48 protein-coding genes and 4 pseudogenes (1 of these 52 cut by a window edge) are annotated in these 56566 nt (G+C 73.8%); 26 read left to right on the top strand and 26 right to left on the bottom strand.

What is annotated here, in order from left to right; all coding sequences use genetic code 11:
* Nucleotides 1-144 precede the first annotated feature (144 nt).
* Nucleotides 145-1386: pseudogene (locus ACF09K_RS27820) on the top strand (MFS transporter); the annotation flags it as partial.
* Nucleotides 1387-1578: 192 nt separating this feature from the next.
* Here ACF09K_RS27820 and ACF09K_RS27815 read toward each other — a convergent pair.
* Both ACF09K_RS27815 and ACF09K_RS27810 read right to left on the bottom strand, forming a co-directional pair.
* Nucleotides 1579-2451: a BTAD domain-containing putative transcriptional regulator gene (locus ACF09K_RS27815; protein WP_392247787.1), complete on the bottom strand. Its 873-nt coding sequence runs from the start codon at nt 2449-2451 to the stop codon at nt 1579-1581.
* 109 nt (nt 2452-2560) lie between these two features.
* Nucleotides 2561-4315: an FAD-dependent monooxygenase gene (locus ACF09K_RS27810; protein WP_392247785.1), complete on the bottom strand. Its 1755-nt coding sequence runs from the start codon at nt 4313-4315 to the stop codon at nt 2561-2563.
* A 240-nt stretch (nt 4316-4555) separates the two neighbouring features.
* On the opposite strand from ACF09K_RS27810, the gene ACF09K_RS27805 reads away from it, so the two are divergent.
* From ACF09K_RS27805 to ACF09K_RS27745, 13 genes are all read left to right on the top strand, one after another.
* Nucleotides 4556-6274 (top strand): class I adenylate-forming enzyme family protein, encoded by a 1719-nt coding sequence (locus ACF09K_RS27805; protein ID WP_392247784.1) that lies wholly within the window; start codon nt 4556-4558, stop codon nt 6272-6274.
* A gap of 3 nt (nt 6275-6277) precedes the next feature.
* Nucleotides 6278-7291: a methyltransferase gene (locus ACF09K_RS27800; protein ID WP_392247782.1), complete on the top strand. Its 1014-nt coding sequence runs from the start codon at nt 6278-6280 to the stop codon at nt 7289-7291.
* A 48-nt stretch (nt 7292-7339) separates the two neighbouring features.
* Nucleotides 7340-9310 carry an FAD/NAD(P)-binding protein gene (locus ACF09K_RS27795; protein WP_392247780.1) on the top strand — a complete coding sequence of 657 codons (1971 nt, stop codon included), beginning with the start codon at nt 7340-7342 and terminating at the stop codon, nt 9308-9310.
* The gene (locus ACF09K_RS27790) at nt 9307-10722 is read left to right on the top strand and encodes a lyase family protein (protein ID WP_392247778.1); all 1416 of its coding nucleotides are present in this window, start codon (nt 9307-9309) and stop codon (nt 10720-10722) included. The genes ACF09K_RS27795 and ACF09K_RS27790 overlap by 4 nt, the downstream gene beginning before the upstream one ends.
* A 46-nt stretch (nt 10723-10768) precedes the next feature.
* Nucleotides 10769-11989 carry a methionine adenosyltransferase gene (gene metK / locus ACF09K_RS27785; RefSeq protein WP_392247776.1) on the top strand — a complete coding sequence of 407 codons (1221 nt, stop codon included), beginning with the start codon at nt 10769-10771 and terminating at the stop codon, nt 11987-11989.
* Nucleotides 11990-12077: 88 nt separating this feature from the next.
* On the top strand, nt 12078-13046 hold the full coding sequence (locus ACF09K_RS27780) for a PfkB family carbohydrate kinase (RefSeq protein WP_392247774.1): 969 nt from the start codon (nt 12078-12080) through the stop codon (nt 13044-13046).
* 172 nt (nt 13047-13218) lie between these two features.
* Entirely contained in the window at nt 13219-13995 is a 777-nt protein-coding gene (locus tag ACF09K_RS27775) for a BTAD domain-containing putative transcriptional regulator (protein WP_392247772.1), read from the top strand.
* A 75-nt stretch (nt 13996-14070) separates the two neighbouring features.
* Nucleotides 14071-14661 (top strand): RNA polymerase sigma factor, encoded by a 591-nt coding sequence (locus ACF09K_RS27770; RefSeq protein WP_392247771.1) that lies wholly within the window; start codon nt 14071-14073, stop codon nt 14659-14661.
* The gene (locus ACF09K_RS27765; RefSeq protein WP_392247769.1) at nt 14658-15464 is read left to right on the top strand and encodes an MGMT family protein; all 807 of its coding nucleotides are present in this window, start codon (nt 14658-14660) and stop codon (nt 15462-15464) included. The genes ACF09K_RS27770 and ACF09K_RS27765 overlap by 4 nt, the downstream gene beginning before the upstream one ends.
* A gap of 35 nt (nt 15465-15499) precedes the next feature.
* A complete protein-coding gene (locus ACF09K_RS27760) occupies nt 15500-16048 on the top strand; it encodes a methylated-DNA--[protein]-cysteine S-methyltransferase (RefSeq protein WP_392247767.1) in 549 nt (182 codons plus the stop codon).
* Between the two features lie 167 nt (nt 16049-16215).
* The gene (locus ACF09K_RS27755; RefSeq protein ID WP_392247766.1) at nt 16216-16902 is read left to right on the top strand and encodes a 2OG-Fe(II) oxygenase; all 687 of its coding nucleotides are present in this window, start codon (nt 16216-16218) and stop codon (nt 16900-16902) included.
* Nucleotides 16903-17310: 408 nt separating this feature from the next.
* Nucleotides 17311-17649 (top strand): hypothetical protein, encoded by a 339-nt coding sequence (locus ACF09K_RS27750; protein ID WP_392247765.1) that lies wholly within the window; start codon nt 17311-17313, stop codon nt 17647-17649.
* Entirely contained in the window at nt 17646-19274 is a 1629-nt protein-coding gene (locus ACF09K_RS27745) for a transporter (RefSeq protein ID WP_392247763.1), read from the top strand. The genes ACF09K_RS27750 and ACF09K_RS27745 overlap by 4 nt, the downstream gene beginning before the upstream one ends.
* 179 nt (nt 19275-19453) lie before the next feature.
* Here ACF09K_RS27745 and ACF09K_RS27740 read toward each other — a convergent pair whose 3' ends face one another.
* The 6 genes from ACF09K_RS27740 to ACF09K_RS27715 all read right to left on the bottom strand — a co-directional run bounded on the left by ACF09K_RS27740 (nt 19454) and on the right by ACF09K_RS27715 (nt 25931).
* The gene (locus tag ACF09K_RS27740; RefSeq protein WP_392247761.1) at nt 19454-20536 is read right to left on the bottom strand and encodes a CU044_5270 family protein; all 1083 of its coding nucleotides are present in this window, start codon (nt 20534-20536) and stop codon (nt 19454-19456) included.
* Nucleotides 20533-21201 carry an RNA polymerase sigma factor gene (locus ACF09K_RS27735; RefSeq protein WP_392247760.1) on the bottom strand — a complete coding sequence of 223 codons (669 nt, stop codon included), beginning with the start codon at nt 21199-21201 and terminating at the stop codon, nt 20533-20535. The genes ACF09K_RS27740 and ACF09K_RS27735 overlap by 4 nt, the downstream gene beginning before the upstream one ends.
* A gap of 58 nt (nt 21202-21259) precedes the next feature.
* Entirely contained in the window at nt 21260-23743 is a 2484-nt protein-coding gene (gene secD / locus ACF09K_RS27730; protein WP_392247758.1) for a protein translocase subunit SecD, read from the bottom strand.
* 66 nt (nt 23744-23809) lie between these two features.
* Nucleotides 23810-24241, bottom strand: coding sequence for a hypothetical protein (locus ACF09K_RS27725; protein ID WP_392247757.1), 432 nt, complete (start codon nt 24239-24241; stop codon nt 23810-23812).
* A gap of 59 nt (nt 24242-24300) precedes the next feature.
* Nucleotides 24301-24984, bottom strand: a complete 684-nt coding sequence (locus tag ACF09K_RS27720) for a response regulator (RefSeq protein ID WP_392247755.1) — start codon at nt 24982-24984, stop codon at nt 24301-24303.
* Nucleotides 24981-25931, bottom strand: coding sequence for a HAMP domain-containing sensor histidine kinase (locus ACF09K_RS27715; protein WP_392247813.1), 951 nt, complete (start codon nt 25929-25931; stop codon nt 24981-24983). Before ACF09K_RS27715 ends, ACF09K_RS27720 begins: the two co-directional genes overlap by 4 nt.
* 494 nt (nt 25932-26425) lie before the next feature.
* Between ACF09K_RS27715 and ACF09K_RS27710 the strand changes: the two genes are divergently transcribed.
* The 3 genes from ACF09K_RS27710 to ACF09K_RS27700 all read left to right on the top strand — a co-directional run bounded on the left by ACF09K_RS27710 (nt 26426) and on the right by ACF09K_RS27700 (nt 28264).
* The gene (locus ACF09K_RS27710; RefSeq protein ID WP_392247753.1) at nt 26426-26755 is read left to right on the top strand and encodes a TraR/DksA family transcriptional regulator; all 330 of its coding nucleotides are present in this window, start codon (nt 26426-26428) and stop codon (nt 26753-26755) included.
* A gap of 112 nt (nt 26756-26867) precedes the next feature.
* Nucleotides 26868-27266, top strand: coding sequence for a TraR/DksA family transcriptional regulator (locus ACF09K_RS27705; protein WP_392247811.1), 399 nt, complete (start codon nt 26868-26870; stop codon nt 27264-27266).
* A complete protein-coding gene (locus ACF09K_RS27700) occupies nt 27263-28264 on the top strand; it encodes a hypothetical protein (RefSeq protein ID WP_392247752.1) in 1002 nt (333 codons plus the stop codon). Before ACF09K_RS27705 ends, ACF09K_RS27700 begins: the two co-directional genes overlap by 4 nt.
* Before the next feature lie 48 nt (nt 28265-28312).
* On the opposite strand, the gene ACF09K_RS27695 is transcribed toward ACF09K_RS27700, so the two are convergent.
* Nucleotides 28313-28789 (bottom strand): DUF6299 family protein, encoded by a 477-nt coding sequence (locus tag ACF09K_RS27695; protein WP_392247750.1) that lies wholly within the window; start codon nt 28787-28789, stop codon nt 28313-28315.
* A gap of 227 nt (nt 28790-29016) precedes the next feature.
* On the opposite strand from ACF09K_RS27695, the gene ACF09K_RS27690 reads away from it, so the two are divergent.
* The gene (locus ACF09K_RS27690) at nt 29017-29205 is read left to right on the top strand and encodes a DUF5999 family protein (RefSeq protein ID WP_392247748.1); all 189 of its coding nucleotides are present in this window, start codon (nt 29017-29019) and stop codon (nt 29203-29205) included.
* Here ACF09K_RS27690 and ACF09K_RS27685 read toward each other — a convergent pair whose 3' ends face one another.
* Nucleotides 29206-29607, bottom strand: coding sequence for a RidA family protein (locus ACF09K_RS27685; protein WP_392247747.1), 402 nt, complete (start codon nt 29605-29607; stop codon nt 29206-29208).
* Nucleotides 29604-30911 (bottom strand): acyl-CoA dehydrogenase family protein, encoded by a 1308-nt coding sequence (locus tag ACF09K_RS27680; RefSeq protein WP_392247746.1) that lies wholly within the window; start codon nt 30909-30911, stop codon nt 29604-29606. The genes ACF09K_RS27685 and ACF09K_RS27680 overlap by 4 nt, the downstream gene beginning before the upstream one ends.
* A gap of 157 nt (nt 30912-31068) precedes the next feature.
* Here ACF09K_RS27680 and ACF09K_RS27675 point away from each other — a divergent pair, with 157 nt between their 5' ends.
* On the top strand, nt 31069-32685 hold the full coding sequence (locus tag ACF09K_RS27675) for an AMP-binding protein (RefSeq protein ID WP_392247744.1): 1617 nt from the start codon (nt 31069-31071) through the stop codon (nt 32683-32685).
* Nucleotides 32686-32700: 15 nt separating this feature from the next.
* On the top strand, nt 32701-33525 hold the full coding sequence (locus ACF09K_RS27670) for a PaaX family transcriptional regulator C-terminal domain-containing protein (protein WP_392247742.1): 825 nt from the start codon (nt 32701-32703) through the stop codon (nt 33523-33525).
* Nucleotides 33526-33538: 13 nt separating this feature from the next.
* Here ACF09K_RS27670 and ACF09K_RS27665 read toward each other — a convergent pair whose 3' ends face one another.
* On the bottom strand, nt 33539-35974 hold the full coding sequence (locus ACF09K_RS27665; protein WP_392247740.1) for a bifunctional salicylyl-CoA 5-hydroxylase/oxidoreductase: 2436 nt from the start codon (nt 35972-35974) through the stop codon (nt 33539-33541).
* Nucleotides 35959-36786, bottom strand: a complete 828-nt coding sequence (locus tag ACF09K_RS27660) for an enoyl-CoA hydratase family protein (RefSeq protein WP_392247738.1) — start codon at nt 36784-36786, stop codon at nt 35959-35961. Before ACF09K_RS27660 ends, ACF09K_RS27665 begins: the two co-directional genes overlap by 16 nt.
* A gap of 363 nt (nt 36787-37149) precedes the next feature.
* Between ACF09K_RS27660 and ACF09K_RS27655 the strand changes: the two genes are divergently transcribed.
* Nucleotides 37150-37635, top strand: coding sequence for an ATP-binding protein (locus ACF09K_RS27655; RefSeq protein WP_392247736.1), 486 nt, complete (start codon nt 37150-37152; stop codon nt 37633-37635).
* Nucleotides 37636-37762: 127 nt separating this feature from the next.
* On the opposite strand, the gene argF is transcribed toward ACF09K_RS27655, so the two are convergent.
* Together argF and ACF09K_RS27645 are read right to left on the bottom strand one after the other, a co-directional pair.
* A complete protein-coding gene (gene argF / locus ACF09K_RS27650; protein WP_392247734.1) occupies nt 37763-38773 on the bottom strand; it encodes an ornithine carbamoyltransferase in 1011 nt (336 codons plus the stop codon).
* 172 nt (nt 38774-38945) lie between these two features.
* A complete protein-coding gene (locus ACF09K_RS27645; protein ID WP_392247732.1) occupies nt 38946-40169 on the bottom strand; it encodes an arginine deiminase in 1224 nt (407 codons plus the stop codon).
* 145 nt (nt 40170-40314) lie between these two features.
* Between ACF09K_RS27645 and ACF09K_RS27640 the strand changes: the two genes are divergently transcribed.
* On the top strand, nt 40315-41379 hold the full coding sequence (locus ACF09K_RS27640; protein WP_392247730.1) for an SPFH domain-containing protein: 1065 nt from the start codon (nt 40315-40317) through the stop codon (nt 41377-41379).
* The gene (locus ACF09K_RS27635) at nt 41376-42269 is read left to right on the top strand and encodes a hypothetical protein (protein WP_392247728.1); all 894 of its coding nucleotides are present in this window, start codon (nt 41376-41378) and stop codon (nt 42267-42269) included. Before ACF09K_RS27640 ends, ACF09K_RS27635 begins: the two co-directional genes overlap by 4 nt.
* 93 nt (nt 42270-42362) lie before the next feature.
* Here ACF09K_RS27635 and ACF09K_RS27630 read toward each other — a convergent pair whose 3' ends face one another.
* The 4 genes and pseudogenes from ACF09K_RS27630 to ACF09K_RS27615 form a co-directional block, all read right to left on the bottom strand.
* Nucleotides 42363-44954 (bottom strand): polynucleotide kinase-phosphatase, encoded by a 2592-nt coding sequence (locus ACF09K_RS27630; RefSeq protein WP_392247726.1) that lies wholly within the window; start codon nt 44952-44954, stop codon nt 42363-42365.
* The gene (locus tag ACF09K_RS27625; RefSeq protein ID WP_392247724.1) at nt 44951-46420 is read right to left on the bottom strand and encodes a 3' terminal RNA ribose 2'-O-methyltransferase Hen1; all 1470 of its coding nucleotides are present in this window, start codon (nt 46418-46420) and stop codon (nt 44951-44953) included. Before ACF09K_RS27625 ends, ACF09K_RS27630 begins: the two co-directional genes overlap by 4 nt.
* A gap of 297 nt (nt 46421-46717) precedes the next feature.
* Nucleotides 46718-47546: pseudogene (locus ACF09K_RS27620) on the bottom strand (IS5 family transposase).
* Between the two features lie 325 nt (nt 47547-47871).
* Nucleotides 47872-48557: pseudogene (locus ACF09K_RS27615) on the bottom strand (transposase).
* A 99-nt stretch (nt 48558-48656) separates the two neighbouring features.
* Between ACF09K_RS27615 and ACF09K_RS27610 the strand changes: the two are divergent.
* A complete protein-coding gene (locus ACF09K_RS27610) occupies nt 48657-49193 on the top strand; it encodes a hypothetical protein (RefSeq protein WP_392247722.1) in 537 nt (178 codons plus the stop codon).
* Nucleotides 49194-49234: 41 nt separating this feature from the next.
* Here ACF09K_RS27610 and ACF09K_RS27605 read toward each other — a convergent pair whose 3' ends face one another.
* The 7 genes and pseudogenes from ACF09K_RS27605 to ACF09K_RS27575 all read right to left on the bottom strand — a co-directional run bounded on the left by ACF09K_RS27605 (nt 49235) and on the right by ACF09K_RS27575 (nt 55268).
* The gene (locus ACF09K_RS27605) at nt 49235-50899 is read right to left on the bottom strand and encodes a recombinase family protein (RefSeq protein ID WP_392247720.1); all 1665 of its coding nucleotides are present in this window, start codon (nt 50897-50899) and stop codon (nt 49235-49237) included.
* Between the two features lie 49 nt (nt 50900-50948).
* Nucleotides 50949-51140 (bottom strand): annotated as a pseudogene (locus ACF09K_RS27600) (hypothetical protein); the annotation flags it as partial.
* A 21-nt stretch (nt 51141-51161) separates the two neighbouring features.
* A complete protein-coding gene (locus ACF09K_RS27595; protein WP_392247718.1) occupies nt 51162-52094 on the bottom strand; it encodes a DUF4232 domain-containing protein in 933 nt (310 codons plus the stop codon).
* A gap of 396 nt (nt 52095-52490) precedes the next feature.
* Nucleotides 52491-53414, bottom strand: coding sequence for an LLM class F420-dependent oxidoreductase (locus ACF09K_RS27590; RefSeq protein ID WP_392247716.1), 924 nt, complete (start codon nt 53412-53414; stop codon nt 52491-52493).
* 171 nt (nt 53415-53585) lie between these two features.
* Nucleotides 53586-54047 (bottom strand): DUF6099 family protein, encoded by a 462-nt coding sequence (locus ACF09K_RS27585; RefSeq protein ID WP_392247714.1) that lies wholly within the window; start codon nt 54045-54047, stop codon nt 53586-53588.
* Nucleotides 54048-54357: 310 nt separating this feature from the next.
* A complete protein-coding gene (locus tag ACF09K_RS27580; protein WP_392247712.1) occupies nt 54358-54684 on the bottom strand; it encodes a nucleotide pyrophosphohydrolase in 327 nt (108 codons plus the stop codon).
* 203 nt (nt 54685-54887) lie between these two features.
* A complete protein-coding gene (locus tag ACF09K_RS27575; RefSeq protein WP_392247710.1) occupies nt 54888-55268 on the bottom strand; it encodes a cell division protein SepF in 381 nt (126 codons plus the stop codon).
* 537 nt (nt 55269-55805) lie between these two features.
* Between ACF09K_RS27575 and ACF09K_RS27570 the strand changes: the two genes are divergently transcribed.
* Together ACF09K_RS27570 and katG are read left to right on the top strand one after the other, a co-directional pair.
* The gene (locus ACF09K_RS27570; protein ID WP_392247708.1) at nt 55806-56246 is read left to right on the top strand and encodes a Fur family transcriptional regulator; all 441 of its coding nucleotides are present in this window, start codon (nt 55806-55808) and stop codon (nt 56244-56246) included.
* Between the two features lie 110 nt (nt 56247-56356).
* Nucleotides 56357-56566, top strand: partial view of a catalase/peroxidase HPI gene (katG, locus tag ACF09K_RS27565; protein WP_392247706.1) — the start only. Its footprint extends 2016 nt past the window's final position; 210 of the gene's 2226 nt are visible here — the first part of the coding sequence; it begins with the start codon at nt 56357-56359; its stop codon lies beyond the right edge, outside the window.

Raw genomic sequence — 56566 nt, 5'->3', positions numbered from 1 at the left:
GCCCGCACCGGCCTCCTCCGGGCCCCCCGCCCCGGTCCGCGCCGGTCCGCGCCGGTCCGGACGGCCGGCCGCGGGCCGCCCGTTCCCGTCCGTCCCGCTCCGGGGCCCGCGCGACGGCACCGGTACCCACTCCCGGGAGTCGTCATGGCCTTGTCCGCCCCTGCCCGCACGCGAGACGGCGCGGCACCCCCGTTGGACCGCCGGCTGCTCGCCCTGGCCGTCCTCGCGCCCCTGCTCGCCAACGCCGACATGGGCATCGTGACGCTCGCCCTCAGCGACATCCGGCGCGACCTGTCGATGTCGCTCGACGCCGTGCACTGGGTGACCAACATATACGTGCTGCTGGTGGGCGGACTCCAGCTGCTGGGCGGCCGCCTGGCGGACCTGGCCGGGGCCCGGCGCCTCTTCCTGCACGGCATGGGCGCCTTCGCCGTGGCCTCGGCCGTGTGCGGCGCCGCGCCCAGCGGCCCGCTCCTCGTCACCGCACGCGCCGGACAGGCGCTGGCGGCCGCCGTGCTCGTGCCCGCCGCGATGTCGCTGCTGGTGACGGCGGCCGCACCGGAACAGCGCGCCCGGGCCCTGGCGCTGTGGGCGGGCGCCGGCGGCGCCGGCTCGGTGGCCGGTGTGCTGTGCGGCGGTCTCGTGGTCGGCGGCCTCGACTGGCGCTGGGCCTTCTGGCTCAACGTCCCCGTGATCGCCGTCGCCCTGGCGGTGGCCCGCCGCACCCCCCTGCCCGACCCGCCCCGCACCCGCGGTGTCCGCCTCGACCTCGCCGGGGCCGCCGCGCTGACCGGCGCCCTGCTCGCGGCCGTGTACGCCCTGGTGCGGCTGGCCGCTCACGGCACGGACCGGTACACGGCGTACGCCGCGCTCGGCGCGCCGGTGCTGGCGGCCGTCTTCGCGCACCGGCAGCGCACCTGCCCCCACCCGCTGCTGCCCGCCTCCCTGCTGCGCGACCGGAACCTGGTGTGCGGTGCGGCCGGCGTCCTGCTCGTGTCGACGGCCGCCGCGCCCGTCGTCTTCCTCGGGGGCCTGCGACTGCGTGACGTCTACGGACTCGGCGCGCCGGCCGCCGGAGCCGCCCTGCTGCCGATGGTCGGGGGCGTCTTCGTCGTGGGCCGGGCCTGCAGCGCGCTGCTCGCCCGGTACGGCGCCCGCCTGCCGTGCGCGCTCGGCTGTCTGCTCCTGGGGGCCGGCCTGGGGACGCTGGCCGCCGGTTCGCACGCCCCGGGGTACGTCTCGGGCATGCTGCCGGGGCTGGTCCTGGCCGGCGCGGGCCTTCCGTTGATCTGGATGTCGTGCGAGGTCGTGGCGCTGACCCGGTTCCGGGGCACCGGCGCGGGGCTGGCGGCGGGTCTGGTGCAGTGCGCGGGGCAGTTCGGGACCGCGCTGGGCACGGTGCTCGCGGTGGCGGTGTGCGGCCGTGGCACCGGAGTGGCCGCCGGGGCGGGGCAGGCGTTCGGGGCGGCGGCCCTGCTGATGGGACCGGCGCTGGTGGGCGCCCTGGTCTGGCTGCCCCGCCGCCCGCACGTCCCGGCCGGCCCCGCCCCGGCCGGCCCCGCGCCGGCCGCGCGGACGTCAGACCCTGGCCAGCCAGTCGTAGCGGGCCGGGCCGCGCGGGGCGGAGACGGTGCACTCGGCCAGCAGGTTGAGCGACTGCCGGCAGCGCGTGTCGGAGGGAGGTTCCAGCCCCGGGTGCCCGGAGAGCATGTGGGTGTGCAGGCGTTGCAGCCGCGCCGACGGCTTGGTGCCGAGTTCCTCCCTTAACCGGGCCCGCAACCGGTGGTACGCCATCAGCGCGTCGGCCTGCCGGCCCAACCGGTACAGGGCGAGCATGAGGTGCGCGACGAGGTCCTCGTGCGTACCGTACTGGTGCACCAGCGCGGTGAGTTCGCCGAGGATCTCGTGGTGCCGGCCGAGGCGCAGCTCGGCACCCAGGCGCTGGGGAACGGCGTCGAGCCGGTCGCGCTCGACGACCTCGATGGCGGCCCTGAGCAGCGGACCGGTGGGCACGTCGACGAGCATCGGCCCCTTCCACATCAGCTCGGCGGCACGCAGCTGCTCGGCGGCCCGGGCGTACTCGCCCGCCTCCAGCGTGGCGCGCCCGGCCCGCACCTGCTGCTCGTAGCGGTCCAGGTCCAGTTCACCGGGGTCCAGCTTCAGGATGTACCCCTGGTCGCGGGTCTGCAGCCGGCCGGGGGTGCGGCCCGGGCCGCGCCGGGCCCCGTACAGGGAGCGGCGCAGCTGCATGACGTAGGTGTGCACCGCCGCGACCGCGCTGGACGGCGGCCGGTACTCCCATATCTCCTCGACTATCTGCGCCACGGACACGACGTGGTTCGCGTTGAGCGCGAGGAGGGACAGGAGCTGCCGTTGTTTCGGCGCGGTCGGGGTTCTGTGGCGGCCTTCGTCGTCGCACACGCTCAAAGGGCCGAGAACGCGAAACTCCATGTGGCTCCCCCATCATCGCCCGGGCAGGCCGACAGGAGGTCATCCCTGTGGAATACCCGGGTGGAATACCCGGTCAAAACGTCGCGATCCGCGCGGATTTTACCCTCACTCAGGCTCTGCCGGCCCCCGGCGCGGGGACCTGGATCGTGCTCGGCCGCCGCGGCCCGCGGGCCGCGGCCGGCGACCGGCCCGCCGCCGTCCCGTGCGCTCCCCCGGTGACCTGCGCCAGGAGCGCCCCGGGGTCGCCGGGCTCCCGGTCGGCCCGCCAGGCGACGTGCTGGTCGGGGCGGACCAGCACCAGATCACGCTCGTACAGCTCACGCGCGAGCGGATCGTCGAGCGTCAGGACCCGCAGCGGCACGCCCCGGGCGCGGGCCGCGGCCTCGATCCCTCCGGTCCGCGGCGGACGCGGGCCGAGCCGCAGCAACGTGAACCCGGGTCCGAACCGGTCGAACAGCGAACTGCCCGGCGCGCGGCGGTCGTCGAGCCACAGGTGGGGTGCGCGGCCGCCCGGCGCGGCCGAGGGCGTGTACGCGGCGAAGGAGTCGGGCACCGGCCCGGACCCGTCCCCGGCGACGAGGGGGGAGCCGTCGTAGCGGGCGCCCAGCTGCACCCCGAGGGTGTCCAGGGTGCGCATCCCGTACTCGGCGAGCTCCGCCCCGGTCCTGGCGCGGGCGGCCTCGCCGGCGGCGGAGTCCTCCTCCAGCCGGGCGGGCCGGTCGACGGCGCCGAGTCCCTGGCCGAGGGTCCGGGCCGCGGAGGTGTTGCGCAGGGCGATCGGCCGGCGCTCGACGCCGTAGGTGTCCAGGAGGTCCGGACCGGCCCAGCCGCGCACGGCCGCCGCGAGTTTCCAGGCGAGGTTGGCGGCGTCGTCGACACCGGTGTTCATGCCGAAGCCGCCGTTGGGCGTGAACAGGTGCGCGGCGTCACCGGCGAGGCGGATGCGGCCCGTGCCGAACGACTCGGCGACCAGCGCCGCGCCCGCGGTCCAGGGCCGCCGGCTGAGCACCTCGACCGGCAGGGGTTCCCCCGCCGCCCGCCGCACCAGCCGCACCAGCTCCGCGTCGGTCGCCGTGTCCGGGTCGACGGAGCTGGTGAGCAGGAAGAACTCGTCCACGCCGTTGAGCGCGATCAGGTTCAGCGCGAGGTCCGCGTTGACGACCCAGTTGCTCCACGCGCCGCGGTCGCGCAGGAAGTCCCGGTACAGGGTGGGCACCCGCAGGTGGGCGGCGACGGAGCGGCGCCCGAGGATGTCCTGGTCGAGGGTGCCCTCTCCCTCGTAGCGGATGCCGAGGTGGCGTCGGACCAGACTGTGCCCGCCGTCGCAGCCCGCGACGAACGCCGCCCGGAACACGCGCCGGGCACCGTCGCGTTCGCCCACCACGTCGACGTGCTCCGCCTCCTCGCGCAGGGCGGTGACCGTCCAGCCGTAGCACAGGGTGATGCGCGGGCGGGTGCGGGCGTGGTCGAGCAGCAGCCGCTCGACGTACATCTGGTTCGCCCGGTGCATCGGTTCGGGGGACGGGTCGGTACGGTCGGCCGCGGCCCGGCGGCGCAGCACCTCGGCGCTGCCCGGCCAGGGCAGCAGGGCCAGTTCGTGGGCGTTGTAGCGGGTGAAGAAGGAGATGCCGGCCGAGTGACCGGCGGGCAGGCCCAGTGCGCGGATCCGCTCGGCCAGTCCCAGCGTGCGGTAGTGCTCCATGGTCCGCGCGTTGTGGGTGCTGCCACGCGGCTGGTCCGGCACGTCCGCCGAGGAGTTGAGGACGACGCAGGGCACTCCCTGCCGGTCCAGCAACAGCGCGAGCATCAATCCGACCGGGCCGCCGCCGACCACGGCGACCGGAGTTGTCAGCGGATCGTCCATCCGGTGCGGCCTCCAGCCTTCTCTCGATCGAACTCGATCGAACCGGTGCGATCGTCGCAACCCGCGCTGAAGAACGAAGCAAGATCGACGGCCGGGGCGGCTTTCCACCGGCCCTTTAGCAGCCGGTTGGAGACTCCGCCACGAACCTTTACCGAACCGCTGGGGTGTCACGGGCCGCGATGTCTCACCGGTGACCGAAGCAGAAGTATTCGGCGCATCAATGCGGAGTGAGGTATTCCTATGTTCCTGCTGGGCACCCACAGGTCCGTCGCGCAACGCCTGCGCCTCCACGCCGACCGGGATCTGGGGGCGGGGAACTTCTTCTGGCACGCGTGGCGCGTCGCCCGTGACCGGGACCGTCCGCTGCTGTTCCACCCCGACGTGTCCTCCCCCACCTGGGCGACGGACGAGCCCCGGGCGATGTCCCTGGACGACGTGCGCGTCGACGCGATCCGCTACGCCCACTGGTACCGCGGCCGCGGGGTGCGGCCCGGGACGCACGTGGGCCTGCACACCCGCGACGGGCTGCTCGGCCTGATCCACCACATCGCCATCACGTCGCTCGGCGCCGCCGCCGTGCACTGCAACCCCAAAATGGCCCCGGCGACGGCCGCCGAGTACTTCCTGCGCACCCGGACCACGGTGCTGGTGGGCGACGGCGACCTGCTCAAGGGCCTCGCGGACGCCTGGGAGTCGGACGCCCCCGGGAAGGCCACGCCCGTGGTCGCGGACATCGCCACGCTCGCCGTCACCGCTCCGCTGCCGCCCCGGCCGATGCCCGGCTTCCCCCACCGGCACGCCGACGAGGACCTGATCATGATCTCGCACTCGTCGGGCACCACCGGCCGGCCCAAGGCCCCGGTGTTCCACCACGGTTCGTTCTTCGCGGGCAAGCGGGAACGGCTGTGGTCCTTCCCCTCGCTGCGCTCCGACCGGCTGCTGACGGCACTGCCGCACAGCCACTCGGCGGGCATCAGCTACCTCAGCCTGGCGATCCTGCTGGGCATCCCGACGCTGATCCTCGACGACGCGAGCGGCGGGTCCGTGGCGCGGGCGGTCAACCTGTTCCACCCCACCACCGTGCTGGCCTTCCCGCTCACCCTGGCCGAGATACCCACCGAGGAGATCGGCGCCGAGGCCGCCCGGCACATCCACACCTGGCACGGCATGGGCGACGCCTCCCACGAGCGGCACATCCGCCCGCTGATCGCCCTGGGCCGGCGCACCGAGAACGGCAAGGTCCTGAACGGCTCGCGCTACCTCGACGGACTCGGGTCGTCGGAGATGGGCATGGTGCTGTTCAAGCAGGCCTACACGCCCGAGACGACCCGGTACGCACGCCACATCGGACTGCCCGCCAAGGTGGTGCGCAAGGCGGCGGTGCTCGACGAGCAGGGCCGTGAACTGCCCGACGGGCAGGCCGGCCGGCTCGGTGTGCAGACCCCCAGCATCACCGCCGGCTACCTGGACGAACCGGACCTGACCGAGGAATCGACGGTCGACGGGTACTTCCTCACCGGCGACATCATGCGCCGCGGCGACGACGGCAGCTGGTACCACCTCGACCGCACCCCCGACGTGATCCACACCGCCGACGGACCGGTGTACAGCCTCCCGGCGGAGGAGGTCGTCCTGCTCGCCACGCAGGCGCTGGACACGGCGGTCGTCGCGGTCGACGATCCCGGCTCCCCGGGGCACTCCCGTCCCCTGGCGGTCGTCCTGTTCGCCGACGGCGCCCCGCGCGACGCGGCCCGGCTGCTCGGGGAGTGCAACGCGGCCCTGGCCCGTGAGGGCCTCGCACCGCTCGGCGGGCTGCTGCTGGCCGCCGACCGCTCCGAACTCCCCGTGGGCGTCACGGGCAAGGTCCTCAAACGCGTACTGCGCGAACGCCTGCGCACCGTCCTGTCCCGCACCGGCGACCCCGCGCTCGCCGTGTCCACCCCCGTACGGAAGGTCTGACCCATGTCCGGTACCGAGACGACGGCGGCACGCCGGGTGGTGGATCTGATCACCGGCACCTGGCGGGCCCAGGCCCTGCACGCGGCGGCCGCCCTGTCCCTGCCCGACCACATCGCCGCCGGCCACGGCACCGTCCCGGAGCTGGCCGAACGCACGGGCGCCAGTGAGGACGGGCTCGCGCGGCTGCTGCGGCTGCTCGCGGCACTGGGCGTGTTCACCGGCGACGAGGAGAAGGGCTACGGGCTCACCGACGTGGGCGCGCTCCTCGTCGCCGACGGCGAACGGTCCATGCGCGACATGGTGCTGCTGTACGGGGAGGAGTTCCACCGCGCCTGGGGTGCGGTGGTGCCCGCGATCCGCACCGGGACCTCCGGCTTCGAGCACGCCTTCGGCACCTCGCTGCACGCCTACCTGCGCGAGGAGCCCGACGCGGGACCGCGGTTCCTGCGCGCCATGAACGCCGGCAACGTGTTCTTCCCCGAGGTCGCGGCGGCCTTCGACTTCGCGCCGGCGCACACCGTGGTCGACGTGGCGGGCGGCAGCGGACTGCTGCTGTCGGCCGTGCTCCAGGCCCACCCGCACCTGACGGGGACCGTCTTCGACCTGCCGCACATGCTGCCGGTGGCCGAGCGGCACCTGAGCGCCGCCGTCGGCGCCGACCGCTACGAGACGGCCGCGGGCGACGTCTTCGACAAGGTCCCCGCGGGCCACGACGTGTACCTGCTGTCCCGGGTGCTGCAGGACTGGGACGACGAACGGTGCGTGACGCTCCTCGCCAACATCCGCGAGGCCATGGCGGACACGGGCCGGCTGCTGGTGCTGGAACGGGTCGTCGCCACCGACGGCACGGCGCCGGTGCTGCCGCTGCTGTGGGACCTGCACCTGCTGATGGCCGCGGGCGGCCGTGAGCGCACCCTCGACGGGTACCGCTCCGTCCTGGGCGCCGCGGGCCTGCGGCTGGAGAGCGTGCGCTCCCTCGCCCTCGAGACGAGTCTGCTGGTCGCCGCACCGGCATGAGGCGGCCCTTCCGTCCCTGCCCTCCCCCCGACCCCATGGAGGACGACCATGCCCAGCGGTGACCTCGGCCTGTGCCTCGTCGGTGCGGGACCGCGCGGTCTGTCGGTACTGGAACGGCTGTGCGCCAACGAACGCTCCGCGCCCGCTCACCGGGCGGTCACCGTGCACGTCGTCGACCCCTACCGCCCCGGGGCCGGGCGGGTGTGGCGCACCGGACAGTCGCGGGTGCTGCTGATGAACACCGTCGCCTCACAGGTGACCGCGTTCACCGACGCCAGCGTCGAGATGGACGGCCCCGTCGAGCCCGGCCCCAGTCTGTACGCGTGGGCGCGCGCGCTCGCCGACGGGCCCGGCGGGGCGGCGCTCCACGACGAGGCCGTGCGCGCCGAGGCGCGCCGGCTCGGCCCGGACGACTACCCGTCCCGCGCCTTCTACGGGAGTTACCTGGAGGACGTCTTCGCCCGGGTGGTCTCCGGCGCCCCGCCGCACGTACGGGTGCGGGTCCACCGGGCCCGGGCCGTCGCCCTGCGGGAGCGGCCCGGGGACGGCGCGCAGCAGGTCGTCCTGTCCGACGGGAAGGTCCTCGACGGCCTCGACGCGGTCGTCCTCTCCCAGGGCCACGTGCCGACCGACGTCCCCGCCGCCCAGCGGCGGCTCTCGCAGCGCGCGCGGGCCCACGGGCTGCTGCACGTCCTGCCGGCCAGCCCGGCCGACCTGGACCTGTCGGACGTGCGGTCCGGCGAGACCGTGCTGCTGCGCGGGCTCGGCCTGAACTTCTTCGACCACATGGCGCTGCTCACCGTGGGGCGCGGCGGCCGGTTCGACCGCGTCGGCGACCGCCTCGTCTACCGCCCCTCCGGCCGGGAGCCGCGCATCGTCGCGGGCTCCCGGCGCGGCGTCCCGTACCACGCCCGCGGTGCCAACGAGAAGGGCGCGCACGGCCGTCACGAGCCGCGCGTGCTGACCGAGGGAGTGGTCGCGGCACTGCGGGAACGCGCGGTGGACGGTGAGCGCGTGCACTTCGGCACCGACCTGTGGCCGCTGATCGCCAGGGAGGTGGAGAGCGTCTACTACGGGACGCTGCTGGCCGCCCGGGGCCGGGAGGCCGAACGGGAGGAGTTCGTCGAGCGGTTCGTCTCGCTGCCCGCGGGTTCCGCCCCCGCCGACGAGCTGCTCGACGCGTACCGCGTCGCGCACGACGAGCGGTGGGACTGGGACCGGATCTTCCGGCCGCACGGCGACCGGGAGTTCGCCGACCGGGCGGAGTTCCGCCGCTGGACGCTGGAGCACCTGCGCCGGGACGTGCGCGAGGCCCGGGCGGGCAACGTGAGCGGACCGCTCAAGGCGGCGCTGGACGTGCTGCGCGATCTGCGCAACGAGGTGCGGCTCGCCCTCGACCACGGCGGCCTGGACGGCCACTCCTACCGGGACGAGGTGGAGGGCTGGTACACCCCGCTCAACGCCTTCCTGTCGATCGGCCCGCCCTCCTCGCGCATCGAGGAGCTGATCGCGCTGATCGAGGCGGGCGTCCTGGACCTGATCGGGCCGGGCATGAGGGTGGTCGTCGACGGCACGGCGGGAGCGTTCGTCGCCGAGTCGGACGGGGTGGAGGGCGACCCCGTGCGCGCCAGGGTGCTGGTCGAGGCGCGCCTGCCGGAACCGGACCTGCGCCGGACCTGCGACCCGCTGCTGCGCGGGCTGCTGGCCAGCGGGCAGTGCCGTCCGTTCCGCATCCCCGGCGCGTGCGGCACGAGTTACGAGACGGGCGGACTGGAGGTCACCGAGCGCCCGTACCACCTGGTCGACGCGTACGGCCGCGGGCATCCGCGGCGCTTCGCGTACGGGGTGCCGACGGAGGCGGTGCACTGGGTGACGGCGGCCGGCATCAGACCCGGGGTGAACTCGGTGACCCTGGGCGACTCCGACGCCATCGCGCGGGCGGTACTGGCCCTCGCCCCCGCCCGCGCGAGCGCCTCCCGGCGGGGTCACGGCCGGACGCTGACGGAGGCGCCGGCATGACGGCGCACCCGGCGGGACCGGACTCCGGGCTGCTCTCCCCGGTGCGGGCGGGCACCCCGGTGGAGCGGACGGTCGACGACGAGGCCTGGCTCCAGGCGATGCTGGACGCGGAGGCGGCGCTGGCGCGGGCCCAGGCCGGGCTCGGCACGCTGCCGGCGTGGGCCGCCGCGGCGATCACCGGGGCCGCCCGCGCGGAGCGGCTCGACCTGCGCCGGCTCGCCGTCGCGGCGCGGGAGAGCGCCAACCCGGTGGTGGGCCTGGTCAGCGCCTTCACCGCGGTCGTCGCCGAGGAGGACCCGAGGGCCGCCGAGTACGTGCACCGCGGTTCGACCAGTCAGGACGTCTTCGACACCGCCGCCATGCTGGTCTGCGACCGGGCGCTGCGCCTGGTCCACGCCGACCTGCTGCGCACCGCGGCGGCGCTGGACCGGCTGGCGGCACGGCACCGGGACACGCTGATGGCCGGGCGGACGCTGACCCTGCACGCCGTGCCGACCACCTTCGGGCTCAAGGCCGCCGGCTGGGGGCTGCTGGTGCGCGAGGCGGCCGGCCGTGTCGGCCGGCTGCTCGACGGCCGGCTGCCCGTCTCGCTCGGCGGTGCGGCGGGCACCCTGGCCGGCTACCTGGAGTACTCGGCCGTGGACGGCGTGCCGGCCGCGGACACGGCGGCGCCGGCGTACGCGGCGGCGCTGTCGAAGGCGTTCGCGGCCGAGACCGGGCTGGCCACCGCCCCGCTGCCCTGGCACGCGCTGCGCTCCCCCGTCGCCGACGTGGCCGCGGCCGCGGCGTTCGTGACCGGGGCGCTGGGGAAGATCGCCGTGGACGTGCAGTCGATGGGCCGCACCGAGGTCGGTGAGGTCAGCGAGCCGCCCGTGGCCGGGCGCGGCACCTCCTCGGCCATGCCGCACAAACGCAATCCGGTGCTGGCCACCCTGATCCGTTCGGCCGCGCTCCAGGTTCCCGCGCTGGCGGGTGCGCTGACGCAGTGCCTGGTGACCGAGGACGAGCGCTCGGGCGGCGTCTGGCACGCCGAGTGGCTGCTGCTGCGGGAATGCCTGCGGCTGGCGGGCGGCGCCTCGCACACCGCCGTCGAGCTGTGCGAGGGGCTCGTCGTCCACGAGGAGCGGATGCGGGCCAACGCGGCCGCGACCGGCGCCCTGATGTCGTCCGAGCGGATCGTCGCGGTCCTGGCGCCCAGGCTCGGCAGGGCCGCGGCGAAGCGGCTGCTGTCGGAGGCGGCCGGGACGGCCGCGCGCACCGGACGGCCCCTGGCCGACGTCCTCGCCGAACACCCCGGGATCGGGCCCTCGCCGGGTCCCGGGGAACTGGCGGACCTGCTCGATCCCGCCACGTACACGGGCGCGGCCGCCTCCCTGGTGGACCACGTCCTGGAACGTCACCGCACGTCCTGACGCACGTCCTGACGCACGCCCTGCCGTCCCGACCCCTGGAGTTCTCATGGCTGCCCGGCTCTTCACCTCGGAATCCGTCACCGAAGGCCATCCCGACAAGATCGCGGACCGGATCAGCGACACGATCCTCGACGCCCTCCTCGCCCAGGACCCCACGGCCCGCGTCGCGGTGGAGACCCTGATCACCACCGGTCAGGTCCACGTCGCGGGCGAGGTCACCACCAGCGCGTACGCCGACATCCCCGCCCTCGTCCGCGAGGCCGTGCTGGAGATCGGCTACGACTCCTCCGCCAAGGGCTTCGACGGCGCCTCCTGCGGCGTGTCCGTCTCCATCGGGGCCCAGTCCCCCGACATCGCCCGGGGCGTCGACACCGCCTACGAACAGCGCACCGACGACGCCGCGTCGGCCCGGGAGGACCGGCTGGCCCTCCAGGGCGCCGGGGACCAGGGTCTGATGTTCGGTTACGCCTGCGACGAGACGCCCAGCCTCATGCCGCTGCCCATCCACCTGGCCCACCGCCTGTCGCGGCGCCTGTCGGAGGTGCGGCGCGACGGGACCGTGCCCTACCTGCGCCCGGACGGCAAGACCCAGGTCACCGTCGAGTACCTGGGCAGCAAGCCCCAGCGCCTCGACACCGTCGTCGTCTCCTCCCAGCACGCCGGCGACATCGACCTGGACTCCCTGCTCACCCCCGACGTGCGCGAACACGTCGTCGAGCACGTCCTGGAGGAGCTGGCCCACGAGGGCATCAAGCTGGAGACCGAGGGCCACCGCCTGCTGGTCAACCCCACCGGCCGCTTCGAGATCGGCGGCCCCATGGGCGACGCCGGCCTGACCGGCCGCAAGATCATCATCGACACCTACGGCGGCTACGCCCGTCACGGCGGCGGTGCCTTCTCCGGCAAGGACCCCTCCAAGGTCGACCGCTCCGCCGCCTACGCGATGCGCTGGGTCGCCAAGAACGTCGTCGCCGCGGGGCTGGCCTCCCGGTGCGAGGTGCAGGTCGCCTACGCCATCGGCAAGGCCGAGCCGGTCGGTCTCTTCGTCGAGACCTTCGGCACCGCCACCGTCTCGCAGTCCGTCATCGAGAAGGCCGTGACGGACGTCTTCGACCTCCGCCCGGCCGCGATCATCCGCGACCTCGACCTGCTGCGCCCCATCTACGCCCAGACCGCCGCCTACGGGCACTTCGGCCGCGAACTGCCCGACTTCACCTGGGAGCGGACCGACCGCGTCGACGCCCTGCGCCGGGCCGCCGGACGGTAACCGTCCGCCCGGACGCGGCCCCGGCCCCTCGTGGTCCGGGGCCGCGTCGTCCCCTCCTGACGGGCCTGGGCTCCCTAGGAGTATCACCATGCGCATAGCCGTGACCGGCGCCATCGCGACCGACCAGGTGCTGACCGTCGCGGGCCGGCTCGCCGACGGCACGGCGATGGGCCGCGGCGCCGCCGCGGTGCGGGCCGACACCCTGCGGGTGCGCCGCGGCGGGGCGGGCGCCAACATCGCCGCGGGACTGGGCCGTCTCGCCCTGCGCCCGCTCCTGGCCGGGGCGGTCGGCAAGGACTTCGCCGACTACGGCCGCTCCCTGCTGTCGTACGGCGTGGACCTCGAACTCGTCCGCGTCAGCGAGGAACTGGACACGGCGCGGGCGGTGGAGATCAGGGACGCCGAGGACGGCCGGCTCAGGCTGTCGTACGACGGCGCGCAGCCGGAGTCCCGGCACATCACCCTGCTGCCGGCCGCACGCCGTATCGGCGGGCTGGGGCTCGTCGTGGTGGCGGCGGGGGACGTCGAGGCCATGGTGCGGCACACCGAGGAGTGCAGGCGGCTCGGCATCCCCTTCGCGGCCGACCCCGGCGACCAGCTGTCCCGCCTCACCGGCCGCCAGGCCCGCAGGCTCGTCGACGGGGCCCGCTACGCGTTCACGGACGAGTTCGACGTGCCGCTGCTGCGCGACCTCACGGGGTGGGGCGAGGCGGAACTGCTCGGCAGGGTGGGCACCTGGGTCGTGACGCGCGGGCCGCGCGGGGCGGCCGTCGTGCGGCGCGGGCGCCCGGCGGCCGGTGTCGAGGCGGTGCGCGCGGTGGGGGAGGGCGATCCGTCCGGGACCGCCGAGGCGTTCCGCGCCGGCTTCCTGGCGGGTGCCGTCTGGGGGTGGCGCGCCGAGCGCGGGGCGCAGCTCGGGTGCGCCCTGGCGGCAGCGGCGCTCGAGTCGCCCGAGGCCCAGGGCTACCCGCTGGTGCGGGAGCGGCTGACGGCCCGCATCAGATGCGCCTACGGCCCGGACGCCGCAGATCAAATAGCCGCCCGACTGCCTTTCTGAAGATCTCCGAAGGCCTCCGAAGATCTTTGGAGATCGAGGAAACCGGCCGGTCGACTCGATTCGCTATCATCCCCTTTTGCGTTTGACGCCGATGTGACACCCTCCTAGTCTTGCTCAAGTAAATAGAATGCCGGTTCGAAGTGTGACGACATTACGGGGATAGGAACTCTTCATGAACTCGGGTATTCTCGGCCCCCTCTTACTTTCCGACGCCGGAGTGAATCTGGTGCCGAGTGCACCGAAACCGCGCCAGCTCCTCGCATTCCTGATGCTGCACACGCCGCAGATGGTCCGGGCGAGCGACTGCATCACCGAATTGTGGGGTTCCACTCCCCCCAAGAGCGCGATGTCCACGCTCCAGACCTACGTGCTCCACATACGGCAGGCCCTGCGCGGCCCCCGCAGGGACCGCAGCCATCTGCTCCTGACCAGGAACCAGGGCTACCAGCTCGCCCTCGAAACGGCCGATTTCGACCGGTTCCGGTTCACGGAGCTGACCCGGCTGGGGCACCTGGCAGCCGCCACCGGGGACCACCGGACGGCCTCGAAGATGTTCACCCTGGCCCTCGCGCAGTGGCGCGGCCCCGCGCTGTCCGACGTCAGCACGGGCCCCCTCAGCTCACCCCACCTGGCGGAACTGGCGGAGACCCGGCAGGGGGTCCTGGAACAGCGCATCGAGGCCGACCTGGCGCTCGGCAAGCATCGTGAGCTGGTCGACGAGCTGAGCGACCTGGCCGCGCGCCACCCCACTCACGAGAACGTGCACGCCCAGTTGATGGTGGCGCTGTACCGCTCCGGCGAGCGCGAACGCGCCGGTGACGTCTTCCACCACCTGCGCCGGGCGCTCGGCGACTCCCTGGGGATCGAGCCCGTCCCCCGGATGCAGCGCCTGTATCAGGCGGTCCTGGTCGGCAGCTCGGCGCTGGACGCTCCGGCCGTCCACCGGTGACCGCTCCGGCCGTCCGCCGGTGACCGCTCCCGCACGCCTGCAACACCCTGCCCCCGGACGGTGTTTGTCTCAGTGATGGACGAGAAGGCAGAGCAGCTGACCGATCTCCTGGCGGCGCACCTCGAAGCCGGCTTCACCGAGCTGGTCCGGGTGCACGCCGGGGCGGTGCACGCGTTCCTGTACCGGGTCTCCGGCTCCTTCGCCGAGGCGGACGACCTGGGACAGGACACGTTCCTGCGCGCCTACACGGCCCTGCAGGGGTACACCCCCGCACGGCGCCGTGAGCTGCGTCCCCGCGCGTGGTTGATGACCATCGCGGCGAACGTGTGGCGCAATCACGTCCGCACACGGAAACGGCGCCCGGTCACGGCTGGGCTGCCCGTGGAGGAGACCATGGACGTCTGGCCGGACCACAGCCCCGGTCCGGAGGAGCGCGCGGTGACGACGGAGGACCGGTCGCGCCTGGTCACGGCGCTGTCGGCCTTACCCGAGCACCACCGCATACCGGTCGTGCTCCACCATGTCGTCGGGATGAGTTACGCGGAGGTGGCCGAGGTGCAGGGCTGCGCGGTCGGCACCGCCAAGGCGCAGGTCTCCCGCGGGCTGGCCGGCCTGCGCCGCACCCTCGGATGGGAGCCGACGGCGCTGAAGGAGGTGACGAGGTGAACGAGAGCGACAGCGACGACGACGCGGTCACGCGGGGCCTGCCGGAGCTCGCACCGGCCGCACCGGAGGACTTCGCGCTGCGCGTACTGCGCCGCGTGGGCATCTCCGAGGACCACTACGACAGCTACGTGCGCCTCGACACGGCCGCGGGCGGCCTGTTCGTGGCCGCGAGCCCGCGAGCCGTGACCGGTGCCTGCCTGGACTCGGCGGGCCTGACCGGGGCCGCCTTCGAGGAACTGCACCGCGCCCGCACCGGCCGCTCGGCGATCCCGGGCAGCAAGCCGCTGCCCGGCCTCCTCCCCGCGCTGCGCACGGGCCGGGCCCGCCGGCTGGCGATCGACCTGTCCGGCCTGCCGGAGGAACAGCGCGCGGTCCTGGAGGCCGTACGGAACATCCCCGCGGGGCAGCTGCGGCCGCTCAGCTGGATCGCCCGCGAGGCCGCCACCGGGACTCCGCCCTCGGCCTCCGACGTCCTGCGCGCGCTGGCGTCCAACCCCGTCGCCGTGCTCATACCGTGCCACCGGGTCACGCACGACAACGGCTCGCCCTGCGACGCCGCGTACCTGCCGAAGGCCGGCGCGGCCCTGCGCCGGGCCGAGCACATCGACATGCGCCGGGTGAAGGAGCTGTCCCGGGCCGGCGCGGTGTTCCTCGGCAGCGACACCACCTTCATCTACTGCCACCCGACCTGCGCCCACGCCCGCCGCATCACTCCCGGGCACCGGGTGCACTTCCGCACCGCGCAGGACGCCCGCGAGGCGGGTTACCGGGCCTGCAAGAGCTGCCGGCCCATCACCGTCTGACCAGGCGCGCCACAGAGCACCACAGAGAGGTTCCCATGCCCACCCCACTCACCGCAGTACTCGTCTCGCACCCCACCCCGCTGGGTCCCCTGGCCCTGTCGGCCACCGACGACGCGCTGGTGCTGTGCGCCTTCGACGACCGCGAGCGAGCGGTGGCACGGCTCGCCCGGGGTGGCCTGACCGTCGTGGACGCCGACGCCGCGGGCCCCGCCCAGCTGCGGATCGTCGAGGAGGCGGGCCGCCAGCTGGACGCGTACCTCGCGGGCCGCAGCCGCTCGTTCACCGTGCCGATGGACCTTCGCCTGGCCACCCCGTTCAGCCGCACGACCGTGGAAGGGCTGGGCGGAATCCTTCCGTACGGGGTGACGGGCACCTACGCCGAGCTGGCCGCCGCGCTCGGACGGCCGCGGGCCGCGCGGGCCGTGGGCACCGCGCTCGGCGCGAACCCCCTGTGCGTGGTGCTGCCCTGCCACCGGGTCGTCGGCTCGGGCGGTCGCCTGACCGGGTACGCGGGCGGTGTCGCGGCCAAGCGGTTCCTGCTCGACCTGGAGTCCGGCCGCACGGCGGCCCCGGCGTCCCTCTGAACCGGCGGGCGCCGGAGCACATCCCCCGCCTCCGGCGCCCGTCCCCGTCCACGACCGCGGAGCCCACACTGACCAGTTACCACACCCCTCACCTGCCGGGACTGGAGCACGGCCGCCCTCCCGCGGCGCCCGGCGCCGGCACCGACGACACGATCGAACTGCCCGCCGTGGACGCACTGGACTGGCCCGCGCTGACCACGGCACTCGACGCCGAGGGCGTCGCCGTCACCCCGCCCCTGCTGTCGCCGGACGCCTGCGACGAGATCCGCGCGCTGTTCGACCGGGACGACGTGTTCCGCAGCACCGTCGACATGGGCCGCCACCGCTTCGGCAGCGGCCGCTACCGCTACTTCGCCGCCCCCCTGCCCCCGGTGGTGACCGCCCTGCGCAGGCGGCTGTACCCGCCGCTGGCCCGGATCGCCAACCAGTGGGCGGAGCGCGTGGGCCGGCCCCGGTTCCCGGAGACCCACGCCGAACTGGCGGCGGCCTGCGCCGCGGCCGGGCAGCTGCGGCCCACGCCCCTGCTGCTGCGCTACGGCCCGGGCGACTACAACTGCCTGCACCAGGACGTCTACGGCGAGCTGACGTTCCCGTTGCAGGTGGCGGTGATGCTGGACCGTCCCGACGTCGACTTCACCGGGGGCGAGAGCGTCTTCGTCGAGCAGCGTCCGCGCGCCCAGTCCCGTCCGGTGGTGAAGCGGCCGGGCCAGGGACAGGGGCTGATCTTCGCGGTGCACGACCGTCCGGTTCCGTCGGCGCGGGGCTGGAGCCGTTTCATGCTGCGCCACGGGGTGAGCGCGGTGCACGACGGCCGGCGGCACGTCCTCGGCGTGATCTTCCATGACGCCCCGTGACGCGCCGGCCGGTGCCGGTCGGTGCCGGTCGGTTTCCGCCCGGCGCCGGCCGGCCCGGCTGCCGCGCGCGTCAGGTCCGGAATTCGGCGAACCGCTCCCCGCATTCGAGCGGAACCCTTTTCCGCGAGCGCCGGAAAAGGGCCGCGCATTCCCTGGACAGGGCCGTAGGAAAGGCGTCGGCCCGCCTGCTTCCCGTTCACCGTCCACACGACTGCGGATAAGGCGGAAGACATAGCCGATCGATCGGAGGAACGGCCCGGATTGGGCAGACGAACAGACCGGACTGGGCGGGGGAACAGATCTGCGCCCAGGGCGGTCCCTTTCGTGTGCCCGTCTGATTGACTCCGCGTCCACACCATTGCGCGCACCCCTTCCGGGTGCCGGATCGACGTGAGCGGAGCCGCACACATGTCTTTCGGACCGCAGCCCCGGCACGGGCCGCCCCACCCTCACGAGCCCGCGGCCGGCGCGCGCCCTCCCGCGGAGCACGAGCGGCACGAGGCCGAGGAGGCGGCGCGGCTGGCCGTCGGGCTGCGGCTCGGCGTCCGGATCGCCGCCACCTGGCTGGTCTACGTCCTGCTCGCCGCCCTCGTACCGGCCGTGTACGGCACGCGGATCGCCGGACCGGTGAGCCTCGGCGTGATCGCGGCCGTGGTGCCCTTCGCCGTCGGGGTGCACGCGCTGGTGGTGTACGGGCGACGGGTGGACCGGCTCGAGCCGCGGCCGGGCGCCCGGAGGTGGTCGTGACCACGCTGCTCGACCCCTCGTCCCGGTCCCTCGTCTTCGCCGTGTTCTCGGTGTTCGTCGTGATCTGCCTGATGCTGTGCATCGTCACCGGCGCCGACGAGGACGACCGGGCCCTCGTCCGGTCCGACGGCCGCCGCCGGCTGCGCTCCTGGCAGCAGGGCATCGCGATGGGCGGCGACACCACCACGGTCGCGACGGTCACCGTGCTGGTGGGCATGGTCGCCGCGGCCGGCTTCGACGGCCTCGGTGTCATGCTGGGCAGCCTGATCGGCGTCATGCTGCTCCTCGTGCTGGTCGTCGAGCCGCTGCGCCGGCACGCCTCGCTGACGGCCGCGGACCTGCTGGACGCGCGCGGCAGCGGCGGGCCCGCCGTACGCGTCTCGTGGGGCGTGGTGACCCTGTTCGTCTGCTTCCCCCTGCTCGTCGTGCAGTTGGTGGTGGTCGGCAACGTCGCCGCGGCGCTGATCGGGCAGCCCGGCACGCGGACCGGCTGCATCGTGGTGATCGGCTGCGCGATGACGGCGCTGGCCGTCAGCGGCGGGATCCGGGGCACGGGCGTGGTGATGATCGCGAAGTCGGCGATCGCCCTGCCCGTGCTGGTGGTCGCCGCCGTGCTCGTCCTCCACCGCTTCGGCGGGGACCCCGGGCGGCTGCTCGACGCCGCCGCGCACGGCTCGCGGATGGGCGAGGCGTACCTGCGTCCGGGCGGCTACACGGGCGACGGGTGGGTGGGGGCCGTGAACCGGATCGGGCAGACCTTCGGCATGTCGATGGCCACGCTGGCGATGCCCGCCGTGCTGATGCGGGCGATCTCGACGAAGAGCCCGCGCGGCGCCCGGACCGTCGGCCGCTGGATGCTCGGCGAACTCACCCTGCTGTACGGCGCGCTCACCGTCGTCGGCGTCGGCGCGGCGGCCCTCGTCGGCGAGGCGCTGCGCGAGGCCGGTCCGGCGGCGCAGGTGTTCACGCCGCTGATGCTCGGGCGGGCGCTCGACGGCGGCGGAATCCTGGTCGCGGCCCTGGCCTGCGTCCTCTTCCTCACCGCGCTCGCGGCCGTGGTGGACGTGACCCTCGCCGCCGGCATCGCGCTGGGACGGGACGTGCTGGGCGCCTTCGGCGAGCCCGCCGGGAGCCGCCCGGCGGGGACGGCGGGCACGGCGGGCACGGCGGGGACGGCGGGGACGGCGGGGACGGCGGACGGTGCCGCGTCGCGGTGGTCGGCGGCGCTGACGGGCACGCTCGCCGCGGTCGCGGCGGTCGTCGCCGCCGACTGGAACCTGGTGGTCGTCTCCACGCTCTGGCTCGCCGTCTGCGGCGCCGCCCTCGCGCCCGTCCTGCTGTACGCCCTGTACTGGCCCGGGTTCACCGCCCGCGGTGCGCTGTGGTGCCTGTGGGGTGCCACGGTGGTGAGCGTCGTGGCGCTCGCGGTGTCGCCGTACGCGTCCGGCACGCCCGGGTCGATCTTCCCGGGGCACGACTTCAGGATCTGGGACGTGACGATCCCGGGCCTGGTGACGGTGCCGGCCGGATTCCTGCTGGGCTGGCTGGGCAGCGTCACGGATCCGCGCCGGGCGGCGGGCGCCGTACCGGTCGCGGAGCGCCGCAGGGAACCGGACACCGTCTGAACCGTCCACGCCCCTCCGCGCCCCTCCGCGGGCCGCCCACCGACGGCCTCCGGTGGGCGGCCCGGCCGGGCCGGACGGTGGGGCGGCACGGTGGCGCGGCACGGTCGTGTCCGGTGCGCGCGCCCGGGTGCCGGGCCTCGCGCACGGGCCCGGCGCCGCGCCGCGCCGCCGAGGGGCCCTTACGGGGTCTGCTTCATGCCGTCGACCACCGCTCGTTCGGTGACGGCGCTGGTGAAGGTGACCGTGCCGGGCTCGATCAGGGTGTCCTCGCCGGTCCGCCTCTCCACCTGGACCGTGCGCTCGCCCAGGAAGACGTAGGTCTTCGGGTCGAAGATCCACTCCTCCCGCTGGCCGCTGGTCTCGTCCAGCCGGGCCACCGCCACGCCGTGCCGGCCCACCGCGTCGACGGCGTCCCGGACGACGACGACGCCGGGGATCTTCGCGGCGGTGCGGAACAGGGCGGAGTACAGCCCGGCGGGCGGGTAGCTCTCGCCGAGGAGGTCGCCGATGGTGGTGAAGGCCTCCTGGTCGGGGGAGTTCCCCTGGCCCTCGGTCTCCCGGTAGATCTTGGCGAGGAGGGCGTCGGGGTCGGTGGTCAGCTCGGACAGGTAGTCGTACGACGGGCTGTTGAGGTGTGCCTTCGGGGTGTTGCCCTGTTCGTCGGGGAGGCTCAGGGTCTCGCCCTCGGGGCTGTCGTTGACGGCCGGGTCGATCAGCCATCCCCGGGTGCCGTCCGGGGACTTCCACACCTGGCGGCGGTGCAGTGCGTGGGCGGCCAGGGTGGTCCTGCCGTCGACGGTCTTCAGGAAGGTGTCCGCGACCTGGGACTCGATGTAGACGAACTGGCCGGACGCGACCTCCGGGTGGCCGGCCTCGGCCGCCGCCAGCGAGATCCGGTCGAGCAGTTGCGGGACGCCCTTGGCGCTGGCGGCGCCGATCGGCGTGGTGAGGAGGGGCGCGGTGGCGACACCGGGCCGCGCGGGGCCGCCCGACGTCACCGTCACGGCGACGACCGCCGCCGCCGCCAGGACCGCCGCCGCGGGCAGGGTGACCGCCGGGCGCGGCAGCCGCCGCCACCACCCCCGGACCGCGGCCGGGGCGGGGGACGGGGCCGCCGTGTGCTGTTCGTCGTGGATCCGGGCCATCAGACGCTCCTTGTGGAACTGGTGACGGCCCGACGGCAGGTCACGCGCCGTCCGGGAGAAGAGGGTGCCGTCCTCTTCCCGCTCGGCCGGACGCTGCCGGGGCGTGCTCGCGTTCATCGGTTTCCTTCCTGCGCGGGCCGGACCACGGGTGCGTGGTCGTCTCTTGTCTGTCGGCCGGGGCGGTGGCCTTCCCGTTTTCCGCGGGGGAGTTTCGGCGCGGCGGCGGCAGCGGTCCCGGCCGTCGGGTCCGGCGGGGCGTCGTCGGTGAGGGCGCGCAGCTTCCCGCGCGCCCTGGACAGGCGGGAGGCGACGGTGCCGGCCGGAATCCCCAGCGCCTCCGCGGCGGCCTCGTAGTCCAGGCCCTCCCCCAGGCACAGCGCCACGACCTCGCGTTCGGCACGGCGCAGGCCCGCCAGCGCGGTCAGCGCCCGCGCGAGGCGCCGCCGGTCGTCGACCCGGCCGGCCACCTCCTCGGCGTGGTCGGGCACCGACAGTTCGGCCGCCGCGGCCGCGTTCGCGGCCGCCCGGTACCGGCGGTTGCTGCGGTACTGGTTGCGGGCGGTGTTGGTGGCGATCCCCAGCAGCCACGGCCGCAGCGAGCCGCCCTCGGGATCGACCCGGTCGCGCAGCCGCCAGGCCTCCATGAAGGTGGCGGCCATGACGTCCTCGGCCGTCGACCAGTCGGCGGTCAGCCGGAAGGCGTGGTTGTAGACCGCCTTCGCCCAGCTGTCGAACAGCTCCGCGAAGGCGGCGGGATCCCCGGCCCGTACCCGGGTACGCATATCAGTGCTCACCTCCATGAGCTGTCCGGCACCCCCGGCCCCCTTCCCGTGACCTGCGTCACGACGACCGTGTTGCCGGGGTTCCCGGGGTTTTCGGGGTTCCCGGGGTTCCCGGGCGGCGTTCATGGAGCACGACGGCCAGCGGCATCGCCGTGAACATGGAGGAGTACGTTCCCACGGCGAGGCCGACGAGCAGGGCCAGGGCGAAGTCGGTCAGGGAGTCGCCGCCGAACACCGCCAACGCGGTGAGGACGATCGCGGCGCCCGTCCCGGTGTTGACCGTGCGGGGCAGGGTCTGCAGGAGCGCCCGGTCGGCGGTGCGGCGGAAGGAGGCCGTGCGCCCCTTGTCCGTGTGCCCCTTGTCCGTGTGCCCGTCGTCCGCACGGCTCTTGTCCGCGCGTCGGGTCAGTTCCCTGACGCGGTCGAAGACGACGACGGAGTCGTTGACGGAGTAGCCGATGACGGTGAGGAGCGCCGCGAGGAAGACGCCGTCGACCGGTTTGCCGAGCCAGGCGAAGACGCCGACGAGGATCACGACGTCGTGCGCGAGGGCGGCGACGGCGGCCGTGCCGAGCAGCAGACGGAACCGGGCCGCGAGGTAGACGAGTTGGGCGCCGAGGGCGACGGAGAGCGCGACGATCGCGCCCCGGCGCAGTTCCGCGCCGAGGCTGGGGCCGATCGCCTCGTCGCGGAGGGTGTCCGCGCGGCTCGTCAGCCCGCCGACGGCCGCGTCGACGGCGTCCGCCTGCGCGTTGCTCAACGGGCCGGTCCGGACGGTGAGCCGGTTCTCGCCGGAGGTCTGCACGACGGCCTGGGGGAAGCCGGCGTCGGCGAGGGCGGCGCGGGCCCGGTCGGGGTGGACCGGGGTGGCGGTGGCGTACTCGATCTGGCGGCCGCCGGTGAACTCGATGCCGAGGTCGAGGCCGCGCAGGGCGATTCCGGCCCCGGCGAGCACCAGTGCGGCGGCGGACGCGGCCAGCCACCGGCGGGGCCTGCGCATCAGGTGCGGGTCCCTGCGGGCGAGCCGGTCGCGGACGGCGCCGGTGTGGGCGATGCCCGTCAGGCGGGGCAGGCGGCGCGGTCCCGGCCGGGCCATGGCGAGGTCGGCGAGCGCGCGGGTGACGACCAGGGCGCTGACCATCGAGGCGAGGACGCCGATGCCGAGGGTGACGCCGAAGCCGCGGACGGGTCCGGAGGCGAGCGCGAACAGCAGTCCGGCGGCGATGAGGGTGGTGATGTTGGAGTCGGCGATCGCGCTGAGGGCGTTGCGGAAGCCGGCGGCCAGGGCCGAGCGCGGGGTGGTCCGGTGGCGCGCCGCGTACTCCTCGCGGGCCCGCTCGAAGACGAGCACGTTGGCGTCCACCGCCATCCCGATGGCCAGCACGAACCCGGCCAGGCCGGGCAGGGTGAGGGTGGCGCCGAGGGCGGCCAGGGCGGCGTAGGAGATGAGGCCGTAGCAGAGCAGGGCCACGGCGGCGAGGAGGCCCAGCAGCCGGTAGACGACGATGACGAACAGGACGGTCAGCGCGCTGCCGACGGCGGCGGCCCAGGCGCTGGCGGTGATGGCGCTCGCGCCGAGGGTGGGGCCGACGGTGCGCTGTTCGACGGTCTCCACCGGTACGGGCAGGGCGCCGCCGTTGACGAGCAGGGCGAGTTCCCGGGCCTCGCCGTCGTCGAAGGCGCCGTTGATCATCGTGGAGCCGCCGCCGATGCCGACGCCGCAGTCCACCGAGGGGTCGACCTGGGGCGAGGAGATGATCCTGTCGTCGAGGACGATGGCCACCCGGCGGGCCGGGTCGCCGGCCGGGCTGCAGGCCGCCGCTCCGGTCAGGCGGGCCCAGCGGTCGCGGCCCGCGTCCTGGAAGTCGACGGTGACGTGCCAGCCCGCGCCGCCCTGCTGGTCGAACCGGGCGGCGGCCTCCCCGACGTCGCCGCCGGTCAGCGCGGCCGCGTCGAGGCGCAGCGGCTGACCGGACTCGTCGGGCAGGACGCGCGGGCGGGTGGGGTCGGGGGCGGAGCCGGGAGTGGGGTCGGGGCCGGGGATGGGGCCGGATCGCGGCCCGGGGGTGGCTCCGGATCGCGGGTCGGGGGCGGAGCCGGGCAGGGCCTCGGGGGCGGCCTCGCGCCCGGTTCCGGGCGTGTCCTCGGGGGCGGCCCCCGCCGTTCCCAGCACCCGGTGGAAGGTGAGCCGGGCGGTGCGGCCCAGGACCTCCGCCGCCTCGGCCGGGTCCTGGACGCCGGGGAGTTCGACGACGATGCGGTCGTCACCGGAGCGGACGATGGTGGGTTCGGCGACACCGAGCGCGTCGACGCGGCCGCGCAGCACCTCCACGGTGCGGTCGACGGCGTCGCCGCCTGCGGTGTCGGTGGCGGTATCGGTGTCGGTGGCGGTATCGGTGGCGGCGGGGCGGGTCTCCAGGACGATCTGGGTGCCGCCGCGCAGATCGAGCCCGAGGTGGACGGGCACGGTCACGGCGACGTACAGGGACAGGGCGACGACGGCGAGGGCGAGCAGCCCTCGGATGCGCTGGGCGCGGGACAAGCGGGCCTCCGGCAGGCGTGCCGCGGCCCGGACGGGGCCGCGGCGGAGGAAGGGAAGAGGGGGACGTCAGCTGCCTGGAGGCGGGGGCGGGGCGCGCAGGGGGTGCCCGTCCGCCGGCCGCGGGCGGACGGACGGGGGGACGGCCGCCGGCGGGGCCGGGACTCCCGGCGGCACGGCACCGGCCGGTCGCCGGGGGGCGGGACCGGCCGGGGCCGGCGGGGCGGGGAGGTCGCCGTGGACGCGGGCCGCGGCCGTGCGGACGGCGGGCGGCGCGTCGTCGGCGACGGGCGTGCCGGCGGCCGGCACGGGCATGGCGGTCGCCGGCACGGGCATGGCGGCGCCGTTCGGGGCGTGCGGGCGGGGGCCGTCGTACGCCACGGCGGGTGCCGCCGGGACGAGGAAGGCGGTGAGGACGACGAGGAGCGCGGTGAGCAGGGCGGATGCCGTCGCCGTCGGGCGGGGGCCGCCGCGGGGGACGGGGCGCGCGGAGCGTGTCATGTGCCGTCCTCCCTCCTTCACTTCGCCCCTTCTTCTCCGTCTCCTCGCTCTCGCTCGGTTCAGGGCTCGATGAGGCCCGCCCGGATGGCGTACCGGGTGAGTTCCAGCCGGTCGCGCATGCCGAGCTTGCTGAGGAGGTTCGCCCGGTGGCGGTGGACGGTCTTGATGCTGATGAACAGCGTCTCCGCGATCTCCTTGGAGGTGTTGCCCTCCGCCACGAGCTTGAGGACCTCCTCCTCGCGCGCGGTCAGCACCCGTTGCGGGGGCTCCTCTCCGTGGCGGACGCGGTCGAGGTAGTTGCGCACGAGGGCGGTGACCGCGCCGGGGTAGAGGAAGGGTTCGTCGCGCACGGCGGCCCGGCAGGCGGCGACCAGGTCGCGGTCGGCCACGGACTTGAGGACGTATCCGCCGGCCCCGGCCTTCAGCGCCTGGAAGAAGTACTGCTCGTTGTCGTGCATGGTCAGCATCAGGATGCGCAGGCCCGGCTTCAGCGCGGCGAGTTCACGGGCCGCCTGGAGGCCGGTCATCCGGGGCATGGCGATGTCCAGCACGGCCAGGTCGATGTCGTGGGCCCGCGCCAGGGCGATGGCCTCGGCGCCGTCCCCGGCCTCGGCGACGACCTCGAGGTCGGGTTCACGGTCGAGGATCAGGCGTACTCCGCGCCGTACCAGGGCGTGGTCGTCGGCGAGGAGGATGCGGATCGGGGAGGGGACGGCCGGGGTCGGGACGGTCGGGGTCGTCATGGCACCTTCTTCTCGGCGGGCACGGTCAGCCGGACCTGGGTGCCGGCCGGCTGGGAGACGATGTCCAGGGTGGCCCCCACGAGCAGCGCGCGCTCACGCATCCCCCGGATGCCGGCGCCCTCGTGCGCGATGCCGGTTCCGTGGCCGTCGTCGGCGACGGCCAGCAGCAGCGCGCCGTCCGTGCGGGACAGGCTCACCTCGACCCGGCCGGCCCCGGCGTGGCGGGCCGCGTTGGTCAGGCTCTCCTGGACGACCCGGTACAGCACCAGTTCCGTCTGCGGGTCGAGGGCCGGCAGGTCCGTGTCGAACCGGCGCAGGACGCGCAGTCCGGTGTGGGCGGCGAACTCGGTGGTGAGCGAGGTCAGGGCGCTGACCAGGCCGAGGTCGTCCAGCACCCCGGGGCGCAGCCGGCGTACCAGGCGGCGTACCTCGTCCAGGCTTCCCCGGGTGATCTCCTGGGCCTGCTGGAGTTCGCCGCGCAGGGGCTCGTCCGCCTCGTCCGCCGCCCGCTTCAGCGACAGCAGGATCGCGGTCATCGTCTGCCCCACCTCGTCGTGGAGTTCCTGGGCGATGCGGCGCCGTTCGGCCTCCTGCGCGACCAGCACCCGGCCGCTGCTCGCCGCCCGCTCGCTCTCCAGCCGGTCGAGCATGGCGTTGAAGGTCCGGATGAGGTCGGCGACCTCGCGCATGCCGTACGCGGGCAGCCGCTGGCCGGGGCGCAGCAGGTCCACCGTGGTCATCAGGCGGGTGAGCCGGTCGAGAGGGGCCAGCGCGAGCCGCAGCAGGGCCGCGTTGGCGACCAGCATGACCAGCATGCCGCCGACCAGGATCACGGCCTCGGTCAGCAGGACCGGCACGGAGACGGTGACCGGAGCCCACAGCAGCAGCCCGGTGGCCGTGCCCAGCACCACCGCGTTCAGCCCGAAGATCCGCCAGAACAGGGACATCGGGATCGCGCCTTTCGCAGGGATCACGGGGATCACGGGGATGACGGGGGTCGCAGGAATCGTAGGGACACGCTTCGTACGGGGTCGGTCGTGGTCGGTCCGGCCGGCGGGGTCGGTCCGGCCGGCGGGGTCGGTCCCGTCGGCGGGGTCGGTCCCGTCGGCGGGGTCGGGCTCACCGCGCCCGCTCACCCGCGCGCGGGGGACGCGGGACGCGGACCGGCCGCCCCCCGACCAGCGTGCGCGCTGTGCGCCGCCGCGTCGATGGGCTCTGATGCCCATTTCCCGGTGCGCGCGCCCGCCGGAGCGGTGTCCCCGGGGGCAGCGCGTGCGGCGGCGGATGGGTACTGCGCCCGATAGGCAGGACGCGGCCCGTCGGCGACGGTGGAGGGGGAGCGGCGACGGCCACCGGACCGCTCCCCCGCCGAGCCATCCGAGCCGGCTGAGCCACCCCAGCCATCCCAGTCACCCCAGTCACCCGAGGAAGAGGTCCCGCCATGTCGTCGCTCGACACCCCCCCGACCGAGAGCCGTCCGGAGCGTCTGACGGCGCACGAGGCCCGTCAGCGTCTCGAGCACGAGCGCGATGCGCGGCTGGCCCAGCTGCGGGCCCTCGACGAGGCCGGGCAGGAGGTGACGGACCAGGTGACGTCCGCGCAGAAGGACGCCGTCCGGCGCGTGCTCACCGAGATCGAGGCGGCTTTCGCGCGCGTCCGGGACGGCAGTTACGGCACCTGCGCGGGCTGTTCCCGGCCCGTCCCCGCCGAACGCCTGGAGATCCTGCCGTACACGCGGTTCTGCGTCCCCTGCCGGCGTCACGGCGCCTGACCCCGAGCCTCCGTTTTCCTGTCGTGCCCTGACCGAGGGGGAAGTCGTGAACCACCGGACCATCGGTGAGCGGGCCCCGGCCCCGTCCGAGGGGGCCCGTCCGGAGAAGGCCCTGCCCGAGCGGAGCTCCCCCGCGGCGGGGCCCGCCGCGGGGGAGCTCTCCGTGGAGGACCTCGCCGCGCTCCGCGAGAACCTGCACGAGCAGTTGCTGTTCCGCCGGGAACAGATCCAGCAGCTCACGTCCGCCGCCTCGTCGCCCGTCCCCGGTGACGGGACGGGCGACGGGCCGGGCGAGCTGCGAACTCCCTCCCAGGTCGAGGTCGGGGTCCAGCTCGCCGCCTCCGCCCGCATGGTCCTCGCCGACGTGGAGGCGGCGCTGCGCCGCATGGACGAGGGCCGCTACGGCTCCTGTTGCCTGTGCCGGCGGCCCGTCGCCCGCGAGTTGCTGGCGATCGTGCCGCAGGCCCGCCACTGTGCCCGTTGCCGCCAGCTCAGGGAGGCGGGCCGGTGATCCCCGCGGTCCGCCGCGGCTCCGGCCGCCACCGGCCGTGGCCGCTGTGCCGACGGTGCTACGGCCTCGCCCTGGACGTGGGCGGCGCCCGCACGCGGGTCTGGACGTCCGACCGGGGCACGATCCTCGACGTCCCCACCGCGACGGCCTCCGGGACCTGCTCCGGCTCCGGCTCCGGCTCCGGCTCCGGCTCGGGGACCACGGCCGGTCCGGGGACCGTGACCGGCTCCGGGGCCGGGGACCCGGTCCGGCGGAGCGTCGTCGACAGTGCCGGTACGGCACGGTTGCTCGACAGGCTGTTCGGCGACCGCGAGCCGGGGGCCGGTGGCCGCGAGCCCGGGGCCGGCGGCCGCGGCCGCCCCCTGGTCATCGTGAGCGCACCCGTCCTGGGCGGCGTCGCCCACCGGGACCGGGTCCGCGCCGCCGTCGAGGTGCTGCGCCCGCGTGCCGTGCTCACCGTCCCCGCGGCGCGTGCCGTCGCCGTGGCCGCGCGGGCCGACCTGTCCCGGCCGCTGCTCGTCGTGGACCTCGGTGCCCGTCTCACGGAGGTCGTCCTGCTGGCGGACGGGGCGGTGGTCGACGCCCGCGGCATCGCGCTGGGGACGGGGGACGTGGACGGCGGCGTGCCGGGCACGCGGGGCGGCGTCCCGGACCGCGTCCCGCCGGGCACGCTCGGGGGCGACGGCACCGTCCCGCCGGCCGCCCCGCAGACGGACCTCCTCGTCGACGCCGTCACCGTCATGGTGACCGCGATGCTGGAGGAGGACCGCACGCCGCGGACGTTCGACGCCCTGCGGCGCGGTGTCCTGCTGGCCGGCGGGGGCGCGTCGCGCCCGGAGATCCCCTACCGGCTGACCGGCCGCCTGCACGCCCCGGTCCGCGCGGTGCCCGCCCCGCGCACCGCTGCCGTACGGGGCGCCGCGGAACTCCTGCGGGCCGCGCACGCCCACCCCTCGGCCACCGGCGTCGCGGGGGCCGGGGTGCCCCGGCCCCGCTGACGGCGGGCCCGCCGGTCGGTCCACCGGCCGGCGGGCCGGCCGGTGACGTCAGCCCGCGGTCAGCGTGACGTCCTCCGCGTCCGCCGCGTGGAGGTGCGGCAGCGGCAGGCCGCCCGTCGGGCGCAGTTCCATCAGGGTGGCCTCGACGCGGGCCGCGCCGGGCTCGACCGGGTCCGGTCCGGGCTTGCCCGTGTTCACCCAGCGGTGCGCGACGCCGTCGCAGACGGCACGGGTGCCGCCGATGCCGTACCGGGTGGCCGCGTCCCCGCGGGCGACGGAGGAGCCGACGAAGACGGGCCCGGAGCTGCTGACGCAGCGGTAGGTGCCGGTGAGGGTGACGGTGCCGTCGGCGGCGATCCGGCCGACCCGGTCGACGGTGACGCTCTCGGACGGGTCGGCGGCCGCGGTCACCGCGGGCGCGGCCGACAGGAGCAGGGCGGCGCCGGCGGCCGCGGTGAGGACGGGGCGCAGGGCGGAGCTCAGGACGGGTCGCGGGGCGGAGCGGGGGGCGGGACGGGGCGGCATGGAAGACCTCCTGGTAGGGGATTCCACTGGTACCCGGAGGCCGGGGCCGCGGCCGTGACCGTCACCCCTTCGGTGGCGAGTCCGCACCGTGCGTCGGCGAACGGTCCGCGGGTCGTCCCGGTGCTGTCACACTCCCCGGCGGGCTCTGGCGGCGCCGGCCCGGGCGGGCGCACGCTCGGTTCGACGGGGCCCACCGCCCGGTGGCCCCACCGACGTGGAGGTGCGCCATGTGTACCCACCGGACAACGAGCCCCGCGGCCGACCCCGCGCACGTCGTCGCGGCCCACCCCGAGCAGGGCTGGACCCTGCTGTGCGACGGCACGATCGTCTTCGACGACTCCGGAGAGCTGCTGCCCGACGGCCGCGTCGTGGCCCCGCACCGCGTGCCGGCCGAACGGCTCGCCGTCGCCGCCTGATCAGTCCCCGAGGACGGCGAACCCGTCCAGCTCGACGAGGGCCTCCTCGTCCCACAGCCGCACGATCCCGACGACCGCCATGGCCGGATAGTCCCGGCCCGCCGCGTCCCTCCACACGCGCCCGAGTTCGGGTGCGCAGGCCCGGTACGCGGCGACGTCCGTGACGTACACGGTGACGCGCGCGAGGTCCGCCGGGGTGCCGCCGGCCGCCGCGAGGGCGGTCAGGAGGTTGGCCAGGGCGCGGGCGAACTGGTCGGGCAGCGAGTCCCCGACCACCTTCCCGCCGGCGTCCAGCGCGGTCTGGCCGGCCAGGAACACCACGCGGGAGCCGGTCGCGACGACCGCGTGCGAGAAGCCGGCGGGCGGTGACAGCTCCGGCGGGTTGACGCGCTCGGCGCTCACCGCACGCCCTCCGGTCCCGTCCGCGACGGCCCGCCCTCGTCCGCCCCCGCCCCCGCCTCCGGCTCCGGCTCCGGCTCCGGCTCCGGCCGCACGTGGCCGCGCCCCGCGCGGTCCACACCCGTGCGGTCCGCCTCCCCGCGGTCCATCCCCTCGCGGTCCATCCCCTCGCGGTCCGCACCCTCGCGGTCCACCCCCGCGTACAGCTCCCTCGCGATGATGGCGCGTTGCACCTCGCTGGCCCCCTCGTAGATCCGTGGTGCCCGCACCTCGCGGTACAGGTGTTCCAGCAGGTGGCCGCGGCGCAGGGCGCGGGCCCCGTGGAGCTGGACGGCCGTGTCGACGACGTACTGCGCGGTCTCGGTGGCGAGGAGTTTCGCCATGGCGGCGCGGCGGGGCACGTCCGGTGCGCCGGTGTCGTACGCGGTGGCGGCGGCGTACACCATCAGGCGGGCCGCCTCCGTGCGCAGGGACATCTCGGCGACCTGGTGGGCGACCGTCTGGAGGTCCCTCAGCTTGCCGCCGAAGGCGTCCCGGCGCGCGGTGTGGGCCAGGGTGGCGTCGAGGGCGGCCTGGGCCATGCCGACGGCGAAGGCGCCGACGCTGGGCCGGAAGAGGTCGAGGGTGGACATGGCCACGCGGAAGCCGCGGTCCGGTTCGCCGAGCAGGTCGGCCCCGGTGACCGGGACGGCGTCGAGGCGGAGGGCGCCGACGGGGTGCGGGGAGAGCATGTCGAGGGCGGTGCCGGTGAGGCCGGGCCGGTCGGCGGGGAGCAGGAACGCGGTGACGCCGCGGGCGCCCGCTCCCGGTGTCGTACGGGCGAAGACGGTGTAGAAGTCGGCTTCGGGGGCGTTGGAGATCCAGCGTTTCTCGCCGGTCAGGCGCCAGCCGCCGGGGCCGTCGGGTTCCGCGGCGAGGGAGAGCGCGGCCGCGTCCGAGCCCGCCCCGGGCTCGCTGAGCGCGAAGGCGGCCGCGGCGCTGCCGTCGGCGACGCGGGGCAGCCAGCGCTCCCGCTGGTCGCGGCTGCCGTGGGCGTGGACGGGGTGCGCGCCGAGGCCCTGGAGGGCGAGGGCGGTCTCCGCCTCGGTGCAGGCCCGGGCGAGGGACTCGCGCATCAGGCAGAGGTCGAGGGCGCCGGAGGTGAACAGGCGGGTGAGCAGGCCCAGCCGGCCGAGTTCGGCGAGGAGGGGGCGGTTGATCCGGCCGGGTTCGCCCTCCTCCGCGAGCGGGCGCAGCCGGTCGGCGGCCAGGGCGCGCAGTTCGGCGCACCAGCCGGTCCGTGCGGGTTCGAGCGAGAACGCGGGCATCGTCGCCCCTCTCCACCGGTGGCCCTGCCTCTGCCACCCCCACGGTATCGCGAACCGTTGACTGCCGTCACCGACGCGATACGCTCGGTGCGCGAGCCCACCATCACGCCCGCCACGGCGCCCCGGGGCGCCCACCAAGGCAAGGGGGCGACCCGCCATGCACGCCTCGGCCCACGTCGACACCTTCGCGCGCGACCACCTCCCGCCGCCCGGCCAGTGGCCCGGGCTGCACTTCGACCTGCCGGAGCTGCGCTACCCCGCACGGCTGAACGCCGCCGCCGAGCTGCTCGGCGGCGGCACCCCGGAGCGGCCGGTGTTCCGCACCCCGGCGGGACCGCCCTGGACGTACGGGGAGCTGCGCGCCCGCGTCGACCGGCTGGCGCACGTCCTCACCGGCGAGCTGGGCGTCGTCCCGGGCAACCGGGTGCTGCTGCGCGGGCCGACCACGCCGTGGCTGGCGGCCTGCTGGCTGGCGGTGCTGAAGGCGGGCGCGATCGCGGTCACCGTGCTGGCGCAGCAGCGCCCGCGCGAGCTGCGCACGATGTGCGCGATCGCCCGGGTGGGGCACGCCCTGTGCGACGTCCGGTCCGTCGGCGACCTCGCCGGGGCGGGGATACCGGGACTGCGGATCGCGGTGTACGGCGGTGACGCCCCCGACGACCTGCTGAACCGGCGGGCGGACGCCGGCCCGTTCCCGGCCCTGGACACCGCCGCCGACGACGTGGCGCTGATCGCCTTCACCTCGGGCACCACCGGCCGGCCCAAGGGCTGCCTGCACTTCCACCGGGACGTGCTGGCGATCGCCGACACCTTCTCCCGGCACGTGCTGGCGCCGCGCGCCGACGACGTGTTCGCGGGCAGTCCCCCGCTCGGTTTCACCTTCGGCCTCGGCGGCCTGCTGGTCTTCCCGATGCGGGCCGGCGCGAGCGCCCTGCTGCTCGAACAGGCGGGTCCGCGGCAGCTGTTGGCGGCGATCGCCGCGCACCGGGTGTCCGTGCTGTTCACCGCGCCCACCGCCTACCGGGCGATGCTCGGCGGCCTCGACGGGCACGACGTGTCGTCGCTGCGCCGCTGCGTGTCCGCCGGCGAGAACCTGCCGGAGGCGACCTGGCGGGCCTGGCACGAGCGGACCGGGCTGCGCCTGATCAACGGGATCGGGGCCACCGAGCTGCTGCACGTCTTCCTCTCCGCGGCCGACGAGCGGATCCGGCCGGGCACCACGGGCGTGCCGGTGCCGGGCTGGCGGGCGCGGGTGCAGGACGGGAACGGCGACCCCGTCCCCGACGGCCGGCCCGGGCTGCTCGCCGTGCGCGGCCCGGTGGGCTGCCGCTACCTCGCCGACCCGCGGCAGCGGGAGTACGTGCGCGACGGGTGGAACGTCACCGGCGACACCTACGTCCGCGAGGCGGACGGCTACTTCCGGTACGTGGCCCGCGCCGACGACATGATCGTCTCCGCCGGGTACAACATCGCGGGCCCCGAGGTGGAGGACGCGCTGCTGCGGCACCCCGACGTCGTCGAGGCGGCGGTCGTCGGGCGGCCCGACGAGGCGCGCGGCCGGGTGGTGGTGGCGTTCGCCGTCCTGCGGCCCGGGGCGCGCCCGGACGCGGAGGCGCTGCGGGCCTTCCTCAAGGCGGAGCTGGCGCCGTACAAGTGTCCGCGCGAGATCCTGTTCCTGGACGCGCTGCCGCGCACCGCGACCGGCAAACTCCAGCGCTTCCTGCTGCGCGCCCGCGGTGACACCGGCGTTGACACCGATGGTGACCAGCAGTGATGCCGACGACCTAAGATGATCAACGTGTCCGACCAGCCCGCCCCCCGGTCCCTCATCGTCACGCTCTACGGCGCGTACGGCCGCTTCGCGCCGGGCCCGGTGCCCGTCGCCGAGCTGATCCGGCTGCTCGCCGCGGTCGGCGTCGACGCGCCCTCCGTGCGCTCCTCGGTGTCCCGGCTGAAACGACGCGGCCTGCTGCTGCCCGCCCGCACCGCGCAGGGCGCCGCCGGATACGAACTGTCGCCGGAGGCACGGCAGTTGCTGGAGGACGGCGACCGGCGCATCTACGCCACCGCGCCGCCCGAGGACGAGGGCTGGGTGCTGGCGGTGTTCTCGGTGCCGGAGTCGGAGCGGCAGAAGCGGCACGTGCTGCGGTCCCGGCTGGCCGGTCTCGGTTTCGGCACGGCCGCCCCAGGCGTGTGGATCGCCCCGGCCCGGCTGTACGAGGAGACCCGGCACGCCCTGGAACGGCTGCGCCTGGACGGCTACGTGGACTTCTTCCGCGGCGAGCACCTCGGTTTCGCGCCGACCGTCGAGGCCGTCGGCCGCTGGTGGGACCTGGCGGCCGTCGCCGAGGAGCACGAGGCGTTCCTCGACCGCCACGCGCGCGTGCTGCGGGCCTGGGAGCGGCGCGAGGACACCCCGGCGGAGGAGGCGTACCGCGACTACCTGCTCGCCCTGGACACCTGGCGCCACCTGCCCTACGCCGACCCCGGCCTGCCCGCCGCGCTGCTGCCCGACGACTGGCCGGGAACGCGCTCGGCGGCGGTGTTCCGGGCGCTGCACGAACGGCTGCGGGACGCGGGCGCCGCCTTCACGGGCCTGCTCCCCGACGCCTGAGCCGCTCCCGGCCTCAGCTCTCCAGCGTCAGACGCTGCTTGGGGGCGTCGGCGCGGCCGGTCCGCGGCGGCCTGCTGCCCGCCCGGTACGGCGCCGGCCAGACGGCGCCCGGCCCGTCGTAGCCCTGTTCGGCGGCCGCGTGCAGGGTCCAGTGCGGGTCGTACAGGTGCGGGCGGGCCAGCGCGCACAGGTCCGCGCGCCCGGCCAGCAGCAGTGAGTTGACGTCGTCCCAGGAGGAGATGGCGCCGACCGCGATCACCGGGACCCGCGCCTCGTGCCGGATCCGGTCCGCGAACGGCGTCTGGTACGACCTGCCGTACTCCGGCTCCTCGTCGGCGACGACCTGCCCGGTGGAGACGTCGATCGCGTCGGCCCCGTGCGCGGCGAAGGCGCGGGCGATCTCCACGGCGTCCTCGGCCGTGGTCCCGCCGTCGGCCCAGTCGGTCGCGGAGATCCGTACGGTCATGGGCCGCTCCTCCGGCCACACGGCCCGTACGGCGTCGAAGACCTCCAGCGGGAACCGCAGCCGGCGTTCGAGCGGGCCGCCGTAGGCGTCGGTGCGCCGGTTGGTCAGCGGGGAGAGGAATCCGGACAGCAGGTAGCCGTGGGCGCAGTGCAGTTCGAGGAGGTCGAACCCGGCCCGCGCGGCCCGCCCGGCCGCCGCCGCGAACTGGTGCCGCAGGTCGGTGAGTCGGGCCCGGCCGAGTTCCCGGGGGACCTGGCTGCCCGGCTTGTACGGCAGCGGGGAGGCGGCCACGAGCGGCCAGTTGCCGTCCGGCAGGGGCTCGTCCATGCCCTCCCACATCAGCCGGGTCGAGCCCTTGCGCCCGGAGTGGCCGAGCTGCACGCCGATCGCGGTGCCCGGCGCCCGCTCGTGCACGAAGCGGGTGATCCGCCGCCACGCCTCGGCCTGCCGGCCGGTGTAGAGGCCGGCGCAGCCGGGCGTGATGCGCCCCTCTGGCGACACGCACACCATCTCCGTCATGACCAGGCCGGCCCCGCCGAGGGCGCGGGCGCCGAGGTGCACGAGGTGCAGGTCGCCGGGGACGCCGTCGGCCGCGGAGTACAGGTCCATCGGGGAGACGACGACCCGGTTGCGCAGGGTCAGGCCGCGCAGCCGCAGCGGCGTGAACATCGGCGGGGTGCCGGGCGGGCAGCCGAACTCCCGCTCCACGCCGCCGGTGAAGCGCGCGTCGCGCAGCCGCAGGTTGTCGTGGGTGACGCGGCGGCTGCGGGTGAGCAGGTTGAAGGCGAACCGGCGCGGCGGCTGGTCGACGTACAGGGCGAGGTTCTCGAACCATTCCAGGCTGGCGCGGGCGGCCCGCTGGGTGGAGGCGACGACCGGCTTGCGCTCCTCCTCGTAGGCGGTCAGCGCCGCGCGCAGGTCGGGCTGTTCCTCCAGGCAGGCCGTCAGCGCCAGGGCGTCCTCGACGGCGAGCTTGGTGCCGGAGCCGACGGAGAAGTGGGCGGTGTGGGCGGCGTCGCCCAGCAGCACCACGTTGCCGTGGGACCAGCGTTCGTTGACCACCGTGCGGAACGTGGTCCACGCCGGGTCGTCCGACCGCAGCGGCCTGCCGCCGAGCGCGTCCGCGAAGATCTCGGCGCAGCGTTCGACGGACTCCCGCGGGGGGACCCGGTCGAACCCGGCCGCGCGCCACACCTCCTCGCGCATCTCGACGATGACGGTGGAGGCTCCGGACCGGTCCGGCGTCCCGGCGGGCCCCGTCGAGGGGTGGGGGCCGGGCGACGGGTGGGCGTAGGGGTAGCCGTGCAGTTGCATCACGCCGTGCTCGGTCTCGGCGATCTCGAACCGGAAGGCGTCGAAGGCGAAGTCGGTGGCGAGCCAGAGGTAGCGGCAGCGGTGGGTGGTGACCTGGGGGCGGAACACCCGGGCGTAGGTCTCCCGGGTGGCGCTGTGCACGCCGTCGGCGGCGACGACCAGGTCGTGGGTCCGCGCGAGGCGCTCCACGGGCGGCGCCTCGGTGTGCGGGCGCAGGTCGACGCCGAGGTCGTGGCAGCGGGTGTGCAGGATCTCCAGGAGGTGCTTGCGGGCCAGGGCGGCGAAGCCGTGGCCCTCGCAGGTGTGGCGCGTTCCGCGGTGGACGACGTCCACGTCGTTCCAGCGGACGAAGTTCCGCCGGAGGGCGTCGTGGACGGCGGGGTCGGCGTGCTCGATGCCGCCGAGGGTCTCGTCGGAGAGGACCACGCCGAAGCCGAAGGTGCGGTCGAAGGGGGTGCGTTCCCAGAGGGTGACCCGGCGGTCGGGGGCGCGGCGTTTCAGCAGGGCGGCGGTGTAGAGGCCGCCCGGTCCGCCGCCGACGACCGCGACGCGTGCGGGGCGGGCGGGCCCGCCGTGCGCGGGCCCGCCGTGCGCGGGCCTGTCGTGCGCGGGGCGGGCCGTCGTGCCGGGTGGCGTGCCCGGGGCCGGCATGTTCAGCGCCCCTGCCATTTCGGCGGCCTCTTCTCGGTGAACGCCGCGTGGAACTCCGCGTAGTCCTCGCCGTTCATCAGGAGGGCCTGGGTCGCCGCGTCCAGTTCCACCGCCGCCGCCAGCGGCATGTCGAGTTCGGCCGTCAGCAGGGCCTTGGTCTGGGCGTACGCCAGTGCCGGGCCGTCGGCCAGGCGGCGGGCGAGGCGGTGGGCGGCCTCGTCGGCACGGGCTTCCCGCGCCAGTTCGCTGATGAGGCCGATCCGTTCCGCCTCGGCGGCGCGGACCGGTTCGCCGAGCATGAGCAGGCGGGTCGCGTGGCCGAGGCCGACGACGCGGGGCAGGAGGTAGGCGGCGCCCATGTCGCCGCCGGAGAGGCCGACGCGGGTGAAGAGGAACGCGAAGCGGGCGCTGGGGTCGGCGACGCGGAAGTCCGCGGCCAGGGCCAGCACCGCGCCCGCTCCGGCGGCCACCCCGTGCACGGCGGCGATCACCGGGAACGGGCACTCCCGCACCGCCCGGACGACCTGGCCGGTCATCCGGTTGAAGTCGAGGAGCTGGGCGGTGTCCAGGGCGAGGGTGGCGCCGATGATCTCCTCGACGTCCCCTCCGGAGCAGAAGCCGCGCCCCTCGCCGGCCAGCACCAGGGCGCGCACGGAGCGCTCCCTGGACAGCTCGGCGAGCAGGTCGCGCAGGTCGGCGTAGGCGCCGAAGGTGAGCGCGTTGAGCTTCTCGGGGCGGGCGAGGGTGACGGTGGCGACGCCGTCGGCGCGGGTGACGCGCAGGTGGCGCCAGTCGGAGGTGCGGGCGGCGGAGCCGGTGAAGGGACTCATGAGGGCGGCCTCCTCGACGGGTGGTCACCCTCGAAGTTATCACCTGTACGTGACTGTCGTCAGGAGTGCGCGATAAGACGGGCGGGGCGAGACCGGGCGCGGGACGGGCGGGCACGGGACGGGACGGGTGCGTGCGGCGTGCGCGTATGGCGTGTGCGACGGGCCTGTCACGGCGCGGGGCGTCCGCGTCACAGGCGTCACCGGCCCTCGACAACGCGGTAACAACGGGACCGGTGGGGCGCCCGGGGCCGTCGGGACGGGTAGGCCGACCCGTGACGGGACGGACGGTCCCGTACGGCGACCGGCCCGGGCCCCCGGCGGAGGCCGCCGTACCATTCCTCGAGCCGAAAGCAGGATCGCCTGATGCCGTACCCAGGGACCTGCGCCACGAACGGACCAGCCGTGCACGAACGCCCCTCCCCCGCCGCGTCCTGGCGCGTCGCGCTGCCGCACTCCGCCGCGGCCGTGCCGGTCGCGCGTGCCCTGGTCCGCACGGCACTGGCGGAGCTGGAACACGGGGCGGACGGCGACACGGCGGAGCTGCTGACGGCCGAGCTGGTGGCGAACGCCGTGGAGCACACCGCCGGGGACGACCCGATAGAGCTGGTGGTGCGGCTGCTGCCGACCGGCTGCCAGGTCGAGGTGCACGACGCCGACCCCGCGCCGCCCGGCGACCTGACCCGTCCGGCCGCCGGCCGGGAGCCCGACCCGTGGCAGGAGCACGGGCGCGGGCTGCTGCTGATCCGCGCGCTCAGCTCGTCCTGCGGGCACCGGCCGACGGAGACCGGCAAGGCGGTGTGGTTCCGGCTGGCCGCCGTCCCGCCGCAGGGACGCCCGCGCCCGGTGTGAGCGGCACCCCGCGGCGCGGCGGCGCCGCCGCGGGCCCGAAGCCGGCACCGTCGCGGACCCGAGACCGGCCTCACCGCGGACCCGAGGCCGGCCTCACCGCGGACCCGAGGCCGGCCTCACCGCGGACCTACCGGGCCAGCGTCGCCACCAGGACGGCCTTGATGGTGTGCAGCCGGTTCTCGGCCTCGTCGAAGACGACCGAGTGCGCGGACTCGAAGACCTCGTCGGTCACCTCCAGCGAGTCCAGGCCGTGCCGGTCGTGGATCTCGCGGCCGACCTCGGTGCCGAGGTCGTGGAAGGCGGGCAGGCAGTGCAGGAACTTGACGTCCGGGTTGCCGGTGGCGCGCAGGACGTCCATGGTCACGGCGTACGGGGCGAGGGCCGTGATCCGCTCGTCCCAGACCTCCTTGGGCTCCCCCATGGAGACCCACACGTCGGTGGCCACGAAGTCGGCGCCGCGCACGCCCTCGGCGAGCGACTCGGTGAGGGTGACGCGCGCGCCGGCGGCCCCGGCCAGTTCGCGGGCGCGGTCGACGACCTCCTGGGCGGGCCAGTAGGACCTGGGGGCGACGATCCGCACGTCCATGCCGAGCAGGGCGCCGGTGACCAGGTAGGAGTTGCCCATGTTGAAGCGGGCGTCGCCGAGGTAGGCGAGGGTGATCTCGTGCAGCGGCTTGCCGGTGTGCTCGGTCATGGTGAGCACGTCGGCGAGCATCTGGGTGGGGTGCCAGTCGTCGGTGAGACCGTTGTAGACGGGCACGCCGGCGTGCCCGGCCAGCTCCTCGACCTTGGCCTGGCTGTCGCCGCGGTACTGGATGGCGTCGTACATCCGGCCGAGCACGCGCGCGGTGTCCTTCACGGACTCCTTGTGGCCGATCTGCGAGCCGCTCGGGTCGAGGTACGTGGTGGAGGCGCCCTGGTCGGCGGCGGCGACCTCGAACGCGCAGCGGGTGCGCGTGGAGGTCTTCTCGAAGATCAGGGCGATGTTCCTGCCGACGAGGTGCCGCGTCTCGGTCCCGGCCTTCTTGGCGGCCTTCAGCTCGGCGGCCAGCTCGATCAGCCCGTGGAACTCCTCCCGGGTGAGATCCAGCTCCTTGAGGAGGTGGCGGCCGGCGAGGGCGGTCGGGACTGTCGCCATGGGGGCGCTCCAGAGGTGCGGTGAACAGGTGCCGCGGCAGGGGCGCTGCCGCGTTCATTGACGGTCTCAATGACAGGAGCTTGGAAGTCTATACGAGACTCTACATTTGTATGCATCCCCGTCTCGCTCCCCGAACACCCTCGCCGGAACCCCCTCCACCCCACCGCCCCCACTAGACCGGCCCCCGCTCCACCGGGCAGCTCATGCAGCGCGGCCCGCCCCTCCCCCGCCCCAGCTCGCTGCCCGGGATCTCCACGACCTCGATGCCCTGCTTGCGCAGATGGGTGTTGGTGGTGGCGTTGCGCTCGTAGGCGACGACGACGCCCGGCTCGACGGCCAGGACGTTGCAGCCGTCGTCCCACTGCTCGCGCTCGGCGGCGTGCACGTCCTGGGTGGCGGTGAGGACGCGGATCTCGCCGAGGCCGAGGGCGGTGGCGATCGCGCGGTGCATGTGCTCCGGCGGGTGGTCGGTGACCTGGAGCTCCTTCTCCCCGACGCCGGGCTCGATGGTGTACGAGCGGAGCATGCCGAGGCCGGCGTACTGGGTGAAGGTGTCGCCGTCGACCATCGTCATCACGGTGTCGAGGTGCATGAACGCGCGCCGCTTCGGCATGTCGAGGGCGACGATCGTGGTGGCCGAGCCCGCCGCGAACAGCTTGTGGGCGAGCATCTCGACGGCCTGGGGGGTGGTGCGCTCGCTCATGCCGATGAGGACGGCGCCGTTGCCGATGACGAGGACGTCCCCGCCCTCGATGGTGGAGGGGTAGTCGGCCTGACCCTCGGACCAGAGGTGGAACTCCTCGGGGCGGAAGAGGGGGTGGTGGCGGTAGATCGCCTCGAAGTGCACCGTCTCGCGCTGCCGGGCGGGCCAGCGCATGGCGTTGATGGAGACGCCGTCGTAGATCCAGGCGGAGGTGTCGCGGGTGAAGAGGTGGTTGGGGAGGGGGCCGAGGAGGAAGTCGTCGAGTTCCATCGCGTGGAAGCGCACGGAGGTCGGTTCGGGGTGCGCGTCGAGGAACTCCCTCTTGGTCATGCCGCCGACGAGGGCCTCCGCCAGCTCGGGCGCGGGCAGGTTCTCGAAGGCCGCGCGGAGGTGGTCGGTGGCGAGCACCCCGTACTCCTTCTCGTCGAAGACCCGGTCGAGGACGAGCGTTCGGGCCGCCGGGATCTCCAGGGCCTCGGTGAGCAGGTCGCCGAAGAGGTGGACCTCGACGCCGCGGTCGCGCAGCACGTCCGCGAAGCCGTCGTGCTCGGCGCGCGCCCGCCGCACCCAGAGCACGTCGTCGAAGAGGAGGGCGTCCTTGTTGCTGGGGGTGAGCCTTTTGAGCTCGAGATCGGGCCGGTGCAGGATGACGCGGCGCAGCCGCCCGGCCTCGGAGTCGACGTGGAATCCCATGCCTCCATCCTGACCACCGGGGCCCGCCTTCATCCTCCCCCGCCCCCGCCCGATTCCGCACCGGCTTGTTCTCGTCCTCTTGACGACAAATGGATCTCCCGCTTATCGTCTTCATGACGAAAACAATCCGACCGAGGGGGATCCCGTGGCCGACATCACCCGGCGCCTGGGCTGGCGCCATCTGCGGGGCGCCCCGACGGCGCACATCCGCCACCACCGCTCCGGCACGCTCGTGCACGACGGTCCCGGGCTCAGCTTCTGGTTCCGTCCGCTGACCGCCGCGCTCTCCGAAGTCCCGGTGGACGACCGCGAACTGGCCATGACCTTCCACGCCCGTACGGCCGACTTCCAGGACGTGGCCGTCCAGGCGACCGTGACCTACCGGGTCGGCGACCCGGCGCTGGCCGCCGCCCGCCTCGACTTCTCGATCGACCCCGACACCGGGGCCTGGCGCGGCTCCCCCCTGGAACAGCTCGGCACCCTGCTGACCGAGACGGCCCAGCAGCACGCGCTGGACGTGCTCGCCCGCACGCCGCTGTCGGCGGCGCTCGTCGACGGGGTGACGGCGGTGCGCGAGCGGGTCGCGGCCGGGCTCGCGGCGGAGCCGCGGCTGCCCGCCACCGGCATCGAGATCGTCGCGGTGCGCGTGGTGGCGCTGCGGCCGGAGCCCGAGGTGGAGCGGGCGCTGCGCACCCCGGCGCGCGAGCAGATCCAGCAGGAGGCCGACCGGGCGACGTACGAGCGGCGGGCGGTGGCCGTCGAGCGGGAGCGCGCGATCGCCGAGAACGAACTCGCCAGCCGGATCGAACTCGCCCGGCGCGAGGAGCAGTTGGTCGACCAGCGCGGCACCAACGCGCGCCGCGAGGCGGAGGAGAACGCGGCGGCGGACAAGGTGCGCGCCGAGGCGGAGGCGACCCGCCTGGTCCGGCTGGCGGAGGCCGAGGCGGCCCGTGCGGTGGCCCTCGGCGACGCGGAGGCGACCCGGTCGCTGCGGCTCGCCCGCGCGGAGGCTGAGGCGGCGCGCGAGGTGGGCGAGGCGCGGGCACAGGCCCAGGCGGCCTGGCTCCGGGTGCACGCGGACGTCGACGTCGCCACCCTGCACGCCCTCACCGGCACCCGGCTCGCGGAGAACCTGCCGCACATCGACAGCCTGACCGTCTCGCCCGACGTGCTGACCGGGCTGCTGGCCAGGCTGGGGGCGTCGCGGTGAGTCTCGCCCCGCGGGCCGTGCTGGTCCACCGCACCACGGAGTACGAGGAGCTGGTGGCCCGGCACGGCACGCACGGCCAGGCCGCCTTCTTCCTCTCCTCGCGGGGCCGGGACATCGAGGAGGTCGCCGAACGCCACCGCGCCACCCGGCACGCGCTGGCCCGGGTGACGGCGGCGATCCCCCTGACCTGGCGGCAGAGCCGGGTCGAACGGCGGGACCTGGACCGTTTCCTGTTCGCGCCCGAGGACGTGGTGGTCGTGGTCGGCCAGGACGGGCTGGTGGCGAACGTCGCCAAGTACCTCGCGGGCCAGCCGGTCGTGGGCATCGACACCGACCCCGGCCGCAACCCGGGCGTCCTGGTCCGCCACCGGCCCGCCGACGCGGAGGAGCTGCTGGCGGCCGGCACCGGGGACGTCGAGGAACTGACCATGGTGGAGGCCGTCGCCGACGACACCCAACGGCTGGTGGCCCTGAACGAGATCTACCTCGGCGCGGCAGGCCACCAGACCGCCCGGTACCGCCTGGGCCTCGACGGCGACGGGGGTGTCGCCGAGGCCCAGGCCTCCTCCGGGGTGCTGGTCGGCACCGGCACGGGGGCCACCGGCTGGATCGGCTCGGTCCGGCAGGAGCGCGGCGGCGACGGGCCGCGCCCGCCGGGCCCCTCCGAACGGCGGCTGCTGTGGTTCGTCCGCGAGGCCTGGCCGTCCCCGGCCACCGGGACCTCCCTGGTCGCGGGTGAACTCACCGCGGACAGCCGGCTGACGCTGACCGTGGAGTCCGAACGGCTGGTCGCCTTCGGCGACGGCGTCGAGAGCGACGCGGTCGAACTGACCTGGGGGCAGCGGGTGACGGTGGGCGTGTGCGGGGAGCGGCTGCGGCTGGTGCGCTGACACCGCGCTTCACCGCCGCACCGCACCGCCGCACCTCACAGCCGCCGCCCGCCGCGCCCGCGCCTCACCACCGCCGTCCGCCGCGCCCGCGCCTCACAGCCGCGGGTCCACCGGCTCCGACTCCAGGGCCAGCACGCCGAAGACCGCCTCGTGCACGCGCCACAGGGGTTCGCCCTCCGCCAGCCGGTCCAGGGCCTCCAGGCCGAGGGCGTACTCGCGGATCGCCAGGGAGCGCTTGTGGTTCAGGAAGCGCTGCCGCAGCCGGGCGAGGTTGTCGGGGCGGGTGTACTCCGGACCGTAGATGATCCGCAGGTACTCGCGTCCCCGGCACTTGACGCCCGGCTGGACCAGGCGGCCCGCGGGGCCGCGCACCAGTGCCTCCAGCGGCTTGACGACCATGCCCTCACCCCCGCGCCCCGTCATCTCCAGCCACCAGTCGACGCCGGCCCGCACCGACCCGGGGTCCGCCGTGTCGACGTACAGGCGGCGGGTCGTCCGCAGCAGACCGGTGCCGTCGTGCTCCACCAGCCGGTCCAGCAGGGCGAGTTGTCCGTCGTGGGGCAGGGCGGCGAGGCTGCGGCCCTGGACGGCGAGGATCTGGAACGGTGCCAGCCGGACGCCGTCCAGGCCGTCCGTGGTCCAGCAGTAGCGGCGGTACGCCTCCGTGAACGCGGCCGCGTCCGCAGCGCGTTCGCGCTGCCGGGACAGCAGGTCCCCGACGTCGACCCCGCGTGCGGCCGCGCCCTCCAGGGCGGCCAGGACGCCCGGGAGGACGGCGCCGGAGGCGGCGCCGACCGCCGCGTACTGCGAGCGCAGCAGCCCGGCCGCCTTCAGCGACCACGGCATCAGTTCCGCGTCCAGCAGCAGCCAGTCCGTGTCGAGTTCGTCCCACAGGCCCGCCTCGCCGACCGCCGTGCGGACCCGGTCGAGGATCTGCCCGGTGACCGACTCGTCGTCGAAGAACGGGCGCCCGGTGCGGGTGTAGAGCGAGCCCGCGGGGCCTCCCGTCACGCCGAAGCGCCGGCGCGCCGTCTCCGCGTCCCGGCACACCAGGACCACCGCCCGCGAGCCCATGTGCTTCTCCTCGCACACGACCCGCGCCACCCCGTCCTCGGCGTACTGCGCGAACGCCTCCGCCGGGTGCTCCAGGTACCCCTCGACGCGGCTGGTCGGCGTCGGCGCCATGGTGGGCGGCAGGTACGGCAGCAGGCGGGGGTCGACGGCGAACCGGCTCATGACCTCCAGGGCCGCCGCCGCGTTCTCCTCGCGCACGGACACCCGTCCCGCGTGCCGGGTCTCGACCACCCGCCGGCCGTGCACGTCCCTCAGGTCCAGCGGACGCCCGTCGTGCCCGCCCGGTGCCTCGGCCCGCAACGGCTTCACCGGCTCGTACCAGACCCGCTCGGCCGGTACGTCGACCAGTTCCCGCTCCGGCCAGCGCAGCGCGGTCAGCTTGCCGCCGAACACGGCGCCGGTGTCCAGGCAGATGGTGTTGTTGAGCCAGCTCGCCTCCGGGACCGGGGTGTGGCCGTAGACGACCGCGGCCCGGCCCCGGTAGTCCTCCGCCCACGGGTAGCGCACCGGCAGGCCGAACTCGTCGGTCTCGCCGGTGGTCTCGCCGTACAGGGCGTGCGAGCGGACCCGGCCCGAGGTGCGGCCGTGGTACTTCTCGGGCAGGCCGGCGTGGCAGACCACCAGCCGTCCGCCGTCGAGGACGTAGTGGCTGACGAGCCCGTCGAGGAACTCCCGCACCTCGGCGCGGAACTCCTCGCTCTCGCGCTCCATCTGCTCGATGGTCTCGGCGAGGCCGTGCGTGGGCTGGACCTTGCGGCCGCGCAGGTGGCGGCCGTACTTGTTCTCGTGGTTGCCGGGCACGCACAGCGCGTTGCCCGACCTGACCATCGCCATCACGCGGCGCAGCACGCCGGGGCTGTCGGGGCCGCGGTCGACGAGGTCGCCCACGAAGACGGCCTGCCGGCCCTCCGGGTGCACGCCGTCGACATAGCCCAGTTTGCCGAGCAGGGTCTCCAGTTCGGCGGCGCAGCCGTGGATGTCGCCGACGATGTCGAAGGGGCCGGTGAGGTGGGTCAGGTCGTTGAAGCGCTTCTCGGTGACGACGGTGGCGTTCTCGACGTCCGCCACGCCCCGCAGGACGTGGACCTTGCGGAAGCCCTCGCGCTCCAGGTGCCGCAGCGAGCGGCGCAGTTCACGGGTGTGCCGCTGGACGACCCGGCGGGGCATGTCGGCGCGGTCGGAGCGGGTCGCGTTGCGTTCGGCGCACACCTCCTCCGGCACGTCCAGCACGATCGCGATGGGCAGCACGTCGTACTGCCGGGCCAGTTCGATCAGTTGGCGCCGGGAGTCCTGCTGCACGCTGGTCGCGTCGACGACCGTGCGCCGGCCCGCCGCGAGGCGCTTGCCGGCGATGTGGTGCAGGACGTCGAAGGCGTCCCGCGAGGCGCTCTGGTCGTTCTCGTCGTCGGCGACCAGGCCGCGGCAGAAGTCGGAGGAGAGGACCTCGGTGGGCTTGAAGTGCCGCCGGGCGAAGGTGGACTTGCCCGACCCGGACGCGCCGATGAGCACGACGAGGGAGAGGTCGGTGACGGGCAGGACGCGGCCCTGCCCGGTGGTCGCGCCTGTCGCGCCTGTCGCGTGTGCCGCGGATGCCGCGGGTGTGCCGGTCATGCCGCCTTCGCCTCCTTCTCGTTCGTGGTCCGCAGGGTGAACACGGCCATCTGGGTCGGCGGTCCGACCTCGGGGTCCTCCGGTCCGACGGGCGCGAACTCCACGTCGTAGCCGTGCCGTTCGGCCACCTGGCCGGCCCAGGCGCGGAACTCCCCGCGGGTCCACTCGAAGCGGTGGTCGCCGTGCCGGACGTGGCCGGCCGGGAGGGTCTCCCAGCGGACGTTGTACTCGACGTTCGGGGTGGTCACGAGGACCGTGCGGGGGCGGGCCGAGCCGAACACCGCGTACTCCAGGGCGGGCAGCCGCGGCAGGTCGAGGTGCTCGACGACCTCGCTGAGCACGGCCGCGTCGTAACCCTTGAGCCGGGTGTCGGTGTAGGCGAGCGAGCCCTGCAGGAGCTTCACGCGGGAGGCCTGCCGCTCGCCCATCCGGTCCAGCTTCAGCCGCCGCGAGGCGATGGTCAGCGCCCGCATCGACACGTCGACGCCGACGATCTCCGTGAACCGCGGGTCCTTCAGCAGCGCCTGCACCAACTGGCCCTGGCCGCAGCCGAGGTCGAGGACGCGGGCGGCGCCGGACTCGCCCAGCGCGGCGATGATCGCGTCCCGCCGCAGCACGGCGAGCGGGGTCGGCTTCTCCTCGGTCTCCGCCTCCGCCCCGACCGCGTTGTCGATCTCCTCGACCGCGGTGTCGTCGGTCTCGGCGAGCCGCACCAGTTCCAGGCGCTCCGTCGCCTGCCGGGTCAGCGACCAGCGGCGCGACAGGTAGCGGCTGGTGATGAGCTTCTGCTCGGGGTGGCCGGGCAGCCAGCCCTCCCCGGCGCGCAGCAGCTTGTCGACCTCGTCGGGGGACACCCAGTAGTGCTTGGCGTCGTCGAGGACGGGCAGCAGGACGTACAGGTGCCGCAGGGCCTCGGCGAGGGTCAGCGCCTCGGACTCCAGCACGAGACGCACGTACCGCGAGTCGCCCCAGTCGGGGAACTCCACGTCGAGCGGGACCGGTTCGGCGGCCACCGTCCAGCCGAGCGGCTCGAAGAGGCGCCGCACGAGGCCGGAGCCGCCGCGCGCGGGCAGCGCGGGCACCTCGACGCGCAACGGGCGTGGCTGCGACGGCAGTTCGGGCTTCGCCGCGCACACGCCCCGCATGGCGCTGGAGAAGACGCCGCTCAGCGCGACGGCGAGCAGCGAGGAGGCCGCGTACGGGCGGTCGTTGACGTACTGGGCGAGCGCCGCGTCGGGGGCGCCGCCGCGGCCCTTGCCCCTGCCCCGGCGGACCAGCGCCACGGCGTCCACCTCCAGCAGCAGCGCCGCCGTGCAGCGTCCGGCGTCCGCCTCGGGGTAGACGACGTGCGCCATACCGTAGGACAACTTGGTTGAGAACGAGTTGTCAGGATGCTTGTGGAGGAGAAACCCCAGGTCAGTAGCCGGGTGCTGCTCGTCGCCAGTAGTCGAGATCGTCAGGAACACGTGTCCGAGTATGGGTGTCCGTGGGCCCACGGCGGTACTGGATTACCTGGGGACAACAGAGGACCCCCACCAGTCGGCAGGGGTCCTGTGAGGCTCTGTGATCGGTTCAGCTCTGGCTCTCGTCGTGCGCCTGGAGAGCCTGAGAGATGGCACCGACCGAGGGGTTACAGGGTTCACCGCTCCCGGCCTTGTACGTGAGGTGCGGCTGAATCTGCCGGATCGTGAAGCCCTTGGAGGTCGTTTTCGCCCGATGTTTCATCCTGTAATCGGTTGTTTCGCGGGCATTATCGGGTCGCGTCAGGAGATGGTGTTCTCGCCGGTGAGGCGGCGGGCCATGAGGTCGGTCATGGCAATGTGGATCACGGCTTCGGAGCGGGTGGGGAGGGTTTCGTAGTCGCGCGCGAGGCGCCGGTGGAGCATGAGCCAGCCGTAGGTCCGCTCGACTGCCCACCGCTTCGGGATCGGGGTGAAACCCCTGGTCCCGGGTTTGCGGGCGGTGATCTCCATATCGATGCCGAGGATCGCGGCATGCTCGACGAGGTGCTGCCGGTAGCCGCCGTCGACCCAGACTTTGCGGATGCCGGGGTGATCCGCGGCAACCTGGTCCAGAAGCCGGGCACCGGCGACGGAGTCTTGCACGCTCGCTGCGGTGACCAGGACGGCAAGGAGGAGTCCGAGCGTGTCGGTCACGATGCCCCGCTTACGGCCGACGATCTTCTTGCCGGCGTCGACGCCCTGGCCGGAAGCCGGGACGCTGGTGGAGGTCTTGACGCTCTGGGCGTCGATCACGCACGCCGACGGCTCTGCGTCCCGGCCTTCCCTTTCGCGTAACAGCTGTCGGAGCAGGCCGCCTGGCTGAGCGAACACGCCCTCGTCGGCCCATGTGGCGAAGGAGTCCGTAGACCGTGTTCCAGTGCGGGAAATCGTGCGGGAGGTAGCGCCACTGGACTCCGGTCCGGTCCACGTACAAGATCGCGTCCATGATGTCGCGCAGGTCATGCTGGGGCGGCCGGCCGAAGTCCAGGGCTCTGCCACGGCGCTCGAAGCGCCACGCGGCCAGGACCGGCTCGATCAACTCCCAGCGGGCATCGGACAGATCACTCGGACAGGGACGTCGCTTCGCCATGCTTACGGCGTGCCGCCGCGAACCGAGTGCGCCCAGGCGTGCGGCAGCGGCAGTGGAAGTACACCACCACGAAGACCGGGCATCCTGGGATGAGACAGGCTCACGTCGCTTTCCGTCTCATCCGCAACCGCAACTGCCCCGCAAGCATCGACGGTCGCCATGGCCTCACCCGCACCACTATTCAGCACTTCAAGAATCGCCCGACAAGCGGGCAGTCCGGGTGAAAACGACCTCTTAGAGACGGCTACTGCCTCTCCCCTAAGAGACCCTAAGACCTGTCCCGTAATTGATCACGGGCGGGCTTGCTGACCTGCCTGCTCTCGGTTCAGCCGGCGAGGGCGAGGTTGTGAAGACGGGCGACGCCGAGCATGGCGTCGTGGACGCCGTCGCCCTTCAAGCGGCAGTCGCGGAGGATCTTCCAGCTCTTCATCCGTGCGAAGGCGTGCTCGACACGGGCCCTGACCTTGCGGTGCGAGGCATTGTGTTCTTCTTTCCAGGCCGGAAGTTCGGCCTGGCCGGGGTCACGGTGGTGAGGGACGATCAGGCCAGTGCCCCGGTAGCCGCCGTCAGCGATCACAGCGGTCCGGCCGATGGCGTCCTTCGCTCCGGACAGTTCCCATGCCTTGCAGTCGTTGCGGTTCCCCGGGACCGGCCGGCCGACTGCGACCACCAGACGGGTGTCGGCATCGATGACGACCTGGTGTTGGTGCAGTACCTGTAGTTCTTCGACTGCTCGGCGATCGTGTGGTCACGGGTGGGGACCAGGGTGCCGTCGACGATCAGAACGGCGTCCCTCCGGAACCTCTTGCGAGGCTGCAGGGCGAGAGACGGCCCGAAGTGGGCGATCATCCGGTCCGCAGCGGACTTGGACATCCCGAACAGTGGGGCAAGTTGGCGCAGGGTGAGGTTCGTCCGCCAGTACGCGGTCACGAGCTTCGTGAACTGGCGCGGACTCAGCCCGGTGAACGGGGTTATCCAGGAGGGTTCCGACGCCGTGATCACACCAGCCACGGCGGAATCGTCTCACCTTGATCAGGTTCCAGGGCCCGCAGTCTCTGGCGGGATGTATCTCGGTCGCCTGGACGGATTCGGTGTGAGAGCCTCCCGCCTGTGGCTACGGAAACCGAGGTGGGAGAGCTGTTGCACCAGCGCGGCTGGCGGACGGCATTCACGGTCGCTGAAAGGGTGAATGCGTGGGCCGCCCTGGTGAGCGTCATCGAGCGCGGCTACGGCGACGATATCTACGAGTACACCAACGACCTCTACTGCCGAAACTGGCTGCACGAGGCGTGGCTCCCGCTGGACGAACACATCGTCCAGCTCTGGACCCCGAAGATCAAAGCTCTGGACGACCGGTACAAGGCCGCGACCGTCGACGACGATGGCCAAGCACTCGACCAGTTCCACAGACTGCCCGGCCCTGAGCTGTGGTGGTGGCGGCGACACCCCCGCATCCTCACCGGAGACCTCGGGCGTTCGCTTCGCTCGGTCGGTGCCATCGGCACCGACTCTGACACATCATGGCCCTCAGCCCCGTGGGTTACGGGACAGGTCTTAGGCACGCGAAAGACCAGACCACCCCCAATTGTTATTCAACCGTCAATGGTGGGGGTGGTCGAATTCATACGCAATTCCATAAAAGAATAAGGTCCCGCCATTCGACAGGGCCTTTCTTTACGCCTCTTTCTTTACTGAATTTTCAATACCTCGGGGACTTCCTCTGCGATGAATTCCCTCAGTTCAGGGTTAGTCCAATGCGCCGGTACGTTCCATCCGGCCATCTGCCATCCCTCAACAGAGGCAGCGTCCAATCCCGCAGCATGGGCGAGTTGCTTGAGATCTCCGAGTGAGACCACAACGCCATGTGCGACATTGGGAATTGCTTGCTTCCAGACGTATACCCGTACGTCCCTGCCTGTCAGATAGTCCCTGCGCTGCTCGGTTCTCATACCTCCCCACTTCTGAGCCCAGATAAGGCCAGTCTCTACGTACCGAGTTACCGCAGGGCGTACAGGCTTAGCCTTGAGCTCTTTCTGTTTCCTGGTCAGGTTCCCGTGCATACGCCAGTAGGACTCTTCTTTCTCTGGCTCGTCGTACCGGCCGTTCTCATAGTCTTTCTCCAGGCGCAGCAGACGTGCTGTGACCTGGTCAAGCTCTGCCGTGTGGTCCTCCCCCGACTCTGTCACCTTCACCACCTCGGGTAGCTCTCCTAGTCTGCTCAACAGCGCTTCCTCGAATACGTCATTGAGCAAGTCCTCAGGGATTCGAGCGGGCGCAGCACACGGCATCCCCTTGGAACGGGCCGTACACGAGTAGTGCCGATACGTCTTGACTTCCCCCGTTGCCAGTGTCTTCTTCAACCGGTGGCAGAACATGCGCGCTCCGCACTCTCCGCAGCGAGCAACGCCAGTCAGCAGAGAGGCTTGATTGGTACGCCGGATATCCGATACGCCACGAGACTTGATCGCTGCGACGGTGGCTTGCCATTCGGCATTCGTGAGAATCGGGTATTCCGTAGCCATAACCAAGTTCCCTTGGTCATCCTCGTACGGCTCACCTTTGTACGCGAGGAATCCAGCGCAGGAAGGGTGCTTGAGGATGCGCTGTACTACCTGGGGACTCCAGTTGGTTCCCTTGGGCTCTGTCAGAGCCGTCCCGTTCCTACGCCTAGAGTCCTTACCTCTCAGCTCCCGCAAATAGTCACGCCACGTGAGTACACCTTTGGCGTTCAGCTCTCGTGCTACCTGGTTAGTGGAGACTCCCGCACGTACGCGCTCTGAGATCTCTTTCAAGAGCTTGGCGTACCTGGCTTCCGGCACCAGGACGTAGTGTCTCCCGTCCGGTGAGTCCGCGTAGATGTAGCCGAAAGGTGTGTGTCCGCCAGCGAACAGGCCGTTCCTGCGTAGGTAGTCCCTGGCATCCGCTACCCGTTGCCGGATCTTCCTCAGCTCTGCTGCTGCCTGTGTTGCCTTGGCGTAGGCGATGAGCCGTCCCGTCTCCGTGGCGATGTCGAACGAGGGGTCATCGAGGACGACCAGAGTCTTCCCCCAGTCCAGAACGTTCTTCACGAACGCCATGAAATGGAGGTCATCGCGGCTCAGCCGGTCTTGTGTTGTGACTGCCAGGACATCCCACTTCTCCCGCCCCTCCTCCGTGAGCCAGGGCCCCATAGAGGGGCGCTCAGGGAGGTCTACAGAGCCAGACACCGACCGGTCCTCCACCACTCCCGCTACGTCGTGTCCGAGCCCCTGAGCCCACGTGTGGAGCTTCTCCAACTGCCGTGGGATGGAGGTTGATTCGTCGGTGTCCACACTGATCCGTGCGGCGAGTAGCGCCCTCTGTGTCTCTGCCATGGACCAGAGCGTAGGGCAGTTTCACCCTGAGTATCTACGGACTGTCGCAGGAGGTGGAGAATGTCTGCGCGTTGTCGGGATGCTTGTGCAGCAGGAAGCCCAGGTCGGTGGCGGGGCGTTCAGGGGTGCCGGTGGTGGTGATCGTCAGGAACACGGTGGGTGCCTCGAAAGGGTTCGGAAGGAGCGAAAGCGCTGGTGATGCGCCTGCGCGCCGGTCCAACGTACAGAGAACGGCGCGCACGCACCCGGGTTTTTCCCCGCGCTACCGCGCCGCCCGTTCCCAGGGCCGGACGCCGAGCCTCCCGGTGGTTCCCAGGTCGAGTCCGGGCGTCACCATGACCGGGTCGGCGCCCGCCTTCGCGCGGACCCGGACGTACGGGACGTTCACCGGCGTACCGAATTCGGTGGTGTTGCGCCACACCAGGCTCGCCCTCGCCGTCTCGCCCGGCTTCAGGGTGACGGGCTCGGGCGGCACGTCGGGCCCGGCCCCGGTGGTGATCTCGCCGCTGCCCCGGAGGATCTCGACGCCGTCGACCGGCTCGTGTTCGCCGTCCAGCAGTTCCAGCAGCGGATAGCCGTGGACGGCGTAGTCGCGCGGTCCGCAGTTCTCCAGGTGCAGGCCCACCACGCGCAGGCCCATCGCCGCGTCGCCCTGGTCGGCGGTGACGCGGATCCCGGAGGGCGGGCAGTCGCCCGCCCCGGCCGGCGCCTCGTCGGCCGGCACCTTGGTGACGTCGGCGACCTCGGCGCGCGTCACCGACGAGGCTCCCGGCGTCGCCGCCCCGAGGACGACGGTGCCGCGGACGGTCTCTCCGGGGCCGACCGCGCGCACGGTCGCCCGCTGGTTGCCCATCGCCTCGCCGGCGTCGTTGGTGAAGCCTACGAGGATCGTGTACGTCATCGCCTCGGAGCCCCGGTTGGTGACCTCGTAGGCGGCGGAGATGCCGGTGGCGGAGCCGGTGGGCAGCCGCTCCGCGGTGACCGAGAGGCTGCGCCGGGGGGTCGGGGAGGCCGACGGGACGGTCACCGAGGTGATCCGGACCCCGTCGACGCCCGGGTCGCTCACCTGGACGCCGGGGGAGGGCGTGTCCGCGCCGGGGCCGCTGCCGTGGGTGCCGGCGCGTTGCGTTCCGCAGGCCGAGAGCAGCAGGACGGCGGCGAGGGCGGGAAGGAGGAGGGGGGCGGGTCTGCGCATCCGGCCACCCCATCAGGGGGCCGCCCCGGCGACTGTGGTGGAGGCCATAATTCCGGTCACAGGGCTGTCACAGTGACCGCCGCGGCCTTCCGGGTGTCGGACAACGTTGTCCGACACCCGGAAGGCCGCGGTGCGGATACTTGCGCGCCGCCGCGCTCCGGGTTCCGGACATCGTTGTCCAAGAGCCGGGAGGCCGAGACCGGGGAGGCCGAGACCCGGGAGGCCGGGGTGCGGGAGGCCGGGGTGCGGGAGGCCGGGGTGCGGGTGCCTGTGCGCCGCCGCGCTCCGGGTTCCGGGTTCCGGGCATCGTCGTCCGGGGCCCGGGGCCCGGGGCCAGGACGCGGGCCGTGCGGGGCGTGCGTCCGGAGCCGGGGGCGTGCGGGGCGTGCGGTGTCGTTACGCCAGCTGCGACTGGACCTGGGCGGAGATCAGCTCCAGGTGGTCCAGGTCGTGCAGGTCGAGGACCTGGAGGTAGAGGCGCGTGGAGCCGATCTCCGCGTAGCGGCCGATCTTCTCGACGACCTCGGCCGGGGTGCCCGCCAGGCCGTTCTCCTTCAGCTCGCCGACCTCGCGGCCGATCGCGGCGGCCCGGCGGGCGACCTCCCGGTCGTCCTTGCCGACGCACACCACGAGGGCGTTGGAGTAGGTGATCGCGTCGGGTGCGCGCCCCGCCTTCTCGGCGGCGGCCCGGACCCGGCCGAACTGCCGCTCGGTGTCCTCGACCGAGCTGAACGGCATGTTGAACTCGTCGGCGTACAGGGCGGTCAGCCGGGGCGTACGGGTCGCCCCGTGACCGCCGATGAGCACGGGGATCTTCGCCTGGGCGGGCTTGGGCAGCGCGGGCGAGTCCTTGAGCTGGTAGTACTCCCCCTGGAAGTCGAAGGTCCGGCCGGCCGGCGTCGCCCACAGGCCCGTGACGATCTCGAGCTGCTCCTCCAGGCGGCCGAACTTCTCCTTCGGGAACGGGATGCCGTACGCGGCGTGCTCCTCGGCGAACCAGCCGGCGCCGAGGCCGAGTTCGACGCGGCCGCCGGACATCTGGTCCACCTGGGCGACCTGGATGGCGAGGACGCCGGGCAGCCGGAAGGTGGCGGCGGTCATGAGTGTGCCGAGCCGGATGCGCCTGGTCTCCCGGGCGAGGCCGGCGAGGGTGATCCAGGCGTCGGTGGGGCCGGGCAGACCGTCCACGTCACCCATCTTCAGGTAGTGGTCGGAGCGGAAGAAGGCGTCGAAGCCGAGGTCTTCGGTGGCCTTCGCCACCGTGAGGAGCGTGTCGTAGGTGGCGCCCTGCTGGGGCTCGGTGAAGATGCGGAGATCCATACCTCCATCCTGCCTGAGAAACCCCGTCGACCTCGGCAGTCCCTCCGGCACCGTCCGTCCCGGCCGGGTGGGGTACGAGCGGCGTACGGGGTGACGTACCGGGGGTGGCGCACGGGGTGACGTACGGGCGGGGACGCCCGGTGCGCCGACGGCGCCCGCTCCCCCGCGGGGTCACCCCTCCCGCAACGCCCCTTCCCGCGCCGCCAGTTTGCGCAGCATCTCCAGGATCCGGTCCCTCGACTCGTCCGCCGCGTCGATGGCCTCCATGCACTGCCAGTACGTCCCCTCGTCGGCCGCCGAACTGGCGACGCCGACGAGGGCGATGCCGACCTCGCCGAGCAGCTCGGCCAGGCGGAGGAGGGCCTCGCGGGCGTCGTCCAGTTCGGTGAGCCGGGCGGCGAGCAGGTCGCCGTGGTCGAGGTCCGGGGTGTCCAGCACCCCGCAGCCCCGGCCCGCCAGCTCGGTCAGCCTCAGCGCCTCGCCGCGCAGTTCGGGCGGGCCCGAGACCGCGAGGCGACTGCCGATCGCCTGGGCCAGGGCCTGCGCCTGCCACACCTCGGTCAGGGTCCGTCCGCTGCCGCCACTGCCCGCGAGAGCCCGGCTGCTGGTCAGGATGAGCCGCACCGCGTCCATGGGGTGCCCCCGTCTGTCCCGACGTGCTCCACGCACGTCCACGTCACCGCATTACTACCCAGAGTGAGGGTCGGTGGGACGAAAAGCCAGAGGAAGACCGAAATCTGTGGACAAAAATTCGATGTCGAACGGGGAAACACTCACGGAGAGTGATAGCGGAAGGCGTGACTCCGTCGGTCGGCGGCTTCGGTGGGCGACCCCGGCCGACGCCCCCGGCCGACGGCCCCGGTCGGCCGCTTCGGCCGACGGCCCCGCATGACGACCCGTACGGCGGCCCCGTACGCCCGCCCCGCAGCCCGCGCCGGGGCGGTCACGGCGCGGGGAACCTCCGCTCGTTGCGGTCGATCTTCGCGTCGAGCGCGGCCAGCGGATCGACGCCGAGCACTTCGCACAGTTGCAGCAGGTACGCGAGGACGTCGGCGATCTCGTCCGTCACCCGGTGCGCGGCGTCCGGGTCGTCCATCACGCGCGCCGACTCCTCCGGCGTCAGCCACTGGAAGATCTCCAGCAGTTCGGAGGCCTCCACGCTGAGCGCGGAGGCGAGGTTCTTGGGGGTGTGGAAGGGCTGCCAGTTCCGGGCCGCCCCGAACTCGGCCAGCCTGCGCTGCAGCTTCGCCACGTCGAGATGTTCTGTCACGGCTCCAGGTGTACCACCGCCGTTCCGGTGACCCCCGCCCGCCCGGGAGGCCTCACCCACCGCCCGACGCGACGGATGCGGCCGCGCCCCGGCCGCCCGGACGACGAGCAGCGGCGGCGGGGCGAGCGCGATCGGCGAAGCCGGGGCGGGCGCGGCCGGCTCACGCTTCCCGGCCCGGCGCCCGCACGCCGCTCACACCCCCGTCACACTCCCGCGTCCTCCATGAGCCCGCTCACCTCGGTACCCGGCGGGGTCAGCAGGAACACGTTGCGGTCGACCCGGTGCATGCCGCTGGCGAGGCCGAAGACCACTCCGGTGGAGAAGTCCAGGACCCGCTTGGCCACGTCGGTCTCCGCGCTGCTCAGATCGAGCAGCACCGGAATGCCCGACATCAGGGTCTCGGCGACCTCGCGCGCGTCCGCGAAGACGTTGACCCGCAGGACGACGAAGCGCCGCCGGGTCTCCGTCTCGGCGTCCGGCAGCGCGCGGTGGCTCACCGCCGACGGCCAGGCGTCCCGGCCGCGCAGCGGAACGACCTGAGCGAGCCCTTCCCACTGTTCATCGGTGACGTCGTAACGGCTCACCGGTACCCCCCGCACTGACTCGCTTTCACTGCCTGCACCAGCCATTCTTACGCCAAGTCACCCGTTCGGCCCAACATCGACACGGGCCGCGGCGGCGCCGGAAGCCCCCGGACCGCCTCCCGGCCGCCCCGCGGCGCGGCCTTCGCCTCCGCGAACACCCTTCTCACCGGCCCCGATCCCCCCTTCCGCGCCCCGCACTTGACGGGCATCGCACCGGTGCCGCCGCCCTCGCGGAGCCGGCCGCCCCCTCTCCCCCGCCTCCGGGACCCTCCCGACGACGACCGCCGCGCCGCCCGCCCCCGGCGCCCGTTCGCTTCTGCACCAGCCGCGGAGTCCGCCGCGGTCACCCCGCGCCGGACACGTCCACCCGTGCCCCCCTCGCGCACCCGTGACTCCTCGTGCACGCCGCCACGTGACACATCCGGCGCACCCGGCGCACGTGACATACGTGACGCGGCACACACCACACGACGCGACACAGAATTGGATCGATTCCATTTCTTGAACCGTTCGTGTTTGTGGGGGTAGGTTGGCGTCATGACCGCACCCGGGATTCCGTCCACGGCGGAGGAACTGCGCGGTGCCGGCCTGCGGGTGACGGCCGCCCGCGTCGCGCTGCTCGACACCGTGCGCGCGGGCGACCACCTCGGGGTCGAGGCGATCGCCGCGGGCGTCCGCGACCGCGTGGGCCACATATCGCTGCAGGCCGTGTACGAGGCGCTGCACGCGCTCACCGCGGCCGGTCTCCTGCGCCGTCTCGAGCCGCCCGGCAGCCCCGCCCGGTTCGAGGGCCGGGTCGGGGACAACCACCACCACCTCGTGTGCCGCTCCTGCGGCGCCATCGCCGACGTCGACTGCGCGGTCGGCCACGCCCCCTGCCTGACCGCCTCCGACCGCCACGGCTTCTCCGTCGACGAGGCCGAGGTCATCTACTGGGGCCTGTGCCCCGGCTGCTCCGGCGCCCCGTCGGCCACCTGAACCACCCGCCCCACCAGCTCCACCAGTGCACCGCCCCACCCGCTCCACCGACGCACCGCTCCACGCAGTAGCCAAGCACCGCGATCCACGCAGTTCGGAAGGAACCCCCAATGACCGAGAACCACGACGCGATCGTCACGGAACCGAAGGCGGAGGAGGCCGGCGGCTGCCCGGTCGCGCACGGGCGTGCCCTGCACCCGACCCAGGGCGGCGGGAACCGCCAGTGGTGGCCGGAGCGCCTCAACGTCAAGATCCTCGCCAAGAACCCGGCCGTGGCCAACCCGCTCGGTGAGGAGTTCGACTACGCCGAGGCGTTCAGG

Source organism: Streptomyces sp. NPDC014882, assembly GCF_043081325.1.
GTDB lineage: Bacteria > Actinomycetota > Actinomycetes > Streptomycetales > Streptomycetaceae > Streptomyces.
This window is presented reverse-complemented; position numbering and strand designations above follow the sequence as displayed.

What these genes read in the sequence shown, in the direction of transcription:
- ACF09K_RS27760 (WP_392247767.1), top strand. Translation starts at nt 15,500, where the DNA reads ATGCCCACCCCACTCACCGCAGTACTCGTCTCGCACCCCACCCCGCTG.
- ACF09K_RS27665 (WP_392247740.1), bottom strand. Translation starts at nt 35,974, where the DNA reads ATGGCAGGGGCGCTGAACATGCCGGCCCCGGGCACGCCACCCGGCACG.
- ACF09K_RS27795 (WP_392247780.1), top strand. Translation starts at nt 7,340, where the DNA reads ATGCCCAGCGGTGACCTCGGCCTGTGCCTCGTCGGTGCGGGACCGCGC.
- ACF09K_RS27775 (WP_392247772.1), top strand. Translation starts at nt 13,219, where the DNA reads ATGAACTCGGGTATTCTCGGCCCCCTCTTACTTTCCGACGCCGGAGTG.
- ACF09K_RS27675 (WP_392247744.1), top strand. Translation starts at nt 31,069, where the DNA reads ATGCACGCCTCGGCCCACGTCGACACCTTCGCGCGCGACCACCTCCCG.
- ACF09K_RS27645 (WP_392247732.1), bottom strand. Translation starts at nt 40,169, where the DNA reads ATGGGATTCCACGTCGACTCCGAGGCCGGGCGGCTGCGCCGCGTCATC.
- argF (WP_392247734.1), bottom strand. Translation starts at nt 38,773, where the DNA reads ATGGCGACAGTCCCGACCGCCCTCGCCGGCCGCCACCTCCTCAAGGAG.
- ACF09K_RS27605 (WP_392247720.1), bottom strand. Translation starts at nt 50,899, where the DNA reads ATGGCAGAGACACAGAGGGCGCTACTCGCCGCACGGATCAGTGTGGAC.
- ACF09K_RS27770 (WP_392247771.1), top strand. Translation starts at nt 14,071, where the DNA reads ATGGACGAGAAGGCAGAGCAGCTGACCGATCTCCTGGCGGCGCACCTC.
- ACF09K_RS27790 (WP_392247778.1), top strand. Translation starts at nt 9,307, where the DNA reads ATGACGGCGCACCCGGCGGGACCGGACTCCGGGCTGCTCTCCCCGGTG.
- ACF09K_RS27720 (WP_392247755.1), bottom strand. Translation starts at nt 24,984, where the DNA reads ATGACGACCCCGACCGTCCCGACCCCGGCCGTCCCCTCCCCGATCCGC.
- ACF09K_RS27815 (WP_392247787.1), bottom strand. Translation starts at nt 2,451, where the DNA reads ATGGAGTTTCGCGTTCTCGGCCCTTTGAGCGTGTGCGACGACGAAGGC.
- ACF09K_RS27800 (WP_392247782.1), top strand. Translation starts at nt 6,278, where the DNA reads ATGTCCGGTACCGAGACGACGGCGGCACGCCGGGTGGTGGATCTGATC.
- ACF09K_RS27740 (WP_392247761.1), bottom strand. Translation starts at nt 20,536, where the DNA reads ATGAACGCGAGCACGCCCCGGCAGCGTCCGGCCGAGCGGGAAGAGGAC.
- ACF09K_RS27655 (WP_392247736.1), top strand. Translation starts at nt 37,150, where the DNA reads ATGCCGTACCCAGGGACCTGCGCCACGAACGGACCAGCCGTGCACGAA.
- ACF09K_RS27710 (WP_392247753.1), top strand. Translation starts at nt 26,426, where the DNA reads ATGTCGTCGCTCGACACCCCCCCGACCGAGAGCCGTCCGGAGCGTCTG.
- ACF09K_RS27780 (WP_392247774.1), top strand. Translation starts at nt 12,078, where the DNA reads ATGCGCATAGCCGTGACCGGCGCCATCGCGACCGACCAGGTGCTGACC.
- ACF09K_RS27660 (WP_392247738.1), bottom strand. Translation starts at nt 36,786, where the DNA reads ATGAGTCCCTTCACCGGCTCCGCCGCCCGCACCTCCGACTGGCGCCAC.
- metK (WP_392247776.1), top strand. Translation starts at nt 10,769, where the DNA reads ATGGCTGCCCGGCTCTTCACCTCGGAATCCGTCACCGAAGGCCATCCC.
- ACF09K_RS27735 (WP_392247760.1), bottom strand. Translation starts at nt 21,201, where the DNA reads ATGCGTACCCGGGTACGGGCCGGGGATCCCGCCGCCTTCGCGGAGCTG.
- ACF09K_RS27695 (WP_392247750.1), bottom strand. Translation starts at nt 28,789, where the DNA reads ATGCCGCCCCGTCCCGCCCCCCGCTCCGCCCCGCGACCCGTCCTGAGC.
- ACF09K_RS27570 (WP_392247708.1), top strand. Translation starts at nt 55,806, where the DNA reads ATGACCGCACCCGGGATTCCGTCCACGGCGGAGGAACTGCGCGGTGCC.
- ACF09K_RS27585 (WP_392247714.1), bottom strand. Translation starts at nt 54,047, where the DNA reads ATGGACGCGGTGCGGCTCATCCTGACCAGCAGCCGGGCTCTCGCGGGC.
- ACF09K_RS27715 (WP_392247813.1), bottom strand. Translation starts at nt 25,931, where the DNA reads ATGTCCCTGTTCTGGCGGATCTTCGGGCTGAACGCGGTGGTGCTGGGC.
- ACF09K_RS27595 (WP_392247718.1), bottom strand. Translation starts at nt 52,094, where the DNA reads ATGCGCAGACCCGCCCCCCTCCTCCTTCCCGCCCTCGCCGCCGTCCTG.
- ACF09K_RS27590 (WP_392247716.1), bottom strand. Translation starts at nt 53,414, where the DNA reads ATGGATCTCCGCATCTTCACCGAGCCCCAGCAGGGCGCCACCTACGAC.
- ACF09K_RS27750 (WP_392247765.1), top strand. Translation starts at nt 17,311, where the DNA reads ATGTCTTTCGGACCGCAGCCCCGGCACGGGCCGCCCCACCCTCACGAG.
- ACF09K_RS27805 (WP_392247784.1), top strand. Translation starts at nt 4,556, where the DNA reads ATGTTCCTGCTGGGCACCCACAGGTCCGTCGCGCAACGCCTGCGCCTC.
- ACF09K_RS27810 (WP_392247785.1), bottom strand. Translation starts at nt 4,315, where the DNA reads ATGGACGATCCGCTGACAACTCCGGTCGCCGTGGTCGGCGGCGGCCCG.
- ACF09K_RS27680 (WP_392247746.1), bottom strand. Translation starts at nt 30,911, where the DNA reads ATGCCCGCGTTCTCGCTCGAACCCGCACGGACCGGCTGGTGCGCCGAA.
- ACF09K_RS27630 (WP_392247726.1), bottom strand. Translation starts at nt 44,954, where the DNA reads ATGACCGGCACACCCGCGGCATCCGCGGCACACGCGACAGGCGCGACA.
- ACF09K_RS27670 (WP_392247742.1), top strand. Translation starts at nt 32,701, where the DNA reads ATGATCAACGTGTCCGACCAGCCCGCCCCCCGGTCCCTCATCGTCACG.
- ACF09K_RS27725 (WP_392247757.1), bottom strand. Translation starts at nt 24,241, where the DNA reads ATGACACGCTCCGCGCGCCCCGTCCCCCGCGGCGGCCCCCGCCCGACG.
- ACF09K_RS27690 (WP_392247748.1), top strand. Translation starts at nt 29,017, where the DNA reads ATGTGTACCCACCGGACAACGAGCCCCGCGGCCGACCCCGCGCACGTC.